40 protein-coding genes and 3 tRNA genes (2 of these 43 only partly in view) are annotated in these 57,671 nt (G+C 51.3%); 10 read left to right on the forward strand and 33 right to left on the reverse strand.

Annotation, left to right across the window (positions count from 1 at the left end):
* The 7 genes from IPM52_01015 to IPM52_01045 form a co-directional block, all read right to left on the reverse strand.
* Window positions 1-153 carry the start of a dephospho-CoA kinase gene (locus IPM52_01015; protein ID MBK9290207.1) on the reverse strand. Its footprint begins 468 nt before the window's first position, so 153 of the gene's 621 nt are visible here — the first part of the coding sequence; the start codon lies at window positions 151-153; the stop codon falls past the left edge of the window.
* Window positions 150-1,118, reverse strand: a complete 969-nt coding sequence (locus IPM52_01020) for a hypothetical protein (protein ID MBK9290208.1) — start codon at window positions 1,116-1,118, stop codon at window positions 150-152. Before IPM52_01020 ends, IPM52_01015 begins: the two co-directional genes overlap by 4 nt.
* A 97-nt stretch (window positions 1,119-1,215) precedes the next feature.
* Entirely contained in the window at window positions 1,216-1,545 is a 330-nt protein-coding gene (yajC, locus tag IPM52_01025; GenBank protein MBK9290209.1) for a preprotein translocase subunit YajC, read from the reverse strand.
* 21 nt (window positions 1,546-1,566) lie between these two features.
* Complete coding sequence (locus tag IPM52_01030; GenBank protein ID MBK9290210.1) at window positions 1,567-2,034, reverse strand: DUF1573 domain-containing protein; 468 nt, start codon at window positions 2,032-2,034, stop codon at window positions 1,567-1,569.
* A 13-nt stretch (window positions 2,035-2,047) separates the two neighbouring features.
* Entirely contained in the window at window positions 2,048-3,163 is a 1,116-nt protein-coding gene (locus tag IPM52_01035) for a gliding motility-associated C-terminal domain-containing protein (protein ID MBK9290211.1), read from the reverse strand.
* A gap of 128 nt (window positions 3,164-3,291) precedes the next feature.
* Window positions 3,292-3,657 carry a CoA-binding protein gene (locus IPM52_01040; protein MBK9290212.1) on the reverse strand — a complete coding sequence of 122 codons (366 nt, stop codon included), beginning with the start codon at window positions 3,655-3,657 and terminating at the stop codon, window positions 3,292-3,294.
* Window positions 3,658-3,725: 68 nt separating this feature from the next.
* Complete coding sequence (locus IPM52_01045; GenBank protein MBK9290213.1) at window positions 3,726-4,802, reverse strand: ketoacyl-ACP synthase III; 1,077 nt, start codon at window positions 4,800-4,802, stop codon at window positions 3,726-3,728.
* 206 nt (window positions 4,803-5,008) lie between these two features.
* Between IPM52_01045 and IPM52_01050 the strand changes: the two genes are divergently transcribed.
* On the forward strand, window positions 5,009-7,933 hold the full coding sequence (locus IPM52_01050) for a PKD domain-containing protein (GenBank protein ID MBK9290214.1): 2,925 nt from the start codon (window positions 5,009-5,011) through the stop codon (window positions 7,931-7,933).
* On the opposite strand, the gene IPM52_01055 is transcribed toward IPM52_01050, so the two are convergent.
* From IPM52_01055 to katG, 17 genes are all read right to left on the reverse strand, one after another.
* A complete protein-coding gene (locus tag IPM52_01055) occupies window positions 7,926-9,056 on the reverse strand; it encodes a hypothetical protein (GenBank protein ID MBK9290215.1) in 1,131 nt (376 codons plus the stop codon). The two genes, IPM52_01050 and IPM52_01055, sit on opposite strands and share 8 nt — an antisense overlap.
* A 128-nt stretch (window positions 9,057-9,184) precedes the next feature.
* A tRNA-Arg gene (locus IPM52_01060) sits at window positions 9,185-9,261 on the reverse strand.
* Between the two features lie 106 nt (window positions 9,262-9,367).
* Window positions 9,368-9,727 carry an RNA-binding protein gene (locus tag IPM52_01065; protein MBK9290216.1) on the reverse strand — a complete coding sequence of 120 codons (360 nt, stop codon included), beginning with the start codon at window positions 9,725-9,727 and terminating at the stop codon, window positions 9,368-9,370.
* A 279-nt stretch (window positions 9,728-10,006) separates the two neighbouring features.
* Complete coding sequence (locus tag IPM52_01070; protein ID MBK9290217.1) at window positions 10,007-14,503, reverse strand: T9SS type A sorting domain-containing protein; 4,497 nt, start codon at window positions 14,501-14,503, stop codon at window positions 10,007-10,009.
* 79 nt (window positions 14,504-14,582) lie between these two features.
* Window positions 14,583-15,530: a T9SS type A sorting domain-containing protein gene (locus tag IPM52_01075; GenBank protein MBK9290218.1), complete on the reverse strand. Its 948-nt coding sequence runs from the start codon at window positions 15,528-15,530 to the stop codon at window positions 14,583-14,585.
* Window positions 15,531-15,686: 156 nt separating this feature from the next.
* Window positions 15,687-16,814 (reverse strand): hypothetical protein, encoded by a 1,128-nt coding sequence (locus IPM52_01080; GenBank protein ID MBK9290219.1) that lies wholly within the window; start codon window positions 16,812-16,814, stop codon window positions 15,687-15,689.
* A gap of 14 nt (window positions 16,815-16,828) precedes the next feature.
* Window positions 16,829-18,292: a hypothetical protein gene (locus tag IPM52_01085; GenBank protein ID MBK9290220.1), complete on the reverse strand. Its 1,464-nt coding sequence runs from the start codon at window positions 18,290-18,292 to the stop codon at window positions 16,829-16,831.
* Window positions 18,293-18,315: 23 nt separating this feature from the next.
* A complete protein-coding gene (locus IPM52_01090; GenBank protein MBK9290221.1) occupies window positions 18,316-19,908 on the reverse strand; it encodes a DASS family sodium-coupled anion symporter in 1,593 nt (530 codons plus the stop codon).
* Window positions 19,909-20,032: 124 nt separating this feature from the next.
* Complete coding sequence (locus tag IPM52_01095) at window positions 20,033-20,500, reverse strand: CYTH domain-containing protein (protein ID MBK9290222.1); 468 nt, start codon at window positions 20,498-20,500, stop codon at window positions 20,033-20,035.
* Window positions 20,501-20,504: 4 nt separating this feature from the next.
* Window positions 20,505-21,155 carry a hypothetical protein gene (locus tag IPM52_01100; GenBank protein MBK9290223.1) on the reverse strand — a complete coding sequence of 217 codons (651 nt, stop codon included), beginning with the start codon at window positions 21,153-21,155 and terminating at the stop codon, window positions 20,505-20,507.
* Between the two features lie 26 nt (window positions 21,156-21,181).
* Window positions 21,182-22,402 carry a lamin tail domain-containing protein gene (locus IPM52_01105; protein ID MBK9290224.1) on the reverse strand — a complete coding sequence of 407 codons (1,221 nt, stop codon included), beginning with the start codon at window positions 22,400-22,402 and terminating at the stop codon, window positions 21,182-21,184.
* 33 nt (window positions 22,403-22,435) lie between these two features.
* Window positions 22,436-24,016 (reverse strand): TonB-dependent receptor, encoded by a 1,581-nt coding sequence (locus IPM52_01110; protein ID MBK9290225.1) that lies wholly within the window; start codon window positions 24,014-24,016, stop codon window positions 22,436-22,438.
* 10 nt (window positions 24,017-24,026) lie between these two features.
* Window positions 24,027-25,763, reverse strand: coding sequence for an inorganic phosphate transporter (locus tag IPM52_01115; GenBank protein MBK9290226.1), 1,737 nt, complete (start codon window positions 25,761-25,763; stop codon window positions 24,027-24,029).
* Window positions 25,764-25,772: 9 nt separating this feature from the next.
* Window positions 25,773-26,420, reverse strand: a complete 648-nt coding sequence (locus IPM52_01120) for a DUF47 family protein (protein ID MBK9290227.1) — start codon at window positions 26,418-26,420, stop codon at window positions 25,773-25,775.
* 224 nt (window positions 26,421-26,644) lie between these two features.
* Complete coding sequence (locus IPM52_01125; protein ID MBK9290228.1) at window positions 26,645-27,487, reverse strand: hypothetical protein; 843 nt, start codon at window positions 27,485-27,487, stop codon at window positions 26,645-26,647.
* Window positions 27,488-27,796: 309 nt separating this feature from the next.
* The gene (locus tag IPM52_01130; GenBank protein ID MBK9290229.1) at window positions 27,797-30,700 is read right to left on the reverse strand and encodes a VCBS repeat-containing protein; all 2,904 of its coding nucleotides are present in this window, start codon (window positions 30,698-30,700) and stop codon (window positions 27,797-27,799) included.
* A 195-nt stretch (window positions 30,701-30,895) separates the two neighbouring features.
* A complete protein-coding gene (gene katG, locus IPM52_01135; GenBank protein MBK9290230.1) occupies window positions 30,896-33,106 on the reverse strand; it encodes a catalase/peroxidase HPI in 2,211 nt (736 codons plus the stop codon).
* Window positions 33,107-33,527: 421 nt separating this feature from the next.
* Between katG and IPM52_01140 the strand changes: the two genes are divergently transcribed.
* The 5 genes from IPM52_01140 to IPM52_01160 all read left to right on the forward strand — a co-directional run bounded on the left by IPM52_01140 (window position 33,528) and on the right by IPM52_01160 (window position 38,179).
* Window positions 33,528-34,409 carry a prephenate dehydratase gene (locus IPM52_01140; GenBank protein ID MBK9290231.1) on the forward strand — a complete coding sequence of 294 codons (882 nt, stop codon included), beginning with the start codon at window positions 33,528-33,530 and terminating at the stop codon, window positions 34,407-34,409.
* On the forward strand, window positions 34,399-35,613 hold the full coding sequence (locus tag IPM52_01145) for an aminotransferase class I/II-fold pyridoxal phosphate-dependent enzyme (protein ID MBK9290232.1): 1,215 nt from the start codon (window positions 34,399-34,401) through the stop codon (window positions 35,611-35,613). The genes IPM52_01140 and IPM52_01145 overlap by 11 nt, the downstream gene beginning before the upstream one ends.
* Window positions 35,610-36,707, forward strand: a complete 1,098-nt coding sequence (locus tag IPM52_01150; GenBank protein ID MBK9290233.1) for a bifunctional 3-deoxy-7-phosphoheptulonate synthase/chorismate mutase type II — start codon at window positions 35,610-35,612, stop codon at window positions 36,705-36,707. The genes IPM52_01145 and IPM52_01150 overlap by 4 nt, the downstream gene beginning before the upstream one ends.
* A complete protein-coding gene (locus IPM52_01155) occupies window positions 36,704-37,492 on the forward strand; it encodes a prephenate dehydrogenase (protein ID MBK9290234.1) in 789 nt (262 codons plus the stop codon). The genes IPM52_01150 and IPM52_01155 overlap by 4 nt, the downstream gene beginning before the upstream one ends.
* Before the next feature lie 108 nt (window positions 37,493-37,600).
* Window positions 37,601-38,179 carry an acyloxyacyl hydrolase gene (locus IPM52_01160; protein ID MBK9290235.1) on the forward strand — a complete coding sequence of 193 codons (579 nt, stop codon included), beginning with the start codon at window positions 37,601-37,603 and terminating at the stop codon, window positions 38,177-38,179.
* A gap of 7 nt (window positions 38,180-38,186) precedes the next feature.
* On the opposite strand, the gene IPM52_01165 is transcribed toward IPM52_01160, so the two are convergent.
* From IPM52_01165 to IPM52_01180, 4 genes are all read right to left on the reverse strand, one after another.
* The gene (locus IPM52_01165) at window positions 38,187-39,554 is read right to left on the reverse strand and encodes a sodium:solute symporter family protein (protein MBK9290236.1); all 1,368 of its coding nucleotides are present in this window, start codon (window positions 39,552-39,554) and stop codon (window positions 38,187-38,189) included.
* Window positions 39,555-39,828: 274 nt separating this feature from the next.
* Window positions 39,829-39,902 (reverse strand) — tRNA-Arg (locus IPM52_01170).
* Between the two features lie 73 nt (window positions 39,903-39,975).
* Window positions 39,976-42,198 (reverse strand): penicillin-binding protein 1C, encoded by a 2,223-nt coding sequence (gene pbpC / locus IPM52_01175; GenBank protein MBK9290237.1) that lies wholly within the window; start codon window positions 42,196-42,198, stop codon window positions 39,976-39,978.
* 72 nt (window positions 42,199-42,270) lie between these two features.
* A complete protein-coding gene (locus IPM52_01180) occupies window positions 42,271-47,769 on the reverse strand; it encodes a hypothetical protein (GenBank protein ID MBK9290238.1) in 5,499 nt (1,832 codons plus the stop codon).
* Between the two features lie 142 nt (window positions 47,770-47,911).
* Between IPM52_01180 and mnmE the strand changes: the two genes are divergently transcribed.
* Window positions 47,912-49,312 (forward strand): tRNA uridine-5-carboxymethylaminomethyl(34) synthesis GTPase MnmE, encoded by a 1,401-nt coding sequence (gene mnmE / locus IPM52_01185; protein ID MBK9290239.1) that lies wholly within the window; start codon window positions 47,912-47,914, stop codon window positions 49,310-49,312.
* 17 nt (window positions 49,313-49,329) lie between these two features.
* On the opposite strand, the gene IPM52_01190 is transcribed toward mnmE, so the two are convergent.
* The 3 genes from IPM52_01190 to IPM52_01200 all read right to left on the reverse strand — a co-directional run bounded on the left by IPM52_01190 (window position 49,330) and on the right by IPM52_01200 (window position 53,326).
* Window positions 49,330-49,830, reverse strand: coding sequence for a hypothetical protein (locus tag IPM52_01190; protein MBK9290240.1), 501 nt, complete (start codon window positions 49,828-49,830; stop codon window positions 49,330-49,332).
* Window positions 49,831-49,998: 168 nt separating this feature from the next.
* On the reverse strand, window positions 49,999-51,675 hold the full coding sequence (locus IPM52_01195; protein MBK9290241.1) for a hypothetical protein: 1,677 nt from the start codon (window positions 51,673-51,675) through the stop codon (window positions 49,999-50,001).
* Window positions 51,676-51,874: 199 nt separating this feature from the next.
* Window positions 51,875-53,326: a potassium/proton antiporter gene (locus IPM52_01200; GenBank protein MBK9290242.1), complete on the reverse strand. Its 1,452-nt coding sequence runs from the start codon at window positions 53,324-53,326 to the stop codon at window positions 51,875-51,877.
* 138 nt (window positions 53,327-53,464) lie between these two features.
* Here IPM52_01200 and IPM52_01205 point away from each other — a divergent pair, with 138 nt between their 5' ends.
* The gene (locus tag IPM52_01205) at window positions 53,465-54,352 is read left to right on the forward strand and encodes a polyphosphate kinase 2 family protein (GenBank protein ID MBK9290243.1); all 888 of its coding nucleotides are present in this window, start codon (window positions 53,465-53,467) and stop codon (window positions 54,350-54,352) included.
* A gap of 14 nt (window positions 54,353-54,366) precedes the next feature.
* Here IPM52_01205 and IPM52_01210 read toward each other — a convergent pair whose 3' ends face one another.
* Both IPM52_01210 and IPM52_01215 read right to left on the reverse strand, forming a co-directional pair.
* A complete protein-coding gene (locus tag IPM52_01210; GenBank protein ID MBK9290244.1) occupies window positions 54,367-55,650 on the reverse strand; it encodes a replication-associated recombination protein A in 1,284 nt (427 codons plus the stop codon).
* Between the two features lie 110 nt (window positions 55,651-55,760).
* Window positions 55,761-55,834 (reverse strand) — tRNA-Met (locus tag IPM52_01215).
* A gap of 164 nt (window positions 55,835-55,998) precedes the next feature.
* Here IPM52_01215 and IPM52_01220 point away from each other — a divergent pair.
* Entirely contained in the window at window positions 55,999-56,454 is a 456-nt protein-coding gene (locus tag IPM52_01220; protein ID MBK9290245.1) for a DUF1573 domain-containing protein, read from the forward strand.
* 81 nt (window positions 56,455-56,535) lie between these two features.
* Window positions 56,536-57,671, forward strand: partial view of a pyridoxal phosphate-dependent aminotransferase gene (locus tag IPM52_01225; GenBank protein MBK9290246.1) — the 5' portion only. It continues 64 nt past the right edge of the window; only the first 1,136 of its 1,200 coding nucleotides appear in the window; it begins with the start codon at window positions 56,536-56,538; its stop codon lies beyond the right edge, outside the window.

Below are 57,671 nucleotides of genomic sequence, written 5' to 3' on the forward strand. Positions count from 1 at the left end.
GATGTGCGCGCTGAGCCAGGTTTTGATCTCGTCTTCCTCATACAATTTTTTGGCTTCCTCATCGGCATGAAAAACAGGCACGCCCAGGGCTGAAAAAGCCTGACAAACCCTTGTTTTTCCGCTGCCCATACCTCCGGTTACCCCAACTTTCATCGCATCGCGGGAATTAGATATTCCACCTTCTCTGGCTCCATGCGGACGAGCTGTACATTGTCGGGCAAATTGGATACTCTCAAAAAAAGTTGCGGACTGCGCCTGGCCAGACCAGCCGTATCCACCTCTACCTGAAAATTATTTTGTGAAATTTGGTTAAAATCCTTCAGGGCAACATTGACAATCAGTTTGATACGATTGGGGAAAAGCCTGAGTCCCAATTCTGCCATAGGTTCAATTTCTACACTGAATGATGTTTCTGTAAATTCTTCAACGTCTTGAAAAACAAATACTTTGCTCACGAAAGCACGCATGCTCGGGTGCGAAAAAACTAAATCCAGGCTGTCGGCAATGTCGTCCCGGACGTTTTTATAAGAAGCTTTTTTTGTAGGTAATGCCGTCAAGGTGTCGAGTACCTGTCTGATGGCAAAAACTTCCACTTCCGAAGGGGCAACCATTGGTTTGCCATACGGTCCGAATCGCAGCTCAAAACTCATTTCCAGATTTGGGACAACAGGAATAAGCTTCGACTCAAGCGTGCTGGCTTTGAAGTTGAGTTGGTTTTCGGTGATGATAACTTCCTCGGGGCTTAAATTAAGGTTTGCGGCAATGAAAGTCTTAAGCGCCTGTGCGGTGAGGTAATACTCGTTCTGGTTGGTTTTCCGGGGATTCAAAGACTGAAGCGATGCAGGCAGTTCCGGAGACTTTTTAAATTGCAAGGATAATCGCAGCAGTACAAAACCTGTCGATTGCACCTCGGTTTCTATGGTTTGTTCGCGTGATTCATCTTCGAGCCAAAGGCCAGGTGGAGGGTCAGTCAGCACCAGCCTGACCGGAATCTTCAGCGTGTACACGTTGTTGAGTTTGATTAACAGCCAAAAAAAAGCGGAGATGCTCAGAAAAATAAGATAGATCAGGACTCGCTTGCGTTTTTTAAGGGTTTCTTTAGGCTGATTGAGGTTCATCCCTTGAAAGGTTTACTGCAAATTTGGCACAAAAGTAAACGCAACGGAACCATATCCGGCCGTTGCGTTGTTTTAAAAAAAAGCTGAGAGGTTCTGATTACCTGGCGGCGGTGCCCACCTGTGTTGGGTCGGAGACCACTGCGCTTTTTTCGATTTCTATTTCCACATTGTTAGCAATCTCCAGACGCAGGGTTTGTTCCTGAACGCCTGTTACTTTGCCATGGATGCCGCCAATGGTGATCACTTTGTCGCCTTTTTTGAGCGATTCACGGAATTGTTTCTGCTCTTTGGCCTTCTTCATCTGTGGGCGGATGAAAAAGAAGTAGAATACAACCATGATGAGGATGAGCGGCAGAAAAGAAATCAAACCTCCTCCGGATTGCCCTTCGGCAGGCGGTGCAAAGAGTAAAATGCTGATGATGTTCATGTGATTGATTTGTATTGATACTTAAATTGTGTCGGGTGTAACTACCTGAGCTTTAATGCGAAGCACAGTGGTTTGGGGACGGCCGTTGGTGAGTACGGTTACCGTTTTGTTTTGAATTCCACGCTGCCCGTTCGAGTCGAACGTCACTTCAATCTTGCCCTCCTGCCCGGGTTTCACAGGTTCGCGGGTATATTTGCTGGCTGTGCAACCGCACGAGGCGCTTACTTTACTGATCAGCAGATCGGCATTGCCCGTATTTCTGAACTTGAACACATAAACCACCTGTTCTCCCTGAATGAGTCTGCCGAAGTCGTGCTCGGTTTTTGTAAACGTGATTTCGGGCATGCTGACTTGCTTTTCGCCTTCGGCCGACTTTGGGTTGCGAATCAGATCGGAGGGCAGGCTCTGGTTGCGCTGACCGCACGAAGTTGCGGCTGCGATGACAAGCAACATTAAAAATCCACTTAGGTATGTTCTGATTGTGTTCATCTATCAAATGGTTTTAGTTGTTCGATCCCATGATTGTAATGGAACCTCGGTACACTTCATTGCTTTTAAAACCTTCACATTGAAGCACATAAAAATATACTCCGTCTTTCAGTCCTTCGCCACCCCAGTCATTATTGTAGTTTGTGGACTCGTACACCACTTTGCCGTGGCGGTTGAAAATGACCAGCCTTGTGCGCAGGTAATAGGTGTTGAGCGGTTTGATTCCAGGGTCAGAAAAAGCCGATTTAAATCTGTCGCCTCCTTCATTGGATGGTGGCGCTTCGGTGATGATCAACACGTCGTTGATGTTGTCGCCATTGGGCGTAATGATGTTCGGGATACTAAGTTTCACGGGCATTATTTTCACCTGGCGGGTATAGGTGGTGTCGCAGCCCTGGGGGTTGAACACAGTGAGCCGTGCGGTAAAATCGCCTTCGGTGGTGTAGAGATGACGTGGCTCTGGCAAAGTCACTCTTGGCCCGTCATCATCGAACAGCCAGTAGAAATCTGTCACCTGCACCGAGTCGGTTGAGCGGTTGCTGAAGCGGAAATCGATGTACGGATTCTGGATGTATGCCGTGTCGCTGCTGGTAATGATCTCGATTTTCGGATTGGGATAGGCTGTTGTGAAAATTTTGGCCGAATCAAGGCATCCCGAAGCATCAGTGATGTTTATTTTATACCACTGCCTGGCTTTCAGCCCGATAGCCATCCGGGGATTTCCGGGAGCTATTTCGATGGGCCTGACCTGCCAATTGTAGGTGTAAGGTGGTGTGCCACCACTGGCTTCAGCCAACAGGATGGCAGTCTGGCCGTTGTTGTTGTCGGCATTGCTGCAGGTGCGTTGAAGCTGGGTAAGGGTGATTTCCATTTTCGGAAAAACCAGTGCTTCGAATGGGGAACTTGTACACGATTCGCCTGTTGTTGCATCCGTAACAGTCAGTGTATGCGTAATGGTCTCTCCGGCGATGTAGGTAATGACGCGCGAGGTTTGACCACCGGGCATCCAGAGATATTGATAATTTGTGCCTTCAGGGCCGCTGAGCGTTACGATGGTGTTGGGACAGACCGGAAACTGGTTGGGTGTGACGATATTGCACGCAGGCTGTGCAACTAAGGTGCTACTCAAAATAGTCAGGCAAAGCCCCAGAAGGGACAGCTTGGTGTGGGTTGATATTCGGTTCCGGGATGTCATTTTTGGCTCAGTAAAAGGGTGCCAGCGAGGGCAAAGTTACGAAGAATCAGTCGAATCATGCATCAAAACTGACCGGTGTCGAGCATAACCAGTGTGCAATTGCAAATGCAGCTGATGCCGGCATTTTGGGCAAGCGCGATGAGCTCGGGGTTTTCGGTGCCCGGATTAAAAATAATTCGCTCCGGCTTGAGTTGAATCAGAAAATCGTAATATGCTCTTTGGTTTTCCGGCCCAAGGTAGAGGGTTACGGTATGGATGGGCTGATTCACCTCATCATGTCGGATGAAATTGACACCTCGCACTGAACCGGGTTTGTTGCTCACAGCCAATACCTGATAGCCGTGGTCGAGCAGTTTGTTGAGTGCCCGAAAAGCATAGCGCTCCGGTTTGTTACTGGCGCCGAGCACAAGAACAGTATGTTTATTCATTGTTTGAATCTGTTGCTTAACAAATGCGCGGCAAGGCGGATTATTGTCAGTCCGGGCAAAAAATCTTTTTACTGGCGGTAAACAAAAGCGTTGATATTCATGCCCGCACCCACGGATGCGAAGATCAGCACATCGCCGGCCTGGATGGAGTGTTCGCCGAGTTCACCGCGCAGGATCATATCGTATAAGGTGGGTACAGTGGCTACAGAACTGTTGCCCAGCCGCTGAATATTCATGGGCATAACTTGCTGCACATCCGCTTTGATCCCATATTGGCGATAGAAGCGTTGCACGATGGCTTCATCCATTTTTTCGTTGGCCTGGTGAATAAGGATCTTTTTCACCTCGCTCACATCAATTCTCGACTTGTCGAGCGCGGCTTTCATGGCTCTGGGCACGTTGCTGAGCGAGTATTCATAAATTTTCCGGCCATGCATTTTGATATAGCGGATGCTGGGGTCACTTTCCGGTGAGTTGGATTTGCCGAAATACAGGTAGCCAACTTCCTCTTTGGTGTGAGAAACTACGGCATGCGACAGCAGTCCACGGGGTTCATCCTCTTCCACGGCTTCGAGCACAGTGGCCCCGGCGCCGTCGCTGAAGATCATGGTGTCGCGGTCGTAGCGGTCAACCATCCGCGAAAGGGTTTCGCTGCCAATGACCAGACATCGCCTGGCCATACCGGCCATGAAGTATGCGTGTGCCTGAAGCACGCCCTGCACCCAACCCGGGCAGCCGAAGATGATGTCGTAGGGAATGCAGGTTTCGCTCTCGATGCCAAGGTGATGCTTCACACGGGATGCCAGACTGGGCAGGATATCGGTTTGGATGCTGTCGCGCATCACGTCGCCGAAGTTGTGGGCCACGATAATCTGATCAATAGTTTCGGGATCGATGCCGGCAGCTTCGATGGCACGCTTTGCGGCAATGCTGGCGATATCGGCATTGGTCTGGTCGTCTTCCACATACCGCCTTTCATAAATTCCGGTAATGTCTTTGAACTTTCGGGTGATTTCCTCGCCAGGACTATCGATGCGGCTATGGTCTTTTTCGAAGAAAATCTGCGAAGTGAAATCGGCATTGCTCACAATCCGGTTGGGAATGTAGCTGCCTGTGCCGGTGATGAGTGTGTTGAGGTATTTCATTCCTGATTGTTTTTTGCTGACAAAGCCGCAAAAGTAAATTTTTTTGCAAACCACAAAACTTTCTATCTCCGGAGCAGCAGGGGCGAGCCACCAGGGAATTGGTTTTCCAGGCATAGATCCCTTGCCTTTCCGATGGGTGTCGGTTGGGACGGAGATCGCCTGCCGGAATTTTATTTTCAGTAAGTTAGCAGCCAAAATTCTAATTCATGAACTCTTACAATTCTCCATTCCTGCGCGGCCGCAGCACATGGATATCCGTCTTGCTTATTCTGATGTCGGTCGGCTTGTGGGGTCAGCAGCCCACAAGTTTAGTCCGGGGTACTGCGGAGGCTTTTTCTGCTACCACATTTGAAGCCATGCAGGCCTGGGAGGTAGCCCATCCGGATGCGGTGCTGAGTTTGCCCATCAAAAGGCCCAATCCGGAGCTGCTGACACCTTTATTTAATGTTTTACCCGACAATATTTTGTCTGTTGAACAAAGCCTTACCTCACCGGCGGGCATGCTCAGGGAGACCTCGCCTTTGCCCGATACAGGATTTCTGGGACTCTACGATACGGGCAACTCCATACCTCCGGATGTAAACGGCGCCCCCGGTCTGGAGCACCTGATGGTTACCCTGAACACACAAGTGCGCATTCAGAGCCGTTCGGGACTTGACATGGGGACCGTTTATCTGGAAACTTTCTGGAACAGTTTGCCGGGTTCGGGAACCTTTGACCCGAAAATACTATATGACCATGCCGAGAACCGGTGGATTTTTGTGACCTGCGCAGGCTCAAGCCCGGGAAATTCGAGAATCTATCTTGGTGTTTCGGCAACCAGCAATCCCAAAGGCGCATGGTACTTATACTCATTTCTTGCTGACCCACAGAATATTGTGTGGTTCGATTATCCGAGCATGGGGTTCAACAGCCGATGGATTGTGGTTTCGGGCAATATGTTTGGCAACGATTTCTACAGCACGGTTTATGTGTTCGACAAGCAGGCCATGTATGCGGGACTGCCGCAGCCCGGATTCAGCCGCTTTGCTACCAATGATGGTTTTACCCTGGTGCCTGCAATAACATTCGACCAGGATGAGCAGGATATTTACCTGATATCGTCGGCCAACGGAAACATTCAGGGTATGGGATACATCACCTTGTTCAAGGTGTATGGCGCAACAGAGAGTCCTCTTTTTCAGATGCTTGGCAACATCGGCACCCCAAATCCCTGGGCCGGGTATGTGGGCAACAACGGAGATTTTTTGCCTCAACTCGGAAGCAACTATCTGATCAATGCAGTGGATCACCGGATGCAGAATGTTGTGCTACGAAACGGAAAGCTGTGGGCGGTGCATCATGTGTTTCTGCCTGCAAACAACCCGCAGCGCACTGCTGTGCAATGGTGGAACCTCAGCAGGCAGGGCGAAGTGCTCCAGCGGGGTCGTATTGATGATCCCACCGGACTCATGCATTATGCATTTCCAACCATTGCCGTCAATCAGTTTGAGGATATGATGATTGGTCATAACATCTTCAGCCTCAGTCAATACCCTAGCGCGGGCTATTCTTTTAAGGCGCATTTTGATCCGCCAAACACCACCCGGTCGCCATACCAGTATAAAGACGGTCTGGCGCCATACTACAAAACATTTGGCAGTGGCCGCAACCGTTGGGGTGATTATTCGGCCACCATGCTCGATCCCAGAAACGGAGTTGATTTTTGGGTACTGCAGGAATATGCGGAGCTGCCTGTGGGAGGCGACCGCTGGAGTACCTGGTGGGCTTATGTCAGGATTCCTTTTTTTCCTGAGCCTGACTTTGCTGCCAGCCTGCAGCTTATCCCGACGGGCGAAAGTGTTGATTTTACTGACTTGAGCGCTGGTGTGCCTTCAGAATGGAGCTGGACGTTCGAAGGAGGGGTGCCTGCGACTTCCAGTGATCAGCATCCGAAAAATATTCACTATCCGAATCCTGGTGTGTTTACAGTTAGCCTGACAGTGTCGAATATTTTTGGCAGCAACACCATCACCAGGACACAATATGTCGATGTTAGCTCGAGCCTGCTGCCGGAGGTGGCTTTCAACGCCCAGAAGAAATTGATTTGTACCGGTGAGCCCGTTGCGTTTACCGACCAAAGCATTCACGTCCCACGTCAATGGCTGTGGGAATTCACTCCATCCACGGTTTCGTTTGTTGATGGAACCGACCAGAACAGCCAGCACCCTCGGGTGGTTTTCAACGAGCCGGGCAATTACAGCGTGACCCTTCACGCCACAAACCTCAACGGAACGTCCACATCCACAGCTTTTGATCTGATCAAGGCCGGAGGTGCCCCCACACCTTACATCCAAAGGTTTGATGCCGGAACATTTGCCGATGTGGAGTGGCAGGTGGTAAACCCCGACAACCAAAAAACCTGGGAACTCTACCCAGTGGGTGGATTGCAGGATATCACCCAGGCTGCCCGGCTCGATTTTTTCACCTATTATGCCATCGGGCAACGCGACAGGCTCATCAGCCCGCCTCTGGATTTGCGCAATGCCACGCAGGTCAGTCTGAACTTCAGGCATGCCCATGCCAAGCGCCTGGCTCAGGTGGCAGATTCGTTAATTGTGTATGTTTCAGGCAACTGTGGGTTGAGCTGGACGCGCATCTTTGCTGCTGCCGAAAACGGTTCCGGCAACTTTGCCACCCATCCGATGGTGCAGGGCTTTGTACCTGCGCAACCCGACGACTGGTGCGGCTCGGGATGGGGTGCGCCCTGTATCACTCTTCCGCTGGCAGCATGGGAAGGCTTGCCAAATGTGAAGGTAGCTTTCGAAACCTACAGCTTTTACGGTAACCCATTGTATGTTGCTGATATTACGGTGGAAGGCCTCGTGCGGGTAGCTGATAACCCAATTGAACAAGCCCCGGTTTTACAGGTGGTTCCCAATCCGTCTGTGCAAATAATCCGGCTGCTTTTCGATGGAGAATATGCGCTTGAGCAGCTGAAAATCAGAGATATTTACGGCAGGGAGGTGCACACTTACGCCAGGGTGGTATCCGGACAGGAGATCCGTTTGCCGGAACTGCCTGCCGGGATTTACCTGCTTCAGGCAGAAGCTGGCGGAAGGACGGTTTCGGCCAGGATGGTGATCAGGTAGTGGCCAGTGGCTTGATGAATATGCGGAACCTTTTGTGAAGCCGGCCTCCCAGGCGTTCGCATTCGGCCCGCATCAGCCTGTTGTGTTCCAGAATGAGGTGGCTGTCGATATGCGTTATGCCCCTCTGCCGGGCTGTTTGGATGAGGCTTTGGGCGAGCAGAAGGGTGAGGCCATGGTTGCGGTGATCTGGATGAACGGCGCCAAGCAACAAGGTGAGTAATTGGGTGCTTCGCCAGCATTTCAGAATATGCCACCAGCCGAAAGGCCAGATTCGTCCACCGGCTTTGCGGATGCCCTCACTGAGTTCGGGCATGGCCACCACAAAAGCAAGCAAGCGGCCCCGGCGGTCGGTTATCAGCTTTACAAATTCTGCATCGAGTACAGGTAAATACCTGTGTGCCAATTCCTTCATTTCTTCCTCCGAAAGAGGATCGAAGCCGTAAATATCCCTGTATGCTTCGTTGATGAGGCGGAATACGGGCATGATCCAGCGCCTGAGCTCCCGTTTGCCTTTAAACTCTTTGAGGATAAAAGCATCAGACTGCTGCACCCGCTGAATGGCGTTGAGGTATCGTTCGGGCAGGGACTCCGGTGTGGGAATCAGATAGGAGACAAGGTCGAGGTGTTTTGCAAACCCGTAGTTCTGAAGCAGATCCGGAAGATAAACCTGATTGAGGTTGGTGGCAATCACAGGTTTCTCGTCGAAGCCTTCGACCATCATGCCCTGAGGGTCTTTGTCAGAAAAGCCCAATGGTCCCACGAGGTGGCTCATGCCATGTGTGGCTCCCCATTGCGCTACAAAGTTGAGCAGCGCATTGCAGATGTTTTGATCGTCCGGACAGTCAAGGAAGCAAAAGCGCACGTGGGCTTCGTTGTGGCTTTGGTTGTAACGTTGGTTGATGATGCCCATAACCCGGCCAACCGGTTTGTTGTGCATCCAGGCAAGTGCCAGGATGGTATGGTTGTCGCGCAAGGCAGGATTAAAACCGGGGCTAAAGTAGCGATATTCATCCTTATATATCGGGGGCACCCATTGCGGATGGTTTTTATGAAGCTGCTCAGTCAGGTGGATGAATATTCGCAGGTCGCCTGCTGACCTCACGGGTTCAACACGGAGCTCCATTTGCATGAATTGACCTCTGCAAGTTAGTGGAATTGATGCAGCATCAGCAAATTTTTAGGGGAGGATGCCAAGCCAGGAGGGATGTTGCAACAGGCGGACACAAAAAAACCGCCGGCGGTCGGCGGTTTTGGCGATCCCGGCAGGACTCGAACCTGCGACCCGCAGCTTAGAAGGCTGCTGCTCTATCCAGCTGAGCTACGAGACCTTTTGTGATGGAGGATGCAAAATTACACAATTTGCAGCTTATTTGCCAAGGCAAAAACAAAAGGGCAGCATTTCTGCCGCCCTTATGGTTATCTGATCAATCCGAATTAATAACGGCTGCGGTATCCGCCTTCGTTATTGCCGCGGTTGCCATAACCGCCTTCGCGACGATAGCCACCTTCGCGGCGCGGGAAACGGCTGCCGCCACCAGTGTTTTCACCCTCTTCACGGGGTCTGGCTTTCTTTACCACGATGGTGTTGCCATCCACTTCGGATTCGTTGAGTTCGTTGATGGCATTGTAGGCCTCAGTATCGTTGGGCATTTCGACGAAACCATAGCCTTTGGAACGGTTGGTCAGTTTGTCGAAAATAACCTTGGCCGACGAAACTGTACCAAATTGCTCAAAAAGAGCTGAAAGTTGCTCACTTGTGGTTTTGAAGTTGAGCTTTGCAACAAAAATGTTCATAAAAACAAAAAAATAATTGGTTAAGTCTCAAAAAAGCAATGCCCTCAAAAAGCCTGGGAAATTTGGGTTGGTCCTGGAAAATTGAAAAACAGTACTTCGTTGAAACAAAAATAAATGAATTAATCCGCGACAAAGGTATGTACAAAAATTCATGATTGTCAAGGGAAAACAAAATATTTATGTTTTTATTGGCTATTCTTAAAAAGCTGCTTCCCTCGCCGGCGCATCTGAGGATGCGGACGAGGGAAGCATATGAGATTGATTGTCGGGATGCTGTGACTACCTGATAATCACCATTGTCCGGGCCGATTTCTCCGGGCTTTGGATGCTGATGATGTAGCTTCCGGCAGGCAGGTTGTGGCTGATCCGGCTTCCGGTCTGAGCTATCTCTTTTATCAGCAGGAGCTGACCCATGGTGTTGTGTACCAGTAGTTTGCCTTGTGTCAGACCGGTTTCCAGCAGGGTGATTGATTGCCTGTCGGCAAATACCTTCAGCGTTTGCAAGGCTGTTTCGTTCAGGCCGATGGTGGTGAGGTTGAGCACCAGTGTGGTGAGCAAACCATTGTCAGGATTGCGTGTGTCCACGGTTCCCCAAACACCGTTGTCGCTGGCATATTCTTTCACGTAACCCGTAAAGGGATTCTGCACTTTGATCAGGCGCACGCCCTGTGGATTTTGGTTTGGGATGATGGTGCCCCATGAGCCGTTGACACCCGAAACATGGTCGCGATAGAAGGGTGCATAGCTTGTTAATGCTGCAAAATCGATGCCCGAGGCCTCAACATGGGTGATGCTGAGCGGTTGACCAGTGCCGTTTGTATTGTCATACAGGCTGACAAACGACCTGGCCGGGTCGGTGGACAAGGCCCTGATGGACGAGCCTTCGTTGGGGAGGATATTGTCGCCAAAGTCAATCACCTTGGTAGGATCGGCAACTGTGAGGTAGTGCACGGCAGTTGTGCCGTTGTTGCCATCATTGATACGGATGCGCAGGAAGACCTCATTGCCAGTGGTGAAGCGCGAGTTGCCTGTGGGTTCCAACACAAACCAGCCTTCATATTTCCCCTGGGCATTGGCGGTAAAGGTGCCATAACCGCCTTCGGTGGCCAAACTCGGACTGGTTGACCGGCTGAAGTTGCCTTGTGCGCTCACGTAAATGGGATTGCCCGCACCTCCTGCGGAAGGAAGATCGGTACTGATTACAGCCTGATTGATAAATCGGTATGTGCTTCCGGGAGTAAGATTTTCGATCTTAATCCACCATGCCGAAGGCACACGGGTGTTGTTTGTCGGACTGAGACCTTGCATGTAGCGAGGTGCAACTGCTGCTTCGATACCGGGGGTAATGCCTGAGCTGACTTCGCCATTCAGGCTCACTGTTTTTTCGGCGGCACCCCCGCCATTGTGTGTGATGGTCTGGTTGTTGTAGGTCCCCACGGCCAGACCGGCTTTCAGGCGTACGGAGATGCTCACCGGCTGACCGGTGATGATGCCACCGGCAAAGGGTAGGTTCAGGCTTTGGCTGTAGTTTGTGCCATTGAGCGAGATTTCATAAGCTGCTGGTGCAGTTACATTTATGTTGCCGCTGCCTTCGAGGAACTCGCCGGTGATGGTGTAGGTCTGCGCCTGGCTTGGTCCTTGTCCTTCTATATAGGAGAATCCCGACAGGGTAGTGGGGTTTACTGCGAGCACAGGGGTGTTGGTCGTGTTGAGGTTGATTACCAGGATGTTGTCGATACCACCGGCCGGATTGACTGTATTGACGCCACTCCATTCTCCGCTGGCAGAGGTGAAAGTTTGTACGATGTTTCCACCGGTTTTGGAACGTTCTTCAATGCGGCGGATGCCGTTGGGCAGCAGATTGGGAAGGATGCCGCCCCAGCTGCCATCCATTCCGGCCACATGATCGCGGTAGAACTGTGCCCAGGTGGTAGTGGCCTGGAAATCAACACCTGTGGTTTCGACGCTGGTGCCGTAGATTGGTCTGCCTGTGCCGTCGGTATTGTCGTAAAGCAGGACAAAATTCTTGGCAGCCGAAGGCGAAAGCGCGCGGATGCCGGTGCCCTGGCTGGCCGATGCCTCGGTGCCGAAATTGATGACTTTGGCAAAAGTGCTGGTTGTCAGATAGGTAACTGGTTGGGTGCCTTCGTTGCCATCGTTCAGCCGGATGCGGAAGAATACCTCATTGCCGGGGGTAAAGCGTGAATTTCCGGTAGGTTCGACCATGAACCAGCCGGAGTAGCTACCCTGGGCATTGGTTGTAAAGGTGCCGTATGCGCCTTCGTTGCCCAGATTCGGGCTGGTGGTGCGCACAAAGTTGCCGGTGGCGGTGACAAAAATCGGGTTGCCGGCGCCATTTACGGTTGGGCCGTCAGCAGTGGTAACCACCTGATGGATATATCGATAGGTGGCGTTTGGCGTGAGGTTCGAGAGGGTTGCCCAGAATGCAAAAGGCAGGCGGGTGGCATTGGTGCCATTGATGCCCTGGATGTATTGCGGAACGATTTCGGCCGAGATTTCCGGCTGAACAGCGGAGATCACCTCGCCATTCAAGCTCACTGTTTTTTCGGCGGCGCCCCCGCCATTGTGTGTGATGGTCTGGTTGTTGTAAGTCCCCACAGCCAGACCGGCTTTCAGGCGCACGGAGATGCTTACCGGCTGACCAGTGATGATACCTCCGGCAAAGGGTAGGTTCAGGCTTTGGCTGTAGTTTGTGCCATTGAGCGAGATTTCGTAAGCTGCTGGTGCAACTACACTTATGTTGCCGCTGCCTTCGAGGTATTCGCCGGTGATGGTGTAGGTCTGCGCCTGGCTTGGTCCTTGTCCTTCAATATAGGAGAATCCCGACAGGGTAGTGGGGTTTACGGTAAGCACAGGGGTGTTGGTCGTGTTGAGGTTGATTACCAGGATGTTGTCGATACCACCGGCCGGATTGACTGTATTGACGCCACTCCATTCTCCGCTGGCAGAGGTGAAAGCCTGCACGATGTTTCCACCGGTTTTGGCACGTTCTTCAATGCGGCGGATGCCGTTGGGCAGCAGATTGGGAAGGATGCCGCCCCAGCTGCCATCCATTCCGGCCACATGATCGCGGTAGAACTGTGCCCAGGTGGTAGTGGCCTGGAAATCAACACCTGTGGTTTCGACGCTGGTGCCGTAAATTGGTCTGCCCGTGCCGTCGGTATTGTCGTAAAGCAGGACAAAATTCTTGGCAGCCGAAGGCGAAAGCGCGCGGATGCCGGTGCCCTGGCTGGCCGATGCCTCGGTGCCAAAGTTGATGACCTTGGCAAAGGTGCTGGTTGTCAGATAGGTAACTGGTTGGGTGCCTTCGTTGCCATCGTTCAGTCGGATGCGGAAGAATACCTCATTGCCGGGGGTAAAGCGTGAATTTCCGGTAGGTTCGACCATGAACCAGCCGGAGTAGCTGCCCAGGGCATTGGTGGTAAAGGTGCCGTATGCGCCTTCGTTGCCCAGATTCGGGCTGGTGGTGCGCACAAAGTTGCCGGTGGCGGTGACAAAAATCGGGTTGCCGGCGCCATTTACGGTTGGGCCGTCAGCAGTGGTAACCACCTGATGGATATAGCGATAGGTGGCGTTTGGCGTGAGGTTCGAGAGGTTTGCCCAGAATGCAAAAGGAAGGCGGGTGGCGTTGGTGCCATTGATGCCCTGGATGTATTGAGGAACGATTTCGGCCGAGATTTCAGGGACAACGCCCGACACTACCTGGCCAGACAGACTGAGGTTTACCGAAACTGCTCCCCCGCCATTGTGCGAGATCTGCTGGTTGTAAGTGCCTATTGGCAATCCGGCCTTCAGCCTGACATGAATGGTGACAGGTTGACCGGTGATCACCCCTCCGCCATACGGGAGGCTGATGGTGCTGGAGAAGCTTGAACCGTTGGTTGATATTTCGTAATCGGTGGGGGCAAGCAGCACGATATGCCCCATTCCATCCAGGTTGGTGCCTGATACTGTGTAGGTTTGCGTTGAGCTTGGACCACTTCCAACCACATAACTGAAACCGCTTAAAGCGGCAGGATTCACCGTTAATGTCGGAATGTTAGGAGTACCTCCGGTGCCAATGGCTTCGTTCCAGGTGGTGGCTACCCTTATGCCATCGACCACAGCACGTTGATTGGCATTGTATTGTCGCAGTGCAATGCTGCCAACACCCGTATAAGTTAGTGTCTCAGTGAAGCTTGAGGCAGGCTGCGAGGGTTCGGAAGTGGGCATGGAGGTAAAAACGTACATGCTCGAGAGCTTGCTTGCCAGGTCATGTTTCAGCACCACCAGATGGGTGACATTTGGAGTAATGGGAACAAAAGTAGCTGGGGCGCTCCCACCCGAAAGACCTATTCCGTCGCCTGTGGCATTCACATATACCCTGGAGAAATAGGTTGTTCCTATTGTTTGTTGCCCGAGGTGAAGAAAATATCCGGCCGCGTTGGTTGGCTCGGTTTTTAGCAGAAAAGCCACATACACACTGCCGCCTGCTACCTCCTGAAAGGTGCGGTGTACGTCCTCTCCGTTGTTTACCACATAAGCGGCTCCACCGATATTGCTCCCGCTATATCCATCGAACGACAAACCAGCGCCTACCAGAATCGGATTGGTTCCTGCTCCGCTGTGGGCCGTCCAACCCACGGACGATAAAGCCGTTCCGGGGGTGTAGTCAAAGTTTTCGACGAGCAGCGGCTGTGCGCCAAGCCTGCTCATGTTCAGGACGAAAAGTAACAATATAATCCTGAAGTTCAATAATTTGTAGAATCCTGTCATTTCTTTTTGTGTTTTGGATTGATGATAAAAACAATGCTATCCCATCGAGATAGCATTGCCACAGGTAAATGATTGTTTGCTATTTTACGATCACCTTACGGGTTGTTTGTCTACCTGATTGGTCCGTAAGGCGCACCATCACAAGACCGGGGCTAAGGTAAGCGGTCAGGCTGGCCTGGGTGCCCGAGATGTTACTGAAATGAATGCGGTTGCCGAGCAAGTCGAATACTTCGATGGTACCGTTCATGTAGGCATTGGTCTGAAGCTGAATTTTGCTGCCATCGAACCATATTTTTGCTGTGCGCAGGTTGTTTTCGCTCAGCGAGGTGGCTGCGGTTCCGAGAACAGTTACCATGTCGAAGCGGCTGGTGCCACCTGTGCCATAGCTGCTGGTTGATCTGGCGGCACGGTATTCGCCGGTAGTGGGGTCGAAATCGGACACCACGCGGAAAGCCGCATTGGGGTTGTTGTTGAGTGCAGCAACACCGGCCAGGTTCACCGTGCGTTGGTTGTACCAGGTGTCTCCTGTACCTGTAGCCTGAGGCTCGAATGTAAAGGTCTGGGCATCAACCCATACCGGGCTGGAGGCTGTAACATCGGTGGTGTATTGCACAACCCAGGTGTTGGCGGCGGTGTTGCTCAGCCGCTGATCGAAGACAAACTGAATGTTGTCGTAGCCCAATGTGCTTACCCTGAATTGGGCGCCAGCCGACTTGGGTGCAGTGCCCTGAGCCGGATAATTGGTGGTGTTCCAGCCATAGTTGGGCGGGGTTGTGGTTTCGGGGTCTGATGAACCGCCCGAGGCTGTGCCCGAAGCAAAAGTGGCTGTGGTTCCGCCAACAAGGCTGGCAATGCCATTGCCAATGGCCGGACTTGGACTGTCGGGACCACCTGGCACCTGGTCGGATGCAGGTCCGTTGAAATTCCAACGCGTGATAACCGTCTGCGCCTTTGCCCCTTCGAAGACCGGGAGCATGAAAAAGACTGCAAGCATCAGTGTGGCGGATAATTGGTAGAATTTTTTCATAAGCATCTTGTATTTAGTATTTTACGAACTTTCTTTGTGGCCATGTAAAGATAAGATAATCTGCGCGAAATTAAGCCATTGTTGTTTTGTTCAGGTGAATAATTTGTTGATTATCTGTGATGTTTTGGAAAAGTATCATTCATTTTAAAAGTCTGGTTATTTTTCCCTGGAAGTTTTCATGGGAAGCATAATCCTGCATGAAAGATGCTCATTATTATTGATTATCATAAGGTTATATATGCCGGATCCAAGATTCGGGATCTCTGCAAGATTGGTGGCAAGCGTGTTTGCGCAAAGCCGTCCGGTCTGGTCGAAGATAAGCACCAGCGCATTGCCTGGCATGTTGTCTCCAAAGGTCAGGCGGTTGTTTACGATTCTGCAACCTGGCTTGTGCCTGCCTGATTCGTTCAGGTGGAGGGTGGGTGGCAACCTCACTTCGTAAAGGGTGCCTGCATGGTTCGACGAACCTTCTTCGCTCATCCAGAGGGTATGATTATCCAGAAAGTCGATGCCTTCGGCTTGTCCGGGCAGAGGCTGGAAAGGCAGGAAGGTTTTCCTGCCGCGCAAAAAATGTGTGTCCGCATAATCGTCGAAGATATGCAAGCCTTTGCGCGTGAGGAGAATAAGCGTGTTTCCTGAGGGGCTGATGGCAGCTGCCGTCACCCTGTCGTCCTGTGTGAAACCAGTAAAGACAGAATCTCTGAGCATGGCTTGTTGTGTTCCGGGGCTAGCTTTGAGTGCATACATTTTGCACATGCCGTTGGTGGGCGAGCTTCTGTTTTTGGTAAACAGGAAAATGCTGTCGCTGTGCCATACGATGGCTTCGATATCGAAGTTGCGGTTGTTTCCAGGAGGTGGAAAGGCTGTCTGGTCGGGAAACTGAAAGGTGATGCTCTGGGCCTGCTGCTGGTTTGATGGATTTAACAGCGGATTGGACAGGATGTGGATGGCCAGGTTGGTACGGTTGTTATCATTGTTTCCGGCATCATTGATATACAGGTTTCCCTGCGGATCGGCGGCAAGGTCTTCCCAATCAGTGTTCTGAACATTCTGCAGGGTGATAGTGCGCAAAACATTTCCCAGCGTATCGAGGTAGAAAATCTGATTGGAATTGCCGGCATCGTTGTGCGACCAAAACCTTGGCTGATCATCAAAGGCCAAACCTGAGCTTTCGCGCAGCTGAAGGGGCAAACGCACCATGGGCCTGGGCACCAGCTGCGACCAGCCATTTAAGGGCAGCAGAAGCAGCAGCAAACCGGAAATTAACACAATTATTCTGTGCATGGTTGTGAGTAGGTTTAATTTTCCGGAAAGCTTTCGATATCGCGTATGCCTTTGCGGTTCATGCTGATGCGGTAGCGCTTGTAGCGGATCTCGCCCTCGTAGCGCAACTGCATGATGATATTGAGGTAGTATATCTTTTCACCTTTTACCAGGTCGTAGCTGTTTTTGTCGTCACGAACGAAAAGCGGTACTACCGGATTATCCATTTTCATGGTCAGGTTGAACAGGTTGAACCTGACAATATCGTTGATGCCCAGCAGGTTGTAGTCGCTTATCTGATTCAGGTTGTTGCGGTTGATGCGGACCAGTTTCCGGTAGAGGATTATTTTTTCGTTGTTGTTTCGGTTGTTGGCTTCGAGTATGGGCGATCGCCGGCGCATTTTGCGCACTTCGGCCGGAGTGCGGTCTTCCTCCACAAAGTCCATGGCTTCCTTGCTCCAGCCAATGCGGGTGTTTTTGAGGGATATCCTGGTTTTGAGGTCGAAATAACTTCTGCCGAGTTTGTGGGCAAAATAAAACCGCCCGAGTTCCTTGATGCGGTCTTTGAGCATATAGCTCACCACCAATGCCACGAAAAAGGGCATGGTCAGGTTGCCATATTTTGCCTGGAACGAAAAAGCGACTGCTGTAGCAAAGATCATGGAAACACCTGCTGCCAGGCTGTAGTACAATTGTTCTTTCAGCACACCATCGCGCTTTTTGTGGGCAGAGAGAAACAAAACGTTTTCGGCATATTTTTTCAACAGAGCCAGCCGATGCACCAGCTGGCGGTTTTTGTCGGGGCTGTTTTTCTGTGGAATTGGCCATCCTTTCGCCTTGCGGTAAGCCTGTTCGCTATCGATGAGGCTGAGCAGGGGCTTTCGAAGTTTTGGGTTGTTCCGGATGTCCTGGCTCGAACGGAGCAGGCGGAAACAATGATATTCGGTAATGTTGCTCAGAAATTCATCCCCAAAGGCATAATAATTGGCCACATCGGGCCTGACGGTGGGGGTGTTGATGATGGGAGCAAGCTGGCGGTAGGCATGAAGGATGCGGGCGACATTTTCGGTGAGATTGAAAAGCAGATAGTGATTGGCTTCGTCACCGGCTTTCTGCGCTACATGAAGGCTCTCATTGCGCAGCGCGCTTTTGAAGATCGAGAGAAACATCTTGATCTGGTGCTCATAAGCTGCAGTATGTGTGCGTGTGGGTTCGGAAGCCAGGGCCTGCATCGAGCGGGAAAGCTTTTCGATGGGTGCGTTGTTGCCTGCCACCATGTCTTTGAGTAAATAGACCGGGGTAATGAGCCGGATATTCGACTTGAGGTCGCGATAGAAGTCCTTTTTGTCGTAGGTGTTATGATTGATATCAAGGCTGTTGGGCACGAAAAACCAGATATTCACCGCAAAGTCGCTCACAGCTTGCCTGCGACGAGCGATGAAGCTGAATTTCATCTCAAACGAAAAGTCGTTGTGCTTTTTTAGGTTTTCTTCGATCATTTCAATGATTTGGATTGGTCAGCTCAGAAAAACACTCCGTGCGGGGTGATTCCCAAAAACTTAAACCAGGTCTGGCCGGCCAGTATGATCACCAGCCATGAGGCAATCATCATGCTGAATCCAAAGCGGAATGCATCGCCATAGCTATACATATCGGTTTCGTAGAGCAGGGCTGCAGGCTTGCTGTTGAATGGCAGCACATACACGTGTTCGATCATAAAAGCTACAGGCAGGGCAAGGCTAAGTACTTCGTAACCAAAGCGGTTGGCTATGCCAATGGCTATCGGCACAAATATCATGGTGCGCATGGTCTTGCTTTGAAAGAGCAAAGCGCTGAAGGTCATCACTCCGGTGAGCAGCACATAAATCAGCCAGAATGGTGTTTCATTTCCTATGCCAAGATGGTCGAAGAAGGCATTGACCATGATGGAGGGGAGATCGGTGGCGTCGAAACCTGCCCCCAGGGCATATGCGCCTGCCGAAAAGAGCATAAGATGCCATGGGATGTCCACATCGTTCCATTTGACAACGCCTATGCCCGGGAAAAGCGCAACAATGGCACCAACAAATGCCACGGCAGTTGCGCTGATGCCATGCAGTTTGTCGGTGGACCAGAAAGCCAGAATCAGCAAAAAGATGACGATAGCTTTGATTTCATCCACACTCAGCTTTCCCAGTTTCTCGTATTCCTGCTGCAGGCGTTCCATGCCGCCTTCAATCTGGGGCAGCCGTTCCTCTGGTTTGAGTGGAAATAATACCCGCATGGCCAGGATGTATCCGAGCAGCATCAGGATGACCATCACCGGAAGCATGGCCATCAGCCAATCGGAGAAAAAGACGGTCGTGCCAGTGGCACCGGCAATTAAGGCTGCAGCCAGGAGATTGGCCCCGGAGCCGGTGACGAAAGCCCCTGCACCCAGATTGATATTCAGAAGGTTCTGCAAGACGATGCTCCGTCCAAAGTTGTTCTTCCCTGCACCGCTATGGGCGCCGTAAACCGCTGCAATGACCATGAAAATGGGAAGCAGGATGGCAGCCTTGGCGGTGGTGGCTGATATAAAGGCCGAAAGCACCAGGTTGATAACAATAAAACTCAGAAAAATGGAGGAGGCGTTTTTGCCAAACTTCAAGATAAACCATAGGGCAAGCCTTTTGGCTACACCTGTGGCGACCAGCATGCTTGCCAGAACAAACGACATGATATTCAGCCACATCACCGGATGGCCCAGCTGGGCATAGGCTTCTTTTTCGGGTAGCACCCCTGTGAGCACCAGCGATACGATGAGCACCAACGAAGTGAGATAATTGGGGATGGCTTCGGTGATCCAGAGGATGATTGCTGCCATGAACAGGGCAAACATCAAATGGTTATTTCGGATAAATGCTTCAAGACCAATGTTTTCGAAAACCTTTTTGGCTGATTTGGCCGTGATCTGGCCGGCTTCGATGTGGTCGAGAAAAGGCAGTTCGATCAGGTAGCCAAACAGCACAAAGGCAGCAATAGCCAAGGGTAATCCGGCCTGGGCGAGCCATTTCTCAAATTTTGACTTCTGTCGTTTGGGCAGTTTTTCTACCCGGTATTGCTGCATATCGAGCGGGTCGTGCGTGGTTTGCATTGGTCTTGTTTTTTGATGCGAAAAACAAAGTAAAGGGTTTCGCATTGACTTTTTCAAAGCGAAACCCTGTTTCAGGTGAAGTTTAGTTATTGTGTAGCGTCATCTGAAGTGGATTACCTGGCTGTTACCATTTGGTATAGGGGTGCTTCATCAGCATGGAGTTGAAATATTTGGGATTGCCGGTTACTTCCTCGCCCAGCCAGTCGGGCTTTTCGAAGTGCTCGTCTTCGCCTGACAATTCAACCTCTGCCACGGTAAGTCCTTCATTTTCACCAAAGAATTCATCAACCTCGAAGGTGTGTTTTCCTGCGGGCACCAAATGACGCACCTTGTCGATCACGCCAGGTTCACAAATCTTAAGCAATTCGTCGGCATCATGCACTGCGATTTCGGTTTCCCATTCAAAGCGGCTGGCGCCCGACTGGTTGCCAATGCCCTTGATGGTGAGGAAACCCTTGTCGCCTTTGATGCGTACGCGCACGGTGCGTTCGGGAACCGAAGAGAGATAACCCTGCACAATGCGGGTAGATTTGGTGACAAAGGGTTTGAAATCACCTTTTACCAGAAACTTGCGTTCTATTTCCTGTGCCATACGTTCAGAATGTTTCGTTTGCCAGTGGTTTGTCAATCATGCCGATAACCCTTTTGATGGCCTGGAGGTAGTTGATGTTTTCAAAACCTTTCAGTTGGGTATCGTCCAGGGTTTTGAGAATATCATTTATTTCGGTGGATTCGCTGCTCATGGTTACCAGTCTGGCCCCGTTGATCAGCACGACGGCATATTCGCAGATGGTGTCGTTGACCATATAACCGAAGCGAAGTTTGTTGACCCTCACCGCGGCCAGATCGGGATGGATGCGCACCATGCGGAGGAATTCTTCCAGGCTGTACTCGTCTTTGTCGAAGGCCGGCATTTCAACCTGAAAAGCGGGAAATACCTCGTTTACAATCATTTCGGTCTTCATCGGGAAGCTCCCTTTCATCAGGGGATTCCATTGTTCGAGTCCGTCAACGGTTTGCACAAAGGTCTTAATGTCCATTTTTCCGTTGCGGATCTTGGTGTTGTTGATGTCGTTGGTACGCGAGATGATGTAGATTTCATCCGACTGGCGCTCCCACACATCTTCGGGCACAGGCACCGAAAAACGGGCCATGCGTTTCCACTGCAAGTCAAAGTTTTGTCCGAAGGTTCTGAATTCGAACCTGGGTTTGGATTCCTGACCGATTTTTAGTTTTTCTGTACTCATAATCAATTGAATATCAATTTATAAAATTATTTTGCGTTGTTGTTGGTGCTGCCTTTTGTGATGGTGTTGAGCAATTGCCAGTTTTCGGAGCCATCGGGCTTGCGTCCATACGATTGTGTGGTTTCCATGAAAGGGAATGCCACCTGGTCGGCGATGGCGCCGTCGGGTTTTTCGAGCCAGACCGTTTCACCATTGCTGGAGAGGCCGAAGTCGCTGGGGTCGCCCGAGCCTTCGGTGTTAATGACATAGAATCCTTTAGAAGCGATGACTGTTCCTGCGGGGATGGTTTTTTTGGGTTTGGTGCCACCTTGTCCGCCGTTGTCGTAGATCAGCCAGCCGGAGATATCCACCGCAGCATTGCCATCGTTGTAGATCTCAATCCAGTCGGGTTCGGCAGCGGTGCCGCGGGAATAGATTTCGTTCATCACTATTTTGATGGTTGGGGGCGGGGTATTGCCGCTGTTTGCCTGGCCGCGGGTGATTGTGCTGAGCAGTTGCCAGTTTGGCGAACCATCGGGGAGCCTGCCGTAGCTTTGAGAAGCATCCATGGCTGGGAAAGCTACTTCGTCGATGACATTGCCTTTGGCGTTTTCGAGCCAGACGGTTTCGCCTGCGCTGGAAAGGCCAAAGTCGCTTGGGTCGCCACTGCCCTCTGTTTCAATTACATAATATCCCTTTGCCGGAATGATGGTTCCGTCCGGAATGGTTTTCTTTGGCTTGGCGCCGCTTTGGCCGCCATTGTCATAAATCTTAAATCCGCTGATATCCGCAGGGCCGTCGGAAGCGTTGTAAATCTCAATCCAGTCGGGGCTGGTGGCTGTACCGCGGCTGTAGATTTCGTTCATTACCACCAGTGGGGCGCCCACCGAGTAAGCTGCTGTGGTGGCAGGCGCACCGGCTGGGGCCAGCGACTTTTTGCCTGTTTTTCCCCTGGCTTCCACATAATAGGCTACTGTTTTCCCGTCCTCAAGTCCGGGAATGACCGCGGTAAAAGTGCTGTCGTTGACCGGGTTCATGTCTTTGGCTTCAAAGCTGCCCTGGTCGATTTTGTAGTAAAGGCGCAGCCCGGGTCTTCCCTCACGGTCGAGCACAATGGCTGTGATGGTGACAGCCTCGCCTGCAACCGGCGACTGTGGGGTATTGAAAACCTGTTTGATTACCGGGGGACTGACAAAAGGTTCATCTTTTACACAGGCACTGACGATGGTTGTCAGCAAAAGAACCAGAGTTAAAATATGTCTGTTCATGACCGATGGATTTTCTGCGTGGGTTGGTTTGTGTTAAAAGTCAACTTCGAGCCGGATGGCAAACATGTGGAAATCTTCGCCGGCTTTTCCTTTAGGGTCGGCCACCAATGCCGGGTTTTTTGTCAGGTTGCCGGCCGAATCTTTTCCGACAAAGAGTTTGCCTTTGCCATTGGCATAGCGGTCGTGGTTGATAAAGGCATAGTTAAGCATGATTTTCACATTGTTGTTGGGGTAAAAGTTGAGGCCTGCAGTGTAGGCTTCGCCGGCACCGCCCATAATTTTGCCCTCATCCCTGGTGTTCATGTTCAGGTAGTCGTAGCGCAGGGCAATTTCTACATCGCCCCATTTTTTGCCCCTTCCCACCTGTGTGAACTCACCTTCGGTGGTGTTATAATTGTATTTTCCGCCAAAAAGCAGGGCGCTGCCCATGGCATACCATCCGTCGAATTTTTCAGCCGGCAGGTCGTTTTTGAGGTAAACGTTATTCATCACATATTCTCCCTGCAACCTGATGTTGCGCCGGTAGGCTGCAAATTCGAGACCGGCGAGCGTGCTGTGATCCACATTGGCAATCAGGTCGGTGTCAATATATTTTTTACGGTTGATTGAGTTGTTGCTGCGGGTGGAAAAACGCATGGTGCCGGGTACCTCGGCGTCGGTTTTTGGTGTTCGGTACGATCCGGATACCCCAAAATGCAAACCTTGATAGGGATCCTGATAAAACGGCATGTAAACCAGCTTTCCGGTGTAGGAAATCCCTTCATCCGTTCCGGTGTTTTTGTTGTTGTCTTCCGAAAATGCACGCTCCTCAACATCTCCAACGCTTTGAAAATGAATGCCTCCTATGCCCAGGAGGGGGCCGATACCATAGGTGGCCGCCATTCCGATATGCCGCGACGGGGCAAAGGCCGAAATCACCATCGGACGTTCGATAAAGGTCAGGTAACGTGAGGTGGTGGTCGATTCCATCGAAAAGCCTTCTTTGAAATTTCCGGCTTTCAGCTCCAACCCGTTGCGGAAGGTGTATTCCAGGTAAGCGTCTTTGAGTTCAAGCTCTGAGTTTGAAAAATCAAGGTCAAGCTCGGCATACCACGACTTGCTGAATCGCACCTTGGTGGCAAAACGCGCGCGCCTGATGCTTGTGCCATTGCCGATAGGATTCATGACTTCCTTAGAGAAAACTGCACCGTCGGTTTGCACGCGAATGTCGAACCACATGCGGTAGTCGCCACTCTGACTCTCAAGCACAAGGATGCCGTTGCGCTCCTCAGCTGTGAGCGGATTGCGATTTACCCTGACCATGTATTGGTTATATCTTATGTTCGACTGAAGTACAATATCCAGGTCCGATTTGCCTCCTGTTGGCAATTCAAGGGTTTCGTGGTCAGGGTGCCTGATGATCAGAACCAAAGTGTCGGAAGGAGCAATCCCTAGCCTGAACCTGCCATTGCGGTCGGTCATGGTTCTGACTTGCGAATTTTTGACGGTAACCTCTGCATCCTCCAGGCCCCTCAGGTCGGCCGTTGACCTGACCAGACCTGTGATTTGCTGAGCTTGTAGCCAGCTTGCCGGCACAAAGAGGCCAAACAAAAGCAAAACGAAAAGTTTTTTCATAAATTTAAGGTTATAGGTTCATAATAAAATCATTGACTGATTGTTCGGCTGCTATACCCAGGCGTTTTTTCAGCCTGTATTTAAAAACCTCCACGCTTTTGGGAGCAATATTGAGCATGGTGGCAATTTCTTTGTTCGACATGCCTACCCTGATGAGCAGGGCAAGGCGTTTTTCCTGCGGACTCAGGTCGGGAAAATTTTTTTCGAGGCGTTCCACGAAGTCCCGGTTGGTTTGTTCAGCGTTCAAATAGAGCATGTCCGCAGCTTTGGTAAAGCTCATTTTTTGCTGCACCAGGGTTTGTATCTTTTGCACATTATGCTGAACTTCCTGATCCAATGGATGTTGCCTCAGCTGTTCAATGAGCAGTGAGAGCTCTTCGAGAAAGATTTTCTGGGCTGTCAGTCCTGTGGCCAGATTGGTGAATTCGCGGTTGAGCTCACTTACTTTCTGACTCAGTGCCTCATTGCTGGCGTGCATCAGCTTTAGTTTCAATTCGTCGAGCGCTTTCTTTGCCTCCAGATTCAGGTTCTGCTGCTGAAGCAACTCGTTTTCGGTTTGCAGTTGTTTTTGGCGGGTACGGTAGTAAAGCATTGCAAACAAGGCAATCAAAATACCCGAGACTGCAACAATGGCAGGCAAAATGAGGTCGATGGTGTTCTGTTGGGCTATTCTGCTATGCTTCATCGATTCAATGCTATCGGCCGGAATCTGACGCACAGGCAAATCAAACACATTCATTGCTATGAAAAGGAGGATGTAGCTGATGAGGCCAGCCGCCAATGGGGTGATGATCCAGCCTGCGCCGATACCTGCCAGCAGTTTTGCGTTAACATCCTGATTTCCCTTTACCAATCCTATCCCTACAATGCTTCCCACCACAAGTTGGGTGCTTGAGACGGGAACCAGCGGGAAAGACGGCAAACCCACGGATTGCATGGCCTGGGCCAGGGTGCTGGATGAAAACAGAAACATCACCAGGGCCTGTGAAATGACCACCACGATGGCGGCTTCTGCATTCAGTGCCAGCAGGCCATTGCCTACGGTTTCCATCACTTTTCTGCTCAGGGTGTAAATGCCTGCGGCTATGGCAAGGCCACCGAGCAAAAACAATACCTGTACCCCATCGAGTGTAAACAGGCCGAAATCGAGCAGCACATGAGGCGCCATGGGCACAAAGACCCCCATGACATTGGCTATATTGTTGGCCCCCAGGCTATATGCGCCAAAAGCGCCCGACACAACCAGCCCAAACCTGATCCAGGTGTCCAGCTTAATGACGTGGATGTGGGCGCTGAGCAGGATTTTTTTCATCGTTTTATAAAGGAGTGCAGCAAACAGCATCCCCAAAAGGGGACCGCTCACCCAGGAAAAAACAATTTTGGTGATAACCGACAAGTCGGGGCTGAGCCGGTTGAAAAACACCCATCCCAGAATTCCACCCACAATGGCCTGGCTGGTAGATACAGGCAGGCCGCGATTGGTCATATAGTGCACCACCAGCGCTGCCGAAAGGCTGATGATAAACGCAGCAGCCATGCTGTCGATGCGTCCGAGTTCGTTGAGTGTTTGCGCACCGCCTCTGCCCTGAAAAACAGCTCCCAGCACCACAAAAATGCTTCCAACCAGTGCAGCGTCTCTGAATCTGAGCATGCGGCTGCCCACAGCCGAACCAAAAATATTGGCCGCGTCGTTCCCCCCAAGGGTCCAACCCAGATACAAACCGGCGGCAAGGTAAAGTAGCAGCATGCCTGAGTTTTATACGATTCTCTTGAGCGCCATAATCGACAGCAGATCAGCTCCCCGCTCTGCAGCATCAGAGAGGGTTTCAATATGAAGGGTGAAGTAGCGAAGATGAAATTTTTCGCTCAGCTTGAGGTGGGGCATGTCGTGAAACACCCTGCGCTTGATGGCATCGGCAATTTTATCTGCCTCTTTCTCAAACAGATATACTCTATGCAGTTTTTCCTTCACATTCTGAGGCTCTCTGAAAAATGCCCGCACTCCGGGCATGAGCGATTCGCAGGCTGCCACAGATACCTGTGTCAGCTGATTCAGGTCGTTGTGCAGTTCGGCGGGAATGAAGGGCACCTCCACATCAAACTGAAAAAGATTGCTTTTGGCCAGGTCGATGATGTTATCGAGCTCTTCGATAAGCTTCAGGATGTCGCCCCGCAATTGCGGCATGAGCGACTGGGTGTAGAGGATATTCTCAATTTTTCTCCTCAGCAGGTCCGCTTCACTTTCCAGCGCGGCAATGGTATTGAGGTTGTCGGCAAACCGCTGCTGGTTCCCGGACAGGTAGTTGGATACACCTTCTTTAAATATCAGTATGCCCTGATCGGTTTTGCTCAAAAATTCATCAATCAGTGCAATGGATTTTTCGGCATGTCGGAAAGTAAACATGGGACGCTGGCTTTGGGTCAAATTTACTACCTGAATGGCAACACCCAAAGCGCTCTTGCCGGGACTTTGCTGAGTAGCTTTGGTGATGTATGGATAATAATATTATAAATAAATGCTATACAGTGTTTTAGCTTGAATGTGTTAGGATAAGGCGACTTGATGGTTCCAGATTCCAGGCTGAAGTTGTGCGGTTGTAGGGGGGAGGGAGTCGCAAAAAAGGGGAGTCAACGCAGCAAGAACTCCAGAGGTAGGTGTACGCGTTCGCGCCAGGCTGTTTCGGAATGGGGGGCACCTTCGTCTTTGAAAGTCATCCAGTTGTCGCCATGGGTCCAACCAAGGGACGAAAGTTTCTCGTCCATGGCGGCCTGATGAATTTCGTAGAATGCGTCTATGGTCTCGGTGCCAAAATCGAAATACAGGCGATGGCCGGCCGAGGGTGCCGGCAGATTTTCGGCAAGCCAGCGGATATAGCCTTCCGAAAAACGCATGTCGTTCAGGTGCAGGCTGAGCGGCCAGTGGGTGCTCACACATCCGGCACCGCCAAATACCTCCGGATAGCGTGCAATGGCGTATGAGGAAATGAGCCCGCCCATGCTCGAGCCCATCACAAATGTGTTGCTGTAATCGCTGAGCGTGGGAAAGAAGCTGTCGATATAGGGCTTTAATTCCTGGACGATAAACTGTAAATAATTGTCGCTCATGGGTTGAAGACCAGGGTTGTTGTGTTCCTCCTTCATGTGCTCGCGCAAATGGTTCGGCAGGCTGTAAAAAGCCGGTGCAGGCAGGTATTCCTGATAGCGCAGTTGGGTGTTCCAGATGCCCACAACAATGGTTGGTCTCACTTTCTGCTCATCTATAAGGGGTTGAAGCGCCAGGTCCACCGCCCAGATCATGCCGTGAAACCCAACGGCCGGATTGAAAAGGTTCTGGCCATCGTGCATATAAAGTACGGCATACGATTCGCGGGGATTATAGTTTTCGGGCAGCCAGATGTCCACCCGGCGCGATTGAACGTATTCCGAAGGGAAACTGAGTATGGTATGAAGCGTACCGAATTTCGGAAACATGCTTTTTTTTGTGCCACGAACGGTCTGCATAAGTTGGTGTTTTTTTGTGAAGCGCCGCGAAAGTAAGAAAATCCGGTTATCGGTAGTTTAAAACTAAATTGCCCCAACCACCGCATAGCTCGTTTGAAAGTGCAAACCTTCAGCAATGACAATCAATTCTGCAAGCTGAACAAAAAGCCAATTCAGCTTAATGAGAATAACAACTTCACCTGGCCGCTTTAGTCATCGGTCAGATGCCCCGAGAAACACTGGAACCAGGTTTCATTATGGTCGAAAGCTGTTTTGAATATTTGATTAAACAGCTGAAATTCAGTCTTCTTTGATGAAAATCTTTTGGATCATCCGGCGGTTGCCCGACAAGGCTTCCAGAATATACACCGAGGGTCGCAGTTTGTTGCCATCCCTGCTACTGCCATTCCATTCAACCACTGTTTCATTGTTCTGCACGGCTTGCAGGCTTTTATTCCAGACAATTTTTCCGGACAGATCATATAAATTTAACAGGAGCTGACCTGTTGAAGCTGGCTTGATGGAAATGTGGGTGTGACTGCTGAAGGGGTTTGGGTAAACCTTGAGCCATTCGTTTTCCTGAACCTGCGCAGGCAGTCCTACCGGCTGACCAGGTCCGCCGGCAAATACGGTCACTTTTCCTGTTCGTCCGCCGGCCACAAATTCCCAGGAGTAATCGAATGTAAGGTCGGGCACGGTGCTGATGGCATCCACAGCTTGCGGATAAGGAGTGGTGAACAACATGCTTCCAGTTGCGCCATCGAAAACATACACGTGGTTGTTCTGATAAAGCAGGCCAACCACGAGATCATTGATCCCGTCGCCTGATACATCGGGTATTCTGGCCACATTCCATGGCTTGTCCTGGAGCTGGTAGGTCCAAATCTGTTGCAGGTTGGTGCCATTGAGTATCATAGCCAGCGAGCCGCTGTAGCCAAGGGCAAGGTCGGCTTTGCCGTCGCCATTCACATCTTCCATGCGCACCAGTCGGGTGATGATGTTGCTTCCCACGCTGGTCTGAGCCAGAACGGCACCATTGGCTGCATTGAAAATGTAAACCACACCGTTGAAGGTGCCTGCTGCCAGTTCTGGTTTGCCGTCGTTGTTCAGGTCGTCGAGCAGCGCAAGACCCCAGACCGAGGTGCCCAAGGTGACATAGTCCCAAACCAGAAAACCGGTTGCTCCGTTGATGAGGGCTACGCGTCCCTGGCTTTCACCGTTCTGGCTTCCTCCGGCCCACACATCAGGCTGACCGTCGCCAGTCACATCCGGTATGCCCATCACCGCAATCACAGGGCCGGTGAAGGCATAATTCCAGATCATCTGGCCATTTTTTCCATTGAGGCAGAAAACCCTTTTCGGACCAGTTCCGTTCTGATCGTTCCCACTCGAAGCCAGCACATCCGGAAAACCATCGCCGTTATAGTCATATCTTGCATCCACCTGGTAAACCCAGCCCCCGAGGCCATACTGGTTGGTCTGGAACTTCCAGATGATTTCACCCGTGCGGCTGTTGATGGCTACCACGGAGCGGTCGCCCCATGCGGTGCCAACAACCAGGTCTGGAATTCCGTCATCGTCAATGTCGCCGCCCAGGGTTATGGCTTGCTGCTGATACAGCGAGCCGGAATAAATACTCAGCTCCCAGAGCACCTGGCTTGTGCCCGAGGCATTTCCGTTGAAACAGCGGATCTTGTTGTCTTCGCTTGCCACCACAACCTCCGGCTTATTGTCGCCGGTTATGTCGGTTATCCAGTGAATAGCCTTCGGACTGTTGTCGGTGGCAGGCGGCAGGTTCAGGTCCCAGACCACATTCCCTAAGCTGTGGTCTTTGGGCGTAGCCTGACCGGTCATGGGAATGTACAACGGGCTTTGGCCGGGTGCGTTGGAAAAAATGACCACAGACGACTGGTAATTGTTTGAATTTTGCGGGAAAAACCATGCGTTGAAGCTCATGGTCTGGTTTGGCTCGAGTTGTATCGGAAACTGCGCAGGCAACTGCAGGTAAAATCCCGGATTCAGATTTTCTATTGCGCTGATTATCAGCGTAGCCTGACCTTGATTGGTGAGGGTAATGTTCTGCATCTTCGTGGACATGGCCATGATGGTTCCAAAATCGATGCTTGTGGGGAATGCATTGATGGATGGAGCTGCAGTATATGCCTGTCCGGAGAAATTAAGGGTTATGTTCGGGTTGATGGGGTCGTTGCTTAGCACTGCTCCTGTGGTGCTCAGGGTTCCAGGCTCGAGTGGTGTCCAGCTGGCAACATAGGTGGCCGACTGGCCAGCTTCCAGGCTGAAGTTGCCCGATGGCAGCATCACATTGGTGTTTTGCGGGGGTTGTGCAAATGAAAAATTCAGGGTGCCTGTGCCTGCATTGGTAACAGTAATATTTTGGTTATGTGTCTGACCTGTAAGCACATTGCCGAAAGAAACACTCGTGGGGGTGACCATAGCCTGTGGAGTGCCTGCGCCTCCGGGATCGACTTTATACAGGGTGCTGTTTGCGCTCAATGGTCCGGCCACATACCATAGGTGCGACCCGGTGTGAACGATGCCCGAAGGGCGTTGGGTCACCGAAGGATAGCTTGCCAGCACATTTCCGTTCAGGTCGGTCTTGAAAATCATATTCCCGTTGTAGTCCACCACCCATAAATCGGAACCATGCCTTGCCAGGTCCCAGGTTTGTGCCATTGGTGGCGCAAATTGATGTAATACAGTGCTTTGAGCATTCACTTTGTATATCCAGCCCGGATCAGGGTAATAGCTGGCCACCCAAAAGTCGCCATTGTCCCAGGCGATGCCCGACATGTATTGCTGGGGCAGGCTGAACTGACCCAGAACTGTACCTGTCATGCTGATATTCAGCGCATAAGCATTTCCGGTGCTGGCGCGGTCGATGATCCACAGGCTGTTGCCGTCGTGGGTCATGCCGTAGGAGTTGCTCACTCCTGCTACATTGAAGAGCAAGGTGGCCTGTCCGCTTGCCGGGTCGAATCGGTAAAAATTGGAGCCTCCGGAGCCATAGATGCCGTAATAAATGTAGGTGCCGTCCCAGGCCAGGCCTGAGGCTTTTCCAGGTATGGTGTAGGTTTCGAGAATGGTCCAGGCGCCTTGTGCCCAAAGGTTGCACTGAAGCCCTGTCACAATGGCTGCAATAACAAGCCAATGCAGGGCATGATGTTGTAAGGTTCTCGTTTTCATGGTTTTGGTTCTGTGGGTTTTCAATCAGCTCCCCAAATTTAACTCAAGTGTGGAAAAGTTGCATGGATTGCATCGGATTTAACGTTTTGGTGGCCTGATTTGTGCAAGTTTTTTATCGTGCGATTTTTTGTTGTCTAAAAATAAAAAAAGCCGCCCGGGTCATGGGCGGCTCTGATGTTAGTGAGTCAGGTCGGATTAGTTGCTATTGAGGTCGAAACGGTCGTTGTTCATCACTTTCACCCAGGCCGTCACAAAATCGTTTACAAATTTTTGACCGGCATCATCGCAGGCGTAGTGTTCGGCCACGGCGCGCAGTTCAGAATTCGAGCCGAAGATGAGATCTACCCGAGTGGCTTTCCAGGCGGTCTGTCCGGTGTGTCTGTCGCGACCGGCAAAGGTTTCCTTACCTGCATCAATGGCCGACCATTCGTAGCGCATATCGAGCAGGTTGACAAAGAAGTCGTTGGTCAGCTGGCCGGGTCTTGTGGTGAGGACGCCAAAATCGGAGCCATCCCAGTTGGCGTTGAGCGCACGCATGCCGCCTACAAGCACGGTCATCTGCGGGATGCTCAGGCCAAGAAGCTGGGCTTTATCTACCAGCAGGTGTTCGGCAGGGCAGGGTGCGGGCTGTTTTACATAGTTTCTGAAACCATCGGCCATGGGCTCGAGATATTTGAACGAATCCACATCCGTCTGTTCCTGGCTGGCATCCACCCGACCCGGAACAAATGGAACTTCCACATCAAATCCGGCATCTTTGGCGGCTTTTTCCACGGCTGCGCTGCCTGCCAGCACGATGAGGTCGGCCAGCGAGATGCGTTTGCCGTTTTGCTGGGCTGCATCGAATTGATCTTTAATGCTTTGAAGCACATTCAAAACCCTTGACAGCCTTGCAGGATTGTTAACTTCCCAGTTTTTCTGTGGTTCGAGGCGAATGCGTGCTCCGTTGGCACCACCGCGGAAATCGGAACCACGGAAGGTGCTGGCCGAAGCCCAGGCGGTTGTCACAAGATCGCTGATGCTCAGTCCGGAAGCCAAAACCTGCGCTTTTAGGTATGCAATATCCGCGGCATCCACCAGGGGATGATCGACCTGAGGCAAGGGGTCTTGCCAGATCAGGTCTTCGGCAGGCACTTCAGGCCCGAGGTACCTCGATTTGGGACCCATGTCGCGGTGTGTCAGCTTAAACCAGGCGCGGGCGAAAGCATCGGCAAAGGCGTCGGGGTTTTCGTAAAACCTGCGCGAAATTTTTTCATACACCGGGTCGAAGCGCAGCGACAGGTCGGTGGTGAGCATGGTCGGCTTGTGCATCACACCGCTCAGGTGGGCATCGGGGATGGTAGCTTCGGCATTTTTGGCCACCCACTGGTAAGCGCCTGCCGGACTCTTGGTCAGCTCATATTCGTATTCGAACAGGTGCTTGAAGAAATCGTTGCTCCATTGTGCCGGGGTGCGCGTCCAGGTTACTTCCGGACCTCCTGTGATGGTGTCGGGGCCTTTTCCGCTTCCATGTTTACTGTGCCAGCCCAGGCCCATGGCTTCAATTTCAGCTGCTTCCGGTTCCGCCCCAACGAGCGAAACATCGCCTGCACCATGCGATTTGCCAAAGGTGTGTCCACCAGCAATCAGGGCTACGGTTTCTTCGTCGTTCATACCCATGCGGCCGAAGGTTTCGCGGATGTCGTGGGCTGCGAGCACCGGGTCGGGATTGCCACCGGGGCCTTCAGGATTCACATAGATCAGCCCCATCTGTACAGCTGCCAGCGGATTCTCGAGCTGACGATTGCCACTGTAGCGAAGCTTGTCGGCCAGCCACTCAGTTTCGGCGCCCCAATAAATGCTTTCGTCCGGCTCCCAGGCGTCTTCGCGACCGGCACCAAAACCGAAAGTCTTGAAGCCCATCGATTCAAGGGCCACATTTCCGGCCAGGATGAGCAGGTCGGCCCACGAAATCTGGTTGCCGTATTTCTTTTTTACCGGCCAGAGCAGCCTGCGGGCTTTGTCGAGGTTGGCATTGTCGGGCCAGCTGTTGAGTGGCGCAAAACGTTGATAACCACCATTCGCACCACCACGGCCGTCGCCCATGCGGTAAGTGCCTGCAGCATGCCATGCCATACGGATGAAGAACGGACCGTAGTGTCCGAAATCAGCCGGCCACCAGTCCTGCGATTGCGTCATGAGCTCGCGCAGGTCGTTTTTCAACGCTTCATAGTCGAGTGTGGCAAAAGCCTTGGGATAACTAAATCCTTTCGGGTTGGGATTCGAAAGCTCAGAATGCTGGCGCAACATATTGAGCTTTAATCTGTTTGGCCACCAGTCGGTGTTCGACCTGTGCCCCATGCCCATATGACCGCGTCCGCCATGTCCGGTTACCGGGCATTTACCATTTCCATTGCTGTGTTCCATAGTCTTTCAGGTTAAGTTTGATGCACAAATATAGAAAAATCTTATCAATAAAACCAAATCAAGAGAAAACATTTATTGTTATTTTAATCCAAGCGACAGGGTAGCTCACCTGAATAATTGCGTTGCTGCCAATCCGATGTGCATCCTGCATGCGGTGAGTCTTGATCCACAAATGCGTAAAAAACAGAAAATCAATATTATATATATTTTTCTAAAATTCCCGCAATTTTTTCTTGCGGGAAAAAGAGAAATGGTTTTACATTTGACTCGCAAAACGCACACACAATGAACGCATCTTTTGCCCGCTTCTATTTTTATTTTTATTTCGGATTGCCGCCCGAAGGGGGAGGGAGATGCTCGTAACTATAGTTCAAGGAAATTAACAAATACGAATCCCGCCCCCTGAGGCGGGATTTTTTTTATGGATAAAAAAGTACTGATACAAGGAATCGAGGGTTCGAATCACCATCTGGCGGTGACGCATTATTTTGGTCACGATGCGAGCATTATTGAGCCTTGTGAAAGTTTCGACCAGCTTTTCAGCAAGCTGGGCAGGACTTCAGACGGTCTGGCTATGGTGGCCATCGAAAATAGCCTGGTAGGCAGCATTTTACCAAACTATATTCATCTGTTGCACAGCGGCATGCACATTCTTGGTGAATACAGCATGCGCATCAGTCACCACCTCATGGCCATGCCTGGTCAGAAGTTGCACGAACTCAGGGAGGTGTATTCACATCCCATGGCACTGGCCCAATGTGAACAATTTTTGTCGCAACAACCGCATTTGCGGCAGGTGGCCGCGGACGATACGGCCGATGCGGCACGATTGATTTCAACCGCTGGCATCAAAGGCAGGGCTGCCATTGCACCATTGCTGGCTGCCTCGCTTTACGGGCTGGAGGTAGTGGTTTCGCACATCGAGTCGAATGCAGAGAACTTCACCAGGTTTTTGTTGATCGGGCGCAATCATCCGTGCCAGCCCGGACTTGAACCCGATAAATCCACCGTAGCTTTCAGCCTGCCACACAAAAAAGGCAGCCTGGCCAGGGTGCTGGCTTTTCTGGCCGAAAATGACATCAATCTGACCAAAATCCAGTCTTTGCCTATGGCCGGAACAGCCTGGGAATACCTGTTTTTTGCCGAGATGATTTTCGATGATCCGCAGCAGTTTGAACTTGCCATGCAGGCCATCCGGCCACACTGCAATCGTCTGGAAATGCTCGGAACCTATGTTTCGTCAGAAAATTTTCAAAAACAGTCAAAGTTAACTTCGTTTACTCCATATACACATGCACATTAACGGATATTTTTATGCTCCGCCTGCACAACGCACTCAGGCAACCGAAGAGTACTATTTTGCCCGTAAGCTTCAGGAAATCAAGCAAATGGAATCGGAGGGGCATGATATCATCAATCTTGGCATCGGCAATCCTGACCTGCCTCCGGCAAAAGAAGTGACAGATGCTTTGCATATTGCAGCACAAACTCCCGGCAATCACGGGTATCAGCCTTATCGTGGCATACCCCGGTTCAGGAGTGCGATTGCCGGTTGGTATGAACGTTACTTCGGCTACTGGCCCGATCCTGACTCGGAGGTGCTGCCTTTGATGGGTTCCAAAGAAGGTATTGCGCTCATTTCGCTCGCTTTTCTCAACGAGGGCGACGAAGTGCTCCTGCCCGATCCCGGTTATCCGGCTTATGCTTCTGCCTGCCGGCTTGCCGGTGCAAGACCTGTTGCTTACAACCTCTGCCCTGAGAACCGTTGGTTGCCCGATCTGGTTGAACTGCAGGAAAAGCTGAGTGCCAGAACGCGAATGATGTGGATCAATTATCCGCATATGCCCACAGGAGCTGTGGCCGACAGGGCTACGCTCAGTGCCCTGGTGCAGTTTGCTGCAAGGCACAACCTCATTCTGTGCCACGACAATCCTTATGCTTTGATTCAGAATCCCCATCCGCTAAGCATACTCAGTTTTTCAGGAAACTATCCCAATGTGCTTGAAATCAGTTCGTTGAGCAAGACTTATAATATGGCAGGCTGGCGACTGGGGATGTTGTGTGGTAATGCCCGGCTTGTGGATCAGGTGGCAAAAGTGAAAAGCAATATGGACTCCGGTATGTTCCGGCCACTTCAGGAAGCTGCCGTGGTGGCCCTCGGTTTGGGCGAGCAGTGGATCGAACAGCTGAATGCTGTCTATGCGCAACGAAGCATCATCGGAGGCGAGATTTTACAGCGTCTCGGCTGCCAGACATCACCAGATCAGGCCGGTATGTTTCTATGGGCTTCGGTGCCCGATCATTACCCCGATGCTGAAACATTGTCGGAGCAACTGTTGCACCAGGCCAGGGTATTCATCACACCCGGGCACATCTTTGGCCGGAGTGGCCTCAGATACCTCAGGCTTTCTTTATGCAGCACCGTGGACAAGCTTGAAGAAGCTTTAGAAAGAATAAAGACAGTAAACATTGATAATCAGGCTAAAACAAACTCAATAAGTCTATGACAAAGCAGGAACAACACGAATGGTTCGAAGGCCGAAACCAGCGTCCTATGATCATTGCCGGACCATGCAGCGCCGAAACCGAGCAGCAGACCATGCAAACTGCCGAAGCCCTGGTAAACAAGGGTTACCGGATGTTCCGGGCTGGATTGTGGAAACCCCGCACCCGTCCCGGCATGTTCGACGGCGTGGGAAACAAAGGCCTGCCCTGGCTCAGGCGCGTAAAAACAGAGTTTGGAATGAGTGTGGGCACCGAAGTTGCCAATGGTCAGCATGTGCTTCAGTCGTTAAAATATAACCTCGACTTTATCTGGATTGGCGCCCGCACCACGGCTAATCCTTTTGCTGTGCAGGAAATTGCGGATGCCCTGCAAGGGGCCGAAATACCTGTCCTGGTGAAAAACCCTGTCAACCCCGACCTTGAGCTTTGGATGGGGGCCATCGAACGCCTTCAGCAGGCCGGCATCAGCAAACTGGCCGCCGTACACCGCGGGTTCAGTTCGTATGTGAGCTCGGGTTACCGCAACCACCCGCACTGGCTCATCCCTATTGAGCTTCATCGCCGCATGCCCGGTCTGCCTATCATCACCGACCCAAGCCACATTGCCGGCACCAGAACGCTGATAGCAGAAATATGTCAACAGGCTATGGATTTGAATTTCAATGGATTGATGGTCGAGTGTCACATTTCGCCCGACGAAGCCTGGAGCGATGCACGCCAGCAGATTACACCCGACCAGCTCTCGGAAACGCTGGGCGCTCTGAAATACCGTAACCAGGATGCAGGCGACCTGCCCCGCACCCGTCTCGACGACCTCAGGATGAAAATCGACGACATCGACAACCAGCTCATCGAATTGCTCAGCGAGCGAATGAAGGTGAGCACCGAGATCGGACTTTTCAAAAAAGAAAACAACATCACCATCCTGCAATCGAGCCGGTATAGCGCAATCATCCACGACCGGACAAAACGAGCCGCGCGAAAAGGCCTGGAGGCAGAATTTATCGGCCGCATCTTCGAAACTATTCATGAGGCATCCGTGCTCAATCAGCATAAGGTGATGAATATCAACGGAAAAAATCATAATCAGGCATGAGGATATTTATCGCCGGACTTGGGAAGATGGGGGCATGGCTATGTCGTGAACTGTCAAAAGAACATCAGATTCTTGCTACAGACACCGATCCATCAAAACGATTGGATCTCCCCGGAATGGATTGGTTATCGGACAAAGAACAGATGCAATCTTTTTCACCCGAATTGTTTATCAATGCAGCCAGCCTGCAACATACCGTGAAAGTGTTCGATACCTGGCTGCCCTGGTTGCCGGAGCAATGTATTCTTTCCGATATCGCCTCAGTGAAAAACGGACTGGAGGCTTACTACAATCAGAAGCGCCGTCCCTTTGTATCCGTGCATCCCATGTTTGGGCCAACCTTCGCAAACCTGAACCAGCTCAAGGGGTATCATGCCATTCTTATCAGCCAGTCGTGCGGGCAGGGAAAGGATCTTTTCCGGCAGTTTTTCCAAAAATTTGGGCTTCAGGTGCACGAGCTAAGTTTCGATGGCCACGACCGAACCACCGCCTATAGCCTTAGTGTACCTTTTGTTTCGAGTTTAGTATTTGGTGCATGCATGCGTCCGCAGCCTGCGCCGGGCACAACTTTTTCGAAGCACCTCGCCATTGCCCGTGGTCTGATGGACGAAGACGATCAGTTGCTGAGCGAGATTTTGTTCAATCCGCACACTTTGCCCATGCTTGAGGAGGTGATTCGCAGCATGCAGAACCTTCAGCACATGCTTCAAAACCGCGACCGTAGCGCACTTCAGGATTTTTTGCATCAAGTGCGTGTGAATGTGAAAAACGCGGGCAGCAACTAAAGTTGGTTTTTCAGCTGACATGACTTTCAAATCCGGCGGCCATGCGCTATCTTTGTATGAGCCGGTCCTTAGCATTATCCGTTGGGCAGCTGCTGTATGGTAAGAAAAATGCTGTCGAGAATCTTGCCTCTTTCGTTGTTGCTGGCGCTCAGTTTGCGCCTTGCTGCCCAGGAGCGGCAGGAATCGCTGGGGTTGCATCTCGGAGCGGGAGGTCACTGGTTCGGATTGGTGCATTATCTTACACCTTATGATTATGAGCTTGTGCTTTTCGACCTCAGCTATACCCTCCAGGTTTGGAACCGGAAGGCAAAAACCATAGACTTTGTTGCCCGGCTGAATGCCGCGGGTGCCAGGTTTGCTGAGCCTTCGGGGCCGCCCTGGAAAAATTCCGGAGAATTCGGGGCGGCATTTGGGCTGCGTTATTGTATGCCAATAGCCGGGTCGGACCATAGCGCTTACCTGATGGTGCTCTTTGGTCCTCATCACATTACCGATGCACCACAGCGGCAGGTACCCGGATTCGTGGTGAACAATTCCGGTAGTGGCGGGGTATTGATTAAGGTCGCCGATAAAATTTCCCTCGACTTATGTGCAGGCTGGCGGCATTTGAGCAACGCAGGTTTGAAAGAACCTAACGGAGGCATCAATACCGTGCTTGCCCAGGTCGGGCTGGTCATCTGGCGATGAATCTGTTTTAAATCGAAGTCCTAAAGCGCAGTTTTTCTGGAAGAAATATTGCTAAAAAGCTGACAGACAGCCCATAAAGCACCGGATCGGACGGAAATTCGAAAAATATGGCCAACAACCAGGCGAGCAGACCGGAAAGCATGGAAGCGATAGCTGCACGGCTTTGAATCGTTTTGGTAAAAAGTCCGGTAGTAAGTGGCACAAACAAGGTAACCAAACCCAGGGAGGCGGCTTGCCCGACCAGCGCATACACATTGCCTTTCGTCCATGCCAGAATCACCGACACCAGTGCAATAAAAAGTACACTCATGCGCGAGATATTCAGGAATTTGCGATCCGACATTCCCGGCATCTCAGGCCGCAGGATGTTTTCGGAGAGTATGGCAGCTGGTGCCAGAAGGGCCGAACTGGCCGTGCTCATGATGGCCGAGAGCAATCCGGCGAAAAATAAAATCTTAACTGCCGGCGAGGCCTGTGCCGCCACAAGTTGTGGTACAATCAGCTGAGGATCATCGGTCATGATGTTCAGATGCTTTGCTGCCAGCGCCATCAGCAATGGAACCAGGCCCACACTGAGGTACATCAGCCCGGCTGCCACGGGCGACCAAATTGCCGTGCGTTCGTTGCGCGACGCCATGACCCGCTGAAAAATATCCTGCCCGGCAATACTTCCAAGGCCGATGGTGATCCATGCTGCCACATAATCGGCAATTTCGATGGGTTCAGCTTCAGGAATGAAACGGAAAAAGCCCTCTGGAGCTGAGCTAATGAGCGTGAGCGGCGAAATTTCGAGAAATAACTCAAGCCCGAAAGCAGCCAGGCCCAACAGAATAAACAACATTTGCAGAAAGTCGGTCACCGCAACCGACCACATGCCACCCACAAAAGTGTACACCGTAACCACCAGCCCTGCCAGAAGGAAACCTTGTCCGGACGGCAATCCGGTGAGCGCCTGCATGATGATGCCAAAAGCCACAAATTGCGCTGCAATCCACGATAAGTAAGGCAGGATGATCATCCACGATGCCATCTTTTCGACACGGCTTCCGTATCGCTCCCTGAAAAAATCGCCCAGGGTGAGCAATTGCATTCGGTATAACGGACGGGCATACCACAGTCCGACCAAAAGCAGACACAAAGCTGCCCCAAAAGGGTCGCGCACCACCGCCAGCAGTCCGCCTTCAGCAAACTCAGAGCTGGCACCCAATATGGTCTCGGAGCCGAACCAAGTAGCAAATAGTGTGGCCGTCACCAGGTAAAAGGGTAACCGTCTTCCGGCCAGGAGGTAGTCTTCGGCATTGCGCACATAGCGTGCCGCCAGCAAGCCGGCCAGAAGGTTGCCTAAGGTAAAAAGTACGATAAGTGCAGTGGTCATTGTCCGAAAAGCTGAGTGGCGAAAATAAAAATTAGCTGCATCATTAGCGGTCTGTTGACGAGTAAGGATATTTTCGGTTACATATCCCTAAGTTCTAAATTAGGGGCTAACCATGGGTAGGTGCATCATCACTGTTTCCCAGGGGAATCTTTCATGTGCAAGTGAAACTGTACCTTTTTCCCAAGCCGCTCAGCGCAGGAATTAACAGGAAATCAATGAGGTGAGTTCAGGAAATAAAAAAGGGCTGCGTTTTTTGCAACCCTTTGAAATCAAGTGAACCTGAAGGGACTCGAACCCCTAACCTTCTGATCCGTAGTCAGATGCTCTATCCAATTAAGCTACAGGTCCGTTTTTGTGGGTGCAAATATACAACGAAATCCTGCTGATGCAACAAATTAATTTCATTAAAACTTAATGTTGTTTAGTGTCGACCGGGCTTTGGGTTGAGAAAGAACACTTTACGTGATAACCGCTGTCCTGATTCATCCACTACAGTCACCACATGTTCGCCTGCATCGGCAAGAATAGGCATGCGATGTTCTGGTCCTGTGGTGGTGCCGATATAGTTGCCATCGAGGTGCCAATGCACGCTCAGGTCTGCCTGCTGGTGGATCAGGACAAACACAGTAGGGTGCATATTGCCAGAAAAATCCCTGGGAAGAAAGATTGAGGCATTGGCAGGCGGGTAGGCGAAATCCATAATTTGATAAGGTGATGAGTTACATCCGGGAAAAAGTGGAGGCAAAGGGCGGTAAGCGCTGTTGGCGATCTGGTAATAGTAACTCATCACTGGTGGAAGCACAAACCATGTCTGTCGCTTGGTAGGAAAAGGTGGCCGACAGCCCTCCGAAATGCGCCAATGGCTGGTAGTATCGGTTGTGATGAGCTGATGAAAGCTGCATGTTTTTACCTTGCTACCGGCCGGCGTCCCGACGACAGAGATGGTTGGGCAATCTGGTCCGGGGCTGTAACCTGACAATTGACAAATCTGGTAGCGGTGGGGCAGGAGAGAAGCTGGCGGGAAAAAATCCTGGTTGCGCATGAGTGCAAATGCCAGATCGAACAACAAGGGGCCGGCAGCCGAGGCGCCGGTGAGTCCCGGACGTCCGCTTCCATCGGCATTTCCAACCCAGATGCCAATCACGTAGTGTGGGTTAAACCCCACAGCCCATGCGTCGCGCTGGCCAAAACTGGTACCTGTTTTCCAGGCAAGAGGTAATTTCACTTCAGCATCAAAGCTTGTGACCACGGTTTCCGGGCGATTCAGGCCGGTGAGCGCTTCGGCTGTGAGCCTGCAAGCCTCGTGGCTCAACGGAAATGAACCATCACCGTGCAGGGCTTGTCGGGCCAGTCTGGCATATATTTTTGTCAATTCCAGCAGGTTTACCTCGGCTCCGCCCAGGATCAGCGAAATGCCATAGTGTTCGGCGGATTTTTTGAAGCCGCTGAACCCCATGGCATGGATTTGATTAATGAATTTTTCAATCCCATATTCTTTGAGCAGCCACGCAAAGGGGATGTTGAGCGACCGCTGCAAGGCGGTCTGGGCTTCCACCGCCCCGCTGAAACTGTTGTCGAAGTTGCGGGGCGAATAACTCCCCCACCAACTCGGAATGTCGGGCAACAGGCTTTGCGGGTGTATCAATCCTTCGTCGAGTGCAGAAGCAAAAAGCAAGGGTTTGAGCATACTGCCGGGGCTACGCATGCTTGCAGCCATGTCGTTATGACAGCCTGGCACCTTGCTTTGGGGGTGGGCATTGCCCATGTAGGCAATGATATTGCCCGTTTCGGTTTCCCGGATAATTACAGCCAGGTTATGAACAAATGTGGGAGATACATTCAGACGTTGGTTTTCGGCCATTTGTAGTACAATTTGCTGCACATCAGCGTCTAACGTACTGTGTATAAAACCGGTCTTACCTTCCTTGCGGGCTTGTTCCAAAAAATGAGGGGCAAGGTCCGGAAAAGTGTATCTGCCTTGAGGCAGGGGTTCGGTCAGGGCGAGCTCGAGGTCTGTAGAGCTTATCTTTCCCATGCGGTGTAATTTCCTGAGAAGGCGGTCGCGTTTTTGCTGAAGCTGCCCCACGTTCTTCTCAGGATGAATGTTGGCAGGTGAATTGGGCAACACGGCAAGCAAGGCAGCCTCGGCCCAGCTCAGGAGTTCCGGGGGATGTCCAAAATAGCGCCATGAGGCGGCATGCAAACCGTTGATATTTCCCCCAAAAGGAGCAACTGAGGCATAATGCCTCAAAATTGATTTTTTGGAATATTTCAGTTCTATCGAAAGGGCGAGCCAGGCTTCAGCAATCTTGTGTTTCAAACCACGATTCTTGTATCGCACCGAGATGCGGGCTAGCTGCATGCTTATGGTGGAGCCACCACTGACGATCTTGCCTGCCCGGATATTTTGAAAAATTGCCCGGGATACCGCGATGGGGTCAATACCAGGGTGCCAGCGGAAACGCTTGTCTTCATAGGCCAGCAGTGCGGCAACATATTTCTCCGGAAGGCTGTCGGCGGGTGCAAACCGCCATTGGCCATCAGAAGCCAATCTGGCGCCCAACAGCCTTCCGTGCCTGTCGAGAAGTACCGTGCTCAGGGGTTCGCGCCCAAGTGGGTCAGGCGAGAACCAGAGAAACGTCATGAACACAAGAACCGATGATAAAGCAAGCAATATTTTTTTTTGCTGCTGGCGGGAATTAGGCATGACAAATGATCAAGGTCGTGAACGAGGTGTGATTTCAATCCTTGATGCGCCGGTAAAGGCTTCGATATCAGTCTCGTACATTGAATTTAAAAATATGCCGGGAAAGACAAAGTTACCCGAATAAGTCACCGAGATTCGAACTGAGTAAATTCGCTCTTGTCCGGGTGCAAGCGAGAAGTAGTTGATCACTCTGTCGTCGCGCACGTCGGTATAATCCTGCGAAAATTGCGCGGCAATCGTCGGCGAACCCTCCGGGACATTGCTTCCCAATACCTCCCAGCCAGCCGGCAGGATGTTTTGCAAAGCAAGGAAATTGCGTTGTTTGTTGCTTCGGTTGACAACTTTAACCCGCATGATTGCGGTTTCGCCTTGTTTGAGGTCTTTGATCTCAAGGGCTCGACCGTCGAGGGCAGTGAACCACACCTTCAGCTCCGCATTCCTCGAAATCGGAGCAGCTTCCTTTTCCTCAGGTATGGCCGATGTAAGCAGGTTGAAATACAGACCTTTGGCGCCGGTATTTCGCAAGGTCAGGCTACGATCTTCCACATCGAGCAAATGCCGTTGCACACTCGATTGCAGGGTGTATTTTCCGGAGTTTTTGCCGCTTAGTTCGTAGGAAGCTTCGTCTCCTGCAGGATTCAACTTTGCCAACTCCTGCCATGCAAGCAGTAGCCATCCGGTTTCATTGGTGTTCAACGCTTTTATCCGGACATCTGTTGCAAGTTGATCAAACAAGCTAAAAGCTTCCGCTTTTTCGTCGATTGCCAGCAAGGACAGGACACGTATGCTCAGGTCGCGCACCGGACTGCCGAAAGTCGTGGCTTCGAAATCCGAAACCGACTTTCGACGGTTGCTGATTCCAAGCAACAACTCTCTTGCAGCCTGTTTTTTGCCTGCGGTAGCATATGCCAGTGCAAGCATAGTTGCCGATCGATCATCGAGTGAGGGCAGTTCACGCATGCGGTTCATCGCGTTGATCAGGGGTGTGCCAGCCTGTGCAAGCACATATAGCCTGTAGGATTGCAGGAACAATTCCAGATCTCCTGAATGCCAGTCACTCCATCGTCTCGCCCTCTGTTTCTGTGCTTCCAGCGTACGATCATACAACGCTCCACCGGAATATCTGCCCTCGCGCAGAGCAAGTGTCAGGAAATGAACGGCATACACGAAGGTATATTCATGCACCTGGGCGGTGTTGGGCCAGTAAACGGTATGTCCATTGGCATCGATACGCTGTTCTACCTGGCGGAGTGCCGAAGCCATCGCCCGCTCGTATTGCTGCATTTCCTCGCTCCCCGATTTGAGCAATCCCGGCAGATACAGCATGGCCATTCCCTGCGATGTAATTTGTTCGGTACATCCATGGGGATAGCTTAACAATGAGTTTAGCTTACCTCCTAGATCGATATCAGGCAGCCTCATTGCTTCGAGCTGTGCCATCCGGCTTCTGGTTCCGGGAAATTGTGGTTTGATTTGAATGCTTTTGCCTGGTTCGAGCTGGAGACTCTTCGACAGCTGTTGCCGCACAAACGGCTGTTCGATACTCAGGTTGACCTGATTGGAAACGCTGACTTCCTGGTTTTTAGCACTTATGGTGAGGCTTCCGCTTCCTTCTTCCAGGGCTTTGACCCTGAAAACCACCGTTTGCTCACCTTTTCCGGTGGATTGGATACGCTGCGTGCTGGTTCCGGTTACTTTCAGCTTTCCCTCACTTCTGAGGCTGATGGCAATCTGCCCTGCTTTCCCTGTATCGTCGAACAAGGTAACGGGCAAATCGAATTCGTCGTCTGGCCGGAGCAACCGGGGTGCGGTTGCAAGCACCATCAGCTTATTGCGCACGTGGAGGCTGCGGGCTGAGGCACCGGATGCGGTATTGTTGGCTGCAATAAGCATCACCCGCACTGCACCGGTATAGTTGGTGATATTGAAACTATGTCTGGCTTTGGCACCAGGGGCAAGTAAAAGAGGTCCCCTGACGATGACCACAGGTTTAAACCGTTGTTGTCTTGCCTTTTCGCGCCGTGGAAGGTTTTCGTCACCACCCACAGCCAGCACCTGTTCCAGTTTTCCACCGTAAGCTCCCAAAACCTGCTCGAACATGTCGCTGGTGAACACGCCCAATGCTTCACGTTGATTGAAATGGGCATAAGGATCCGGCGTGCGGAAATTTGTCAAATCCAACAGGCCTTCGTCCACAATGGCAAGCATATAGCTCATCGGCCGACCTTTGCTTTCGCTGATTTCGATCGTAAAAGGCTTCCCGGCCTCAACTGCGTCGGGCGCATTGATGCGGGGTTCGAGCTTTCTGTGTGGGTTTTCAATCTTCAGGTTTACAATCCCATAAAGCCTTACGGGCATGTCGTTTTCCACATTCCCAACCGGTTGTATCAAGCTTAGGTGGGCATACACATTTGGACTGAATTCGGGTCGAACCGGTACTTCTATGCGGTTGAGACCTTTTTGGGTGGTTACCCATCGCCACGACAACTGCCGGCTGCCATTTTCCAGGCTCAGCAGAAGCCTGCCTTCAGCAGGTGCCTCGAAACTGATCACGGCTTTATCGCCAATCAGGTAATTGCTTTTATCGCAGCTGACCCTGAGCTGATTGGCGCCAGAGATTCTTTGGTTTCGTGATGTCCCCACAACACCGTAAATATTTAACAGTACAGAAGTGCTATGGCCGTTGTTCTCGCTCACCACAATGATGAAGGTGCCCAGATCGAACCGCTCTGGCTTCCATCGTAAAATGCCCTTTCCATTGTTGAGCAACACTTCCCCCTGTGCAACATTCACCGCATTGGTGGTGCTGACATATGCCGCACGTGAATTGCCATCGCCGCTCCACCACCAGTAGTCGTTTAGCCTGAATATCTGGTAGTTCAGGCTCAGATTCCCCTCTGCAATTCCGGATGTGCTGAGTCTGACAACATTAAACTGATGCTGATCTGCCTCTGGTAAAAAATCTTTTACTGACAGAGCCGGGTCTTCAATACCAATGTAATGGGAGTAAGTATCAGACAGATATCGGTTGCTTGCCACCGAGAATGCGCCTCCGGGTTCGTAAGCTCTCACTTCGAGCTCCACTGCTCTGCGGCCTCTGAAACGTGAGGCTTCAGGCAGTTGAAGCTGCATGCTGGCCGAGCCATTCTCATCCAAAAGTGTTCCGGAGAGCTCCATTTTATGGGAACGGAATGCCTCAATGGCCTGATTGCTGAAGTTGTATCCTTCAAAACCTTTGAATTGCACTGGGACGTCGCTCACGGTTTGTTCAGCTGCTAACCTAAGTCCGGATGCAGCATCTCCATGCAACCAATTTACCCGCAATCCGATCGCTGGCTGAAGGTCTTCTTTCCCAAAGAGCCGGTTTTCAGGAACAAATGCAATTTTTAGCCGGTTTGGCATCACAGTCTCGACCCTGATGCGACGGGTAAAACTGGCATCGCCAACTGTAATGCGTATCGTCCAAATGCCTGTGGGCGATTCAGGTCGGGTGGGCATGCTGAAACGAATGAGGTTATGCGCTCCAAAACTGAGCGTTTGACGTCCGGCGGGTCGATTCCGTGCATCCAGCAGTTCCAGAACTACCGGATGAGCGCGGGGCAAGGGGTTGTTGTCCAACATGAATCCGATGTGCAACGTATCCCCCGGACGATACACGCCCCGTTCGGTGAAGATAAATCCGTTAAGTCCTGCCGAGGGTCTGGTGCCATCTACATCAAAACGCCCAAGTGGTTGTAGCTGGCTGCCATCGAGCTTCAAATACACGGTGCTGTTGCCATGGGTGGCTACAGCAATCCATGCATCAACCAGTTGTTGCGTAAGCACCACTTGTCCCTCAACATCGGTTTTTGCCCTTGCTATGCGCTGAAGCTGAAAATCAAAAAGTTCAACAGTGGCATCCTTAACAGGCATAGCACTTTGAAGATCAGTAACATAGAATCGGTATTCCCGGCTATTTTCGGCTTTTTTTGACATCAAACCCAATCGGGTGTAAAAGAGGCTTTTGGCGACAAAACGATCAGAATTATAGTAACTGTCGTGGCATGGGTTGTCGCGTTCCTCCCACTCATAATTGTCAGGATAGTAATAATCAGGCTGATAGTAATAATCGGCCCCCCACTGTCGGAGTTCTGCACTTGTAATCCGGCCGGGCGGGGGAGGAAGCTGGCCTGCACATGGCAAAGCAGTGTAACTCTTTTTAAACGTGATATAGACCCTATAGAGTGACGACTGATCGGTGACTATGAGCTTGCTCAAATCAATAGCCCTTTTCTGCCAGCTCATCAGCGATGCTTCGTCGGCTGTTGAAAAAACCATTTGCTGGCGGGCCACTACCCGACCTGTGAGCCGCAGGTCGTAGTTTCCATCGAGGTCATTGGTCTGCAGGTGCCGCAACATATTGTTTCCAAACACTTTGATTACCTGCACGTCCACTGCCCTCAGCCCTATGGTCTGGAATGGCAGCATCATATTGTTGCCCGTGATGATAGTGCTTGAGTTTAGTAGTCTGACGGCAGGTCTCAGCTCGTCGAATTCCAAAATGGTATCCAGTGCTGGTTCGAGGTTTTTGCCTGAAATACTCCGAAGACCGGGCGACAGCTTCAGTCGAAACGTTCCGCTGATGTTTTCTTTGGGAATGAGTTCCAGCAGGTTTTCGCGGCTATCTATCTGAAAATCAACTTCAGGTTCCGTTAGCACCATAGCCGGAACCGACTGATCGGGAGCGGGAGGCTGGCTGAGGCGGATCTTAATCCGCTGATTCGGATACATGATTGCTTCGAGCTGCACGACCCGGAAATTTTCTTTGCCCGGAATCATCAGCTCATAACTTCCTTTTCGTGCTATGCCCAACTGACGGGCATTCCATCGGAAACTAAGTTCGCGTGGCTCTGGGGCAGGTGAAAAGCTCCGGCTTTTGTAAACGATGCTCCTGTTGTTTTCTGAAACAGAGAAGATAAGTTTAAGAGGGCGACCGTTGAGTGTTGCCGAGGCCAGATCCTGAGGTACCCCCTGAACAAGTGGATGCGACAGGCTGAACTGGCCCTCTATCCACAGGCTGTCGCCATCGCTCATAAATTGAGGTAAACCTGCTGCAATTGCCGGTGGAGCAAGACGCGTATGGAACCTGAATATGTGAAAATCAGCTGGAACTTGTTTCAACTTTCCCAAAAAGAAGCTGACGTTAACAAACTCTTCATTTTCGGGCCATCGAATGTCGGGCGTAAAAATAAGGGTGTATTCATCGGCCCATATTGCTTTGCCTGCCACGCCAGGATCGAACCCAAGCAATGAATTGGTAAGCAGGTCATCTTGCCTGATGCTGTCGGATACCTTGAAGGCCAGGGTGATACGCAAAGGAGATGCGGCCTCGGGAAGAAGGCGGCTATATTGAGCTATGTAGGCTTCAAACTCCGGAACAGGCTCATAGGGTTTGCGACCGGATTGACAGGAAATGAACAGTGAAAATAGAGCTAAAGCAATGATATACAGTTGGTTGTTTTTCGACATGGTTTTTGGTTTTGGTGATGCCAAATTAAGCTGCGTTGGTCATACTGACGCTTGATTTTATGCGCTGTTGAAAAAAAATACCTTGCACAGTCAAACCCCGTAAATCAGGCCGAAGTTGTACTTTTATCCCAAAATGTGACCTATGCATTATGATCTCGTTTCCGACGATACCATATGCGCGATATCCACGCCTCCCGGCATGGGGGCAATTGCAGTCATCCGCTTGTCGGGCAAAGATGCCATCGCAATAGCCGGTTCCGTTTTCCGTGCAAAAGCAGCCGGATTCAACACGACTAAAGCCCTGAGCCACAAACAGTATTTCGGACAAATCATCGACGGAGAAGAGCCGCTCGACGAGGTGCTGCTTGCTTTTTACAGGGCGCCCCATTCCTACACAGGCGAAGACGTGGCCGAGATTAGCTGCCACGGCAGCACCTACATACAAAGGCGCATCATGGAATTGTTGATTGAAAAAGGTGCCCGTCCTGCCCATGCCGGAGAATTTACCATGCGCGCATTTGCACACCGGAAGTTCGACCTGGCCCAGGCCGAAGCAGTGGCCGACCTGATTGCCAGCAACAGCAAAACCAGTCATGAGCTGGCTATGAAACAAATGCGCGGTTTGTTCTCAAAAAAAATAGCAGAACTCCGACAGCGGCTTATCGATTTTGCTGCACTCATCGAACTTGAACTCGATTTTTCGGAAGAAGATGTCGAATTTGCCGACCGTACCCAGTTTCGGTTGTTGCTTAATGAGATTCAGACTGAAATTGCCCGGCTTCTTGAATCGTTCAAAACCGGCAATGCCATCAAGCAAGGCATACCTGTGGCAATCGTTGGCAAACCCAATGCCGGCAAATCTACCCTGCTGAATGCCATACTCAACGAAGAACGTGCCATCGTGAGCGAAATTCCGGGCACTACACGCGATGCCATCGAAGATACCATTGTCATCGGAGGCTACAACTTCCGGTTTATTGATACCGCAGGCCTTCGCCACTCGGACGACCTGATCGAAAGCATCGGCATTGGACGTACGTACGAAAAAATCCAACAGGCGGCAGTCGTATTGTATGTATGCGATATGACGGACTGCTACGGCCAGAGCGCTGAAGACATGCTGAGCGAGTTCAGGCACCTGATCGAAGATAAAAGCAAGCATTTCATCCTGGTGGGCAATAAGATAGATATGCTCGAACAGACCCCGGAACATTTCCGTGACTTTGTGGAACTGGAAACCGTTTTTATTTCTGCCAAGCGCAAGGAAAATATCCACCTGATCACCGACAGCCTGCTCAATGTGGTGAAACGATTCAACGTGCAGTCTGATACCATTGTAAGTAATGCCCGGCATTATCATGCCCTGAGGCAAGCATCCGAATCGCTTGAAGCGGTCATGCAGGGGCTCCATGCCAACCTGCCCACCGACCTTGTTGCCATCGACCTGCGTCGGGCCATGTATCAACTGTCGGTAATCACCGGACAAATTTCGAACGACGAAGTGCTGGGTTCGATATTCAGCAAATTCTGTATAGGAAAATAAGCCTGACGTCCGGCAAGCTACCTTTCAACGGCGTAGCCCTCGGGGAAGTCTTTATTTCTCAACTGATTCTTAACAAATTCGGGTAGCTGTCCGTCAACAGGATAGCTCTTCATAAGGTCGTGCAGCCTGCCTTTGCTGTAGCGGATCAGCCGAAAGCCGGAACCTATGACCAGGCCATAAAATACAATGCTGAACACAGCAGCCCCGACCTGCAGCTCTTCCGTGGGGTCGTCGGCTCCCGACATGCCGGCGCCGATGGCAAAAGCTACACTCCCCAGCACAAACACCGACACTGCAGCTCCAGCCAGAATAAATCCCGTTTGTGCTTCTTTGCGTTTTCTGAAAAATAAGTTTGTTACCGCCTCCAGGGTATCACTTCCCTGTGCCAGCTGAATGAAATCGGCACGTTTTAATGATGAAATGTTTTTCGATGCTGCCTGAGAAAACGCTTCTGGCTGGAGAAGTAGCAGAAAAACCAAGGCGCATAGGGTGTGCAGGACATAGCGTGAGGCGGTCATAGGATATATCGTTTCCGTAAAAGTAATCTGTCAGGTGAGACGGTGGTATCGTATCTGATTATTTAACAAGACTTTAATAGAAAAAGTGACCTGCCATAGGCAGGCCACTTTTTTGGCGTTTTGAGCATCATTTCAGCTCATTGTAAAAATGTGCATTTTAGTCGGCCATCAATCGAAATGGATCTTATTAAACCAGAGGTTTTTCCCGTTTCTCGTAGCGCCGAGGAAAAAGAAGGTGTTGCCCTCGATCCAGTTGACCGGGTATTTGTCGTCGAGGTAGAATTTTCTTTCGCCTATGTCTTTGAACTTGTTCACCCCGGCTCCGTTGGGTTTCACGGTGGCGATGCGGGGATAATAGAGTGTACGGGCTGTGGTACCGCTCTTTTTTGCACCGGCCACTTCAAACACGGTCCAGTAAGTGGCATTTTCGGTGCTGATGAATGCATGTTCGGTGGGAGTCAGCTTATTGTAGCTGTTTTTGTCGCGCAGGGCGGAGGTATAGCTTCGCAGCAGGTCGCCTTGCGGGCTAAAATGGAAGAAGGTAACATCGCGAAACTCTCCTTTTCCGGTGCGAAGCTGGCCAGCCACGAGCAACTCACCCTGTGGATTCACATAGAGTTCTTTTATTGCAACTCTCCCACCCGCATAGGGTTTGGATTTTTCGCCATCGGGCGAAGCTGATTTTGCTTTGAATTCCGCCAGGCTGGAATGTTTGATCCATTCCACTCCTTTGTCGGTTACTTTCATCAGCATATAGCCCGATGTCTTACCGTTGAGCAACGTCTCCTGTGTGGCGCTCTGCATATGAATCATACTCACCTCGCCATAGAGTTGCTTGTCATATTTTTTGGTTGATACCAGTCCGTGTACATAAACGGCATCGCCTTCCTCTTTTGCACCCAACACAAGCCAACGTTGTGGTATCGGAGAATTGACCTCAAATCTGCGCTCCACCTGGGCGTCGTAATTCACCTCGATGTATTCGTATTTGCCGTCTTCGCGATAAAATATCAGGGCCATATTGCCGCTTTCGAGCAGGTAGTTGGCTTGCGGAGAGGCGATTACGGGAAAGTTAATGGCCGATTCTGCCAGTTTCTCAAGTTTGTCGGCACTGAATTTCTGCACGGTATAATTCTTACCCAGATTTTCTTTCACCAGGCCTTTCTCAGCCACAAGCCCTATCAGCACTGCATCGCCGTCTTTGGCCGAGGCCAAATCGCGCACCCTTCCCTGACGCGACTGGGAGTAGGTGACCTTGGTAACGCCGCCACCTTGATAACTGTATTTTACATTGCTGCGCAAAGCCTGATATTTCTTTACATCATTGATTGTCCACCATGCCACAAGCTTGATCTTTTCGCCATCGTCGCCCCGCGGCCTCACACGTTCTTCAATCTTGAAACGATCGTCGCACCAGCCGGTTTCCCAGTTAAAGTAGCGATCAATATATCCGCGTTTGAAAACTGCCTGGCCGGTGAAGTTGTTGGCTTCCAGTGTAAGCAGGGGTTCTCGAGATTCGGGGCAGAAATTAAGCGAAAATCCAAAACGGGTTCGCATCCTTTCAAGTTCTTCCTCAAACTGCTCGCTGTTCTTGAGGTTGAAGTCCATGTCGAATGTGAGCAACTCGCCTTTTAGCTTTCGGCTTGTCTGCTTGGTCATGAAAATCAATCTGATTTCTTTATTCTCGCGGTCAACTACTACATCCTGCAGGTTGACGATGTTTGCCTTGCCCGAGGGGTCAAAGATGGTCTCTTTTAGGATGGTCTGTGCAAAAGACAGTTTGCCGGCGAACGACAATATCATGGCCATCAAAGCCAATGACATCATTTTGAGGGTTCTCTTCATGTTTGGGTATTATTAGGTTTGGGCCAAAAGTACATTCAGCTTCACTTGTTCTACCTACGGTAAAAGACGTATTTGTATGGTATTGGTCACAAATGATGTGAAATACCCAACGTACTCATCCCCGTCAGGTGCGGCAAATTGGCACGTATAAAGGTTCAACAAATAAAATCCACCAGGCGCCAAACAACCTGACCTCTCCTCATTCCAGAATTCGTTTTGCCTCTTCCATGTTTGTTTCATCCGAGGCCAATAAAATCAAGGTGTCGCCAACCTCAAGAATGGTGGAACCACCAGGTATAAAATATTGATTGTTCCGCCTCACCATTGCAATCAGGGCGTTCTCAGGAAAGCTGAGTTCGAGCAGTTTTTTTCCGGCAGCTCCCGAACCTGGTAAAATCTGCATCTCGTGCATGAGGGTCTTGGGATGCTCCTCGAGAATATCGCTCAGATTAGAGGGGGATGCCTCGGTAGCAGAATCAATCACCCCAAACAACCTGGCCGCAGCAGGTATGGTTGTGCCCTGAAGCAGCACCGATACGACCGACACTGCAAACACTATATTGAAAATCAGGTCCGATTTGTCAATTCCGGCGATGAGCGGGAATGTGGCAAACACGATAGGCACTGCGCCACGCAATCCCACCCAGGAGATGAATCCAATCTCGCGCACCGGCATCCTGAATGGTATCAGACTCAAAAATACACCCAGTGGCCGCGACACAAAAATCTGAAAGGCAGCAATCAAGACACCCAATCCCAGCACGGGTAACACGTGGCTGGGGAAAACCAACAGCCCGAGCGTCAGAAACAAAACAATCTGCATCAGCCATGCCAGTCCGTCAAACACCTTGATGATGGTCTTTTTGTGGATCAGCTCTACATTCGAAATCATGACAGCTGCGATATAGATGGCTAAAAATCCGTTTCCTCCCACGATGGATGTTAATGAAAAAATAAGCAGCATCAGGGCGATGCTCAGCACAGGATACAGCCCTTCGAAACCCAGGTTCATCCTGTTGATCAGGCGTGGGCTAAACCGTCCTGCGAAATAACCCAGGATTGCACCGAGACTCATTTGCTGAAAAAACAGAATAAATTGTCGTCCCGGGGACTCGTGCTGATTGACCACCAGACCCAGGAAAGTAATCGTAAGCACATACGCCATCGGGTCGTTGCTGCCACTTTCGAGCTCCAGCAGCGGACGCAAGCGTCCTTTCAAACGAAGACTTTTTGAACGAAGGATCGAGAATACGGCAGCAGCATCGGTGGATGAAACAATGGAAGCAAGCAGCATGCTTTCGAAAAAACTCAGCTTGGTGAGCCACCAAACAAAGGTGCCGAGGCTGAGCGCGGTGAGCAAAACTCCGGCTGTTGATAGCGCCACTCCCGGCCAGAGCACCGGCCGGATGCGCTCCCAGCGGGTGTCGAGTCCACCGGAAAACAGGATGAAATTGAGGGAGACTACGCCGATGAATTGTGCAAGCACCGGACTATCAAAATAAATTCCGCCTATGCCCTCCGAACCTGCCAGCATACCTACCGCCAGAAACAGCAAGAGGGTAGGGATGCCGTAGCGAAAGGCGCGGTTGGCGGCCAACAAGCTGATCAACAGCAAAATGGACGAAATTAAAAGGATGCTCTCTGTGGTCATTTACTCAGTTGGATTGTGGATAAGGGTGCTTTGCTTTTCGCGGTATCTAAAATCATCAAATATAAGAATTGTTGTTCTGGCAGATAGACGGGGTAAAATACATCGATAAATTCCTAATTTGCTGCCAAAATTTCCTTCATGGAAAACCTTGCAAAAGATCCTCATATTTTTTACCAGCCAGGCAGCAGCCTGAATGTCAATCATTTTGCCTGCGATTGGGTTTCGGCCATCGGCAACAAGGACAATGCTGCCAGGGCGTTGGAGGGTAATATCGAAATGCTGGCGCGCATGCAGGACATGCTTTATGCTTCTGCCCGTTATGCAGTGCTCGTTGTTTTTCAGGCCATGGATGCGGCTGGCAAGGATGGTACCATCAAGCACGTGATGTCGGGATTCAACCCGCAGGGCACCCAGGTTTTCAGTTTTAAGGCCCCCACGCCTGAAGAAGTGGCCCATGATTATTTCTGGCGCACCTACAAATGCTTTCCGGCCAAAGGTCAGGTAGTAATTTTCAACAGGTCGTACTACGAGGAGGTACTGGTCACCCGCGTTCATCCCGGGTTTTTGTTGCGTCAGCGCATTCCCGGATATCAATCTGCCGACGATTTTGATGAAAATTTCTGGCAGCAGCGATTCCGACAGATCAACGACATCGAACGGCATCTCACCGAAAACGGCACGGTCATCATCAAGTTCTTCCTGAACATCTCAAAAGACCAACAGAAAAGACGCTTCTTGCGGAGACTCGACGACCCGGCGCGCAACTGGAAATTTGAGGCTGGCGACCTGGAGGAGCGCCGTCACTGGGATAAATACATGCACGCCTACAGCGAGATGTTGGCACATACATCCACCGGTTATGCGCCCTGGTATGTGATTCCGGCCGATCGCAAATGGTTTATGCGCTATGCTGTGAGCAATGTGCTCCTGAATCGCTTTGGTGAGCTCGAACTGCAATATCCGGAATTGCCCGAGGCCGAAAAGCTGAAACTGGTCACCTACCGCAATGTGCTGATGCAGGAATAGAAACCGGAGCCAACTCAGTAACCGTATTTTTCCCTCCAGAGTTTTTGCAGCCTCAGGCGCAACTCTTGTTCCCGGCTGTTGTTGCCAGGCTCATACAGCCGTGTGCCGGCAATGGCATCGGGCAGCATCTCCATTTCAGCAAAGTTATCGCTGAAGTCGTGGGCGTATTTGTATCCCTGCCCATAGCCCAGCTCGTCCATCAGTCGGGTGGGCGCGTTGCGAAGTGCAAGGGGTACACTCAGGTCGCCGTATTTGCGCACTAGATCCTGAGCTTTGTTGATTGCAACATAGCTTGCATTACTCTTGGGTGAGCAGGCCAGGTAGATGGCTGTCTGCGATAGGATGATGCGGCTCTCGGGCCAGCCTATTTTATTCACGGCGTCAAAGCATGCGTTGGCCAGCAGCAGGGCATTGGGGTTGGCGTTGCCGATGTCTTCCGAGGCCAGGATGAGCATGCGCCGCGCAATGAACAACGGGTCTTCGCCGGCTTCAACCATGCGGGCCAGGTAATACACAGCGGCATTGGGGTCGCTGCCTCGCATCGATTTGATAAAGGCCGAGATGATGTCGTAGTGCATCTCGCCTTTTTTATCGTAGCGGGTCAGGTTGTTCTGTATCAGCTTTTTCAGCAGATCGTTGGTAATGTGCAGGGTTTTGCTGCCCGATCTGGCCTCGGGATGGAGTTCCACGGCAAGTTCGAGGGCATTGAGCAGCTTGCGGGCATCGCCTCCACTGATCTGCATCAGCGCATCCATGGCAGCAAACTCAATGTTGCAGCCTGTTTCTTTTTCAAGCACCGCCAGAGCCCTTGAAGTCAGCGTTTCCAGATGATTCATTTCGAGCGGCTTCAGCACGTACACCTGGCAGCGGGAGAGCAGGGGCGCGATAACTTCAAAGCTGGGATTCTCGGTGGTAGCACCGATCAGGGTGATGTAGCCCTTTTCAACTGCGCCCAGCAGCGAGTCCTGCTGCGATTTGCTGAACCGATGGATTTCGTCAATAAATAATATAGGAGGGCGGTGCAGCAGCCTGGCCTTTTCAATCACCTCGCGCACCTCTTTAACGCCGGAGGTCACAGCGCTGAGGGTAAAAAACTGACGTTCGAGCTGCTGGGCGATCAGCAAGGCAAGGGTGGTTTTGCCCACACCCGGAGGCCCCCAAAGAATGAGGCTCGGTATGCGGCCACTCTGCATCGCTTGCCGCAGTATGGCATTTTCGCCCACAAGATGTTCCTGACCGACATACTCTTCCAGACTCGTTGGCCGGAGCCGTTCGGCCAAAGGCATGTTTGCTGACATGGGTGTCATGTGCTTTTCCTGACAAAGGTAAGCAATCGCCGGTGCGCGCCTGATTCAGGCTGGGCAATACAGGTCTGAAAAAAAAAAACCGCCTGCTTGGGCGGTTGTCGTAGCGAGAGCGAGAATTGAACTCGCGACCTCCGGGTTATGAATCCGACGCTCTGACCAACTGAGCTATCTCGCCGTTTGGGAGTGCAAAAATACAATTTTTGTTGTTTGTGAAACAATACCCCTCTGGTAAAATTTCGGTTTTTGCACCTCTAAAGCTGTTAACTTTTTAACATCATTTTGCGCTGCAGCATACCAATTTGGTTAATTTTGCAGGCATCAACATCAAACTTTTTGGCCATGAAAAAGCTGTTTTTTCTCATGCTTTTGCTTGGAGCCGGCACCCTGATGGCCCAGCAGCCCGCTACTGCCCCGACCACCAACGGCCCCGAAATAACCTTCACCAAGCTGGTACACGATTATGGAACCATTTTCGTTGGCTCCGACGGAAGTTACGAATTTGAGTTCACAAACACCGGCAACGAACCCCTCATTCTGAGTCAGCCGCGCTCCTCCTGTGGATGCACGGTACCCGACTGGCCACGCAAACCCATTTTGCCGGGCGAAAAAGAAAAGATCAAAGTCACCTACAACACCGCAATACGTGGTAACTTCACCAAAACGGTGACCATTCTCTCCAATGCCAAGACGAACAATTCTGTTGTGCTGACCATACGCGGAAATGTAGTGGACAAGCCTGCCGAGAATCTTCCTGAAAAGACCAGCGCCGTGGGTCAGAACCCCGGGGGCAGATAAAAAATGAAATCGAAAACGACCGGCCCTCAGCAAGCCGGTCGTTTTATATAAAATCGAACCAGACAAAACAAAACCAGCGCCATGCCAACGATCTCGCAAAAGGGCCGCCAAATGCCCGAATCGCCCATCCGCAAGCTTGTTCCTTATGCCGAAGCCGCCAAAAAACGCGGCATCAGAGTGTATCACCTCAACATAGGCCAGCCCGACATCCATACGCCGGAAGTTGCCTTGCAGGCCATCCGCAACTACGATGGCAAGGTGATCGAATACAGCCATTCGGCTGGCATTGCTTCCTACAGGGCCAAGCTGGCAAGGTATTACGAAAAGCATAACATCTTCGTCAGTCCCGACGAAATCATCATCGGCGCCGGAGCCTCCGAAGCCCTGCTTTTTGCTTTTCAAACCATCATGGATCCCGGCGACGAAGTCATCATACCCGAACCATTCTACGCCAACTACAACGGCTTTGCCATCAATGCGGGTGTAAAAGTGATACCTATCCCCTCAGACATTGATTCCGGCTTTGCGCTTCCGCCAATTGCCGACTTCGAGAAGTCGATCACCCCGCGAACCAAGGCCATTCTGGTTTGTAACCCGAACAATCCCACCGGATACCTCTATTCGGAGGAGGAACTGGAAGTGCTCAGGCAGCTGGTCATCAAATACGACCTGTATCTTATTGCCGATGAAGTGTACCGTGAGTTTTGCTACGATGGCCACAAACACCATTCCTGCATGCACCTCAAAGGCATTGAGCAGAACGTCATTCTGATCGATTCGGTTTCGAAGCGCTACAGCGCCTGTGGCGTGCGCGTAGGATGGATGATCTCCAGGAACAAAGAGGTGATGCAGACGGCACTCAAGTTTGCACAGGCCCGCCTCAGTCCGCCCAGCTTCGGGCAAATAGCCGCCGAAGCCGCCATCGACACGCCGGAGACTTATTTCGAAGAAGTGCTCGAAGAATACCTCCACCGTCGCAACCTCGTAGTTGAACGTATCAACAAAATGGATGGCGCGTTTTGCCCCAACCCCAAAGGTGCATTTTATGTGGTAGCCCGTTTGCCCATCGACGACAGCGACCGTTTCTGCCAATGGCTGCTCGAAGATTTCGCCTTCGAAAATCAAACGGTCATGCTGGCACCTGCCAGTGGCTTTTATTCCACCCCCGGTCGCGGAAAGGATGAAGTGCGCATCAGCTATGTGCTCAATACCACCGA

It is taken from the genome of Bacteroidota bacterium (genome assembly GCA_016715945.1).
GTDB lineage: Bacteria > Bacteroidota > Bacteroidia > Bacteroidales > F082 > JALNZU01.

Coding starts and splice junctions, on each gene's coding strand:
- IPM52_01020 (MBK9290208.1), bottom strand. CDS start 1,118: ATGAACCTCAATCAGCCTAAAGAAACCCTTAAAAAACGCAAGCGAGTC.
- yajC (MBK9290209.1), bottom strand. CDS start 1,545: ATGAACATCATCAGCATTTTACTCTTTGCACCGCCTGCCGAAGGGCAA.
- IPM52_01030 (MBK9290210.1), bottom strand. CDS start 2,034: ATGAACACAATCAGAACATACCTAAGTGGATTTTTAATGTTGCTTGTC.
- IPM52_01040 (MBK9290212.1), bottom strand. CDS start 3,657: ATGAATAAACATACTGTTCTTGTGCTCGGCGCCAGTAACAAACCGGAG.
- IPM52_01045 (MBK9290213.1), bottom strand. CDS start 4,802: ATGAAATACCTCAACACACTCATCACCGGCACAGGCAGCTACATTCCC.
- IPM52_01050 (MBK9290214.1), top strand. CDS start 5,009: ATGAACTCTTACAATTCTCCATTCCTGCGCGGCCGCAGCACATGGATA.
- IPM52_01055 (MBK9290215.1), bottom strand. CDS start 9,056: ATGGAGCTCCGTGTTGAACCCGTGAGGTCAGCAGGCGACCTGCGAATA.
- IPM52_01065 (MBK9290216.1), bottom strand. CDS start 9,727: ATGAACATTTTTGTTGCAAAGCTCAACTTCAAAACCACAAGTGAGCAA.
- IPM52_01070 (MBK9290217.1), bottom strand. CDS start 14,503: ATGACAGGATTCTACAAATTATTGAACTTCAGGATTATATTGTTACTT.
- IPM52_01075 (MBK9290218.1), bottom strand. CDS start 15,530: ATGAAAAAATTCTACCAATTATCCGCCACACTGATGCTTGCAGTCTTT.
- IPM52_01080 (MBK9290219.1), bottom strand. CDS start 16,814: ATGCACAGAATAATTGTGTTAATTTCCGGTTTGCTGCTGCTTCTGCTG.
- IPM52_01085 (MBK9290220.1), bottom strand. CDS start 18,292: ATGATCGAAGAAAACCTAAAAAAGCACAACGACTTTTCGTTTGAGATG.
- IPM52_01090 (MBK9290221.1), bottom strand. CDS start 19,908: ATGCAAACCACGCACGACCCGCTCGATATGCAGCAATACCGGGTAGAA.
- IPM52_01095 (MBK9290222.1), bottom strand. CDS start 20,500: ATGGCACAGGAAATAGAACGCAAGTTTCTGGTAAAAGGTGATTTCAAA.
- IPM52_01100 (MBK9290223.1), bottom strand. CDS start 21,155: ATGAGTACAGAAAAACTAAAAATCGGTCAGGAATCCAAACCCAGGTTC.
- IPM52_01105 (MBK9290224.1), bottom strand. CDS start 22,402: ATGAACAGACATATTTTAACTCTGGTTCTTTTGCTGACAACCATCGTC.
- IPM52_01110 (MBK9290225.1), bottom strand. CDS start 24,016: ATGAAAAAACTTTTCGTTTTGCTTTTGTTTGGCCTCTTTGTGCCGGCA.
- IPM52_01115 (MBK9290226.1), bottom strand. CDS start 25,763: ATGCTGCTACTTTACCTTGCCGCCGGTTTGTATCTGGGTTGGACCCTT.
- IPM52_01120 (MBK9290227.1), bottom strand. CDS start 26,420: ATGTTTACTTTCCGACATGCCGAAAAATCCATTGCACTGATTGATGAA.
- IPM52_01125 (MBK9290228.1), bottom strand. CDS start 27,487: ATGTTTCCGAAATTCGGTACGCTTCATACCATACTCAGTTTCCCTTCG.
- IPM52_01130 (MBK9290229.1), bottom strand. CDS start 30,700: ATGAAAACGAGAACCTTACAACATCATGCCCTGCATTGGCTTGTTATT.
- katG (MBK9290230.1), bottom strand. CDS start 33,106: ATGGAACACAGCAATGGAAATGGTAAATGCCCGGTAACCGGACATGGC.
- IPM52_01140 (MBK9290231.1), top strand. CDS start 33,528: ATGGATAAAAAAGTACTGATACAAGGAATCGAGGGTTCGAATCACCAT.
- IPM52_01145 (MBK9290232.1), top strand. CDS start 34,399: ATGCACATTAACGGATATTTTTATGCTCCGCCTGCACAACGCACTCAG.
- IPM52_01150 (MBK9290233.1), top strand. CDS start 35,610: ATGACAAAGCAGGAACAACACGAATGGTTCGAAGGCCGAAACCAGCGT.
- IPM52_01155 (MBK9290234.1), top strand. CDS start 36,704: ATGAGGATATTTATCGCCGGACTTGGGAAGATGGGGGCATGGCTATGT.
- IPM52_01160 (MBK9290235.1), top strand. CDS start 37,601: ATGCTGTCGAGAATCTTGCCTCTTTCGTTGTTGCTGGCGCTCAGTTTG.
- IPM52_01165 (MBK9290236.1), bottom strand. CDS start 39,554: ATGACCACTGCACTTATCGTACTTTTTACCTTAGGCAACCTTCTGGCC.
- pbpC (MBK9290237.1), bottom strand. CDS start 42,198: ATGACGTTTCTCTGGTTCTCGCCTGACCCACTTGGGCGCGAACCCCTG.
- IPM52_01180 (MBK9290238.1), bottom strand. CDS start 47,769: ATGTCGAAAAACAACCAACTGTATATCATTGCTTTAGCTCTATTTTCA.
- mnmE (MBK9290239.1), top strand. CDS start 47,912: ATGCATTATGATCTCGTTTCCGACGATACCATATGCGCGATATCCACG.
- IPM52_01190 (MBK9290240.1), bottom strand. CDS start 49,830: ATGACCGCCTCACGCTATGTCCTGCACACCCTATGCGCCTTGGTTTTT.
- IPM52_01195 (MBK9290241.1), bottom strand. CDS start 51,675: ATGAAGAGAACCCTCAAAATGATGTCATTGGCTTTGATGGCCATGATA.
- IPM52_01200 (MBK9290242.1), bottom strand. CDS start 53,326: ATGACCACAGAGAGCATCCTTTTAATTTCGTCCATTTTGCTGTTGATC.
- IPM52_01205 (MBK9290243.1), top strand. CDS start 53,465: ATGGAAAACCTTGCAAAAGATCCTCATATTTTTTACCAGCCAGGCAGC.
- IPM52_01210 (MBK9290244.1), bottom strand. CDS start 55,650: ATGTCAGCAAACATGCCTTTGGCCGAACGGCTCCGGCCAACGAGTCTG.
- IPM52_01220 (MBK9290245.1), top strand. CDS start 55,999: ATGAAAAAGCTGTTTTTTCTCATGCTTTTGCTTGGAGCCGGCACCCTG.